Raw genomic sequence first — 55,539 nt, 5'->3', positions numbered from 1 at the left:
CGGTGGAGGGAGCTGCTGGATCGTCGTACGCGCCGAGGCCGGCGCGGCCGCGGGGATCTCCTGCGTCGTGGGCTGCGCGGGGCCGGTACCCGGAGCGGGCGGCGGGGGGTCGGACGGCGTGCTCACGGCGGCCTCCTGGCGGACTCCGGGATCCCCCGGTCGGTGCTGTCCGCTGGCACGTTAGCGGCGCCGCGGCGGTCCGTGAGCGCGCCACCCGGGTCGGCGCCCGGTCTGCCACGCCGGACCGGCACCCCTAGGGTCTGGACGTGGTCACGCGCGCGGGCATCGTCGTCACCGGGACCGAGGTGCTCACCGGCCGGGTGACCGACCGCAACGGACCCTGGCTGGCCGATCAGCTGCGCGGGCTCGGGGTCGATGTCGGGCACGTGGTGGTGGTCGGTGACCGACCCGACGACCTGCGGTCGGCGCTGTCCTTCCTGGCCGGCACCGGCGCGGGCCTGGTGATCACCACCGGGGGGCTCGGCCCCACGGCCGACGACCTGACCGCGCAGGTGGTGGGCGAGTTCCAGGGACGCACCTCCGCGGTCGACCCGGACCTGGAGCAGCGGGTGGCGCGCGTCGTCGAGCGGCTGATGGCCCGCCGCGGCTGGCGCGCCGACGCGGAGGCGACGGCGGCCGGGGTGCGCAAGCAGGCCCTGGTGCCCGACGGTGCCACGGTCCTGGAGCCGGTCGGCACCGCGCCCGGCCTGGTCGTGCCCACGGCGGCGGACCGCACCGGCCCCCCGGTGGTCGTGCTGCCCGGGCCCCCCGCGGAGCTGCGCGGGATGTGGCCGGCGGCCGTTGCGGCGGCACCCATCCGGGCGGCGCTGGCGGGTGCCACGGAGCTGCGGCAGGAGACCCTCCGGCTCTGGGGCACGCTCGAGGCGGAACTGGCCGCGACGCTGCGGGAGCTGGAACGTGAACTCACCGGCCTGGAGATCACCACCTGCCTGCGCGAGGGGGAGCTGGAGATCGTCACCCGGTTCCCCGCTGCGGGCCAGGAGGTGTACGACCGGTTCGCCGCCGAGCTCGCCCAGCGGTACACCGGCACGCTGTTCTCCACCGGGCGAACACTCGACGAACTCGTGGCGGAGGCGCTGGTCGAGCGGGGCACGACCGTCGCCACTGGCGAATCATGCACAGGCGGGCTGCTCGCGGCCCGGCTGACCGAGCGGCCGGGGGCCTCGGCCACCGTGCTGGGTGGGGTGGCGGCGTACTCCAACAGCGCCAAGCAGCAGCTGCTGGGCGTGTCGGCCGGCCTCATCGCCGAGCACGGGGCGGTCAGCCCCGAAGTGGCCCGCGCGCTGGCCGAGGGTGCGCGCGCCCGGTTCGCTGCCGACATCGGCGTGGGGATCACCGGCGTGGCCGGACCCGGTGGGGGCACCGCGGACAAGCCGGTGGGCACGGTGCACCTGTGCGTGCTGGGGCCCACGGGTGCCCTGACTCGGGCGCTCTCCGTGCCGGGCTCGCGGTCGGCGGTGCGGGGCCGGTCCGTCACGATGGCGATGCACCTGCTCCGCGAGCTCCTGGTGGGGGGACCACCCGCCTGATCGCCAGTTGATCATCGTCATCCGGTTGCCGCCGACGGCGTGGCGGCCAGCCAGACGCCGATGATCAACGCAGGATCGGGTGGCCGACCTGTGATCACCAGCACGTACGGTGCCGCCATGACGGCCACGCCGGAGGCGTGCCGGCCATCTCCGCCACGCCCCGGCGGCCGTCTCCGACGCCTTCTGCGCCTCTCGCCTGGGCGGGGACGCCGGCACGGTGCTCGGCACTCTCCCGGCGGGCCCCGACGTCGCCGGGATCGTCGGGCGATCTGACGTCGTCCTTCGCTGAAGGGTGACCGGAACTACTACTCTGAGGGACGGTCCACGTGCTGCCCGTCGAACTCCACGGGTGGTCCGTGCCCGTCGTCCGTGGCTGCGGACGGACGATCGGTGAACGAGAGCGGGCAGCGTGCAACCAGGCGACGACCGGCCCTCAGGGGTGCGGACCGACCCGTTGAGCAGCGTGCCGGATGCCGTCTACCGCCTGGACCAGCACGGCCGCTTCGCCTATCTGAACGCGTCCGCAGAACGCCTGCTGGGGCACTCCGCCGACGAGCTCCTCGGCCGCGACGCCCGTGACGCCTTCCCGGGGCTGCGGGGATCGCTGGCCGAGGACCAGTACCACCAGGTGCTCGAGGACGGCCGGCCGCGGGAGTTCCAGTTCCTCTACGAGCCCAAGGGGCGCTGGTACGAGGTCCGGATCTTCCCCGATCCCGCCGGGGCGGCCGTGCTCTTCCGCGACGTCGACCTCCGCCACCGTCGCGACCTGGAGCGCGACGCCCAGGTGCGCCAGCTGACCGCGGTGCTCGAGGCGCTGCCCTCCCCCACCGTCCTCGTCGGCCGGGACGGCCGCATCCTCTCAACCAACGGGGCCTGGATCCGCATCGGCGAGACCTTGCCCGACGTCGTCCTCCCCGGCCGCGCGGGCGAGGACTACCTGATGGTCATGTCCCGCGGGCTGGAACCGCAGGTGCACGCCGGCCTGGCCGCGGGCCTGCGTGCCCTGCTCGACGGGGAGGAACCGTCCGACGACGGCACGTTCCGCTGGAACTACTCCTGCGCGAACCGCCAGGGCATCGGCTGGTTCCACCTCCAGGCCACGCGGGTCGACGACGAGGGGCGGGTGGTGATCACCCACACCGACATCACCGACCAGGTGCGGGCGCAGGAACAGCTCCTGTGGCGGGCGCAGCACGACGACCTGACCGGGCTGCCCAACCGGTCGCGGCTGCTCGAGCTCACCGGTGAGGCGCTCGCCGCCGACCACCGCGCGGGGGTGGCGTTGCTGGTGCTGGACCTGGACGGCTTCAAGACGGTCAACGACTCGCTCGGGCACCAGATCGGTGACGAGCTGCTGCGGCTGGTGGGCGGCCGGATCTCCGAGCAGATCCGACCCGGTGACGCGGTGGCGCGGCTGGGGGCGGACCAGTTCGTCGTCCTCGCGCACGGCTGCGACGCCTCCGAGGCCGCGGCCCTGGCGTTCCGGCTGCAGTCGGCGTTCGGACGGCCCTTCGCCGTCGGCGAGATCTCCGTGCCGGTCAGCGCCAGCATCGGCGTGGCGGTCGCGCGGCCGGAGGTCCGCGACGCCCACCACCTGCTCAGCGATGCCGACGCCGCGATGTTCGCCGCCAAGAGCTCCGGCCGGGACCGGGTGCACCTGTTCTCCCCGGCGTTGCGCGAGGCGGCCCGCTGGCGGCTGGAGGTGGCCACCCGGCTCCGCGGTGACGCCATCGACCAGCTGGTCGTGCATTACCAGCCCGTCGTCCGGCTGGACACCGGCCACGTCGAGGGCGTGGAGGCCCTGGTGCGCTGGCAGCACCCCGAGCGCGGCCTGCTCTCGCCCGACACCTTCCTCTCCGTGGCCGAGGAGACCGGCCAGATCATCCCGATCACCCGCTGGCTGCTGCGCGAGACCACCCTCAAGGCGGCCCAGTGGGCCGCCCAGGGCCTGAACCTGCGGATGTCGGTGAACGTCAGCGCCCGGCACTTCTCCACCGAGACGCTCGTGCGCGACGTCCGGGTGGCCCTCCAGCACTCCGGGCTGCCGGCCGACCAGCTGATCCTCGAGCTGACCGAGACCAGCGTCGCCGAGGACCCCACCCGCGCCGAGGACCAGCTGTCCCTGCTGCGCGGGTTCGGCGTCCGGGTGGCGATCGACGACTTCGGCACCGGATGGTCGTCGCTGGCCCAGCTGTTCGCCCTGCCCATCGGCACGCTGAAGATCGACCGCTCGTTGCTCGCCGCCGCCGAGCGGGTCGCCGCCGGCGAGACCGGCGCGGTGCTCACGGCGATCGTCGGGCTCACCCGGACGCTGGGCATCCGTTCGGTGGCCGAGGGGATCGAGACGGTCGAGCACCTGAGGATGGTGCAGGCGGCCGGGTGCGACATGGCCCAGGGCTGGCTGCTGGGGCACCCCATGCCGGCCGAGCGCCTGCCCGAGTGGGTCCGCGAGGTGCGGCAGGCCGGCGGCGACGTCTGTGCGCTGGCGGCCGGCGGGCGGGCCGTTCCCGCCGCGAGGTGAGCGTCCGCCGCCCGGGCCGGCGAGCCACGTCCCCGGCCGGTCCGCCGCGATCCTCCGCCGTGCACGTCCCGTCGCCCCCGGCGACGACGGCGGGCGACGCCGGGCACACTGGGCCCGTGCTGGACATCTCCGAGGACGTACCCGGGCTCGCCGAGGAGCCGGCGCGCGCCGTCGACGACGGCCGAGGGCGGCCCCCGCTGGACCTGCTCATCTGGGACGCCCCCAACATCGACATGACCCTGTCGACGGTCATCGGCGCCCGGCCCACGGCGGCGTCCCGGCCGCGCTTCGACGCGATCGCCGCCTGGTTCGTCGAGGGCACCGGTGAGGCGGGTGGGGGTGACGCCGGTGGCAGTGACACGGCGTCGGACGTGGAGGCCTGCGTCTTCGCCAACATCCCGCCGCAGCCCGGGTCGCTGCAGCGGTGGGTCGAGGCGCTCCGTGGCTTCGGGTACTCGGTGTTCGCCCGGCCGAAGAGCCAGCCGGACGACGACATCGACCAGGACATGCTGGACCACATCGCCGTCCGGCAGCACAGCCACCGGCTGCGGCGGCTGGTCGTGTTCTCCGGCGACGGGCGCAACTTCGCCGACCCGCTGGAGGACCTCGCCCGGCAGGGCGTCCAGGTCGTCGTCGTCGCGTTCAGCGAGGTGGCCGGATACGCCATCGGCTCGGACCTGCTGGAGTTCATCGACATCGAGGACGTCCCCGGCGCGTTCACCGAGCCCCTGGACCGGGTGCGTCTCGACGCGCTTCCGCCGGACGGCGCGTGGCTGCGGCCGACCCGGAGCCTGCGCGACTTCGTCGCCGGGTTCACCGCCCGCCGCAACGGCTGACCCCCGGGTGATCTGAGCTGATGCCGCCCGGGTCACCCGGACGGGTGGCGCGCTCGGCGATCGCTCAGCCAACACCTGACCGTGCCGATCACCCCGGCGTGGCGGCCTGTCCGCCCGGCGCGTCGCCGGGCCGCGAGGGGGGCGGTCCCCGGACGGCGGTTACGGTTCCCGTGCGGGCACGGCGGCGCGACCCGGCCGCCTGCGCGAGCGCCCCATCGAGAGAGGTTCCATGAGCAGCGTTCCCGGCGTCGACCACCCGGTGGAGCAGACCGAGGCCGAGGTGCGGTTGGCCGGCACGAACATCGCCGTCACCGCGCGGGTCGAGGTGGTCCACGAGGGCGTGATCTCGCTCCGCCCTTCCGCCGGCGAGTACGTCGGGGACACCGTCGTCAGGGTGGGCGACCCCGTGGAGGTGTTCTGGAAGACCGACGACGGCCAGCGTGCGCTGCCGGCCGACGTGCTGGAGGTGCAGCAGGGCGCGGTCGTGCGCTGGAGGCTCACCGTCACCGGCGTGGCGGAGCACAGCCAGCGCCGCGCCGCGGTCCGTGGCCGCATGCCCCTCCCCGTCCAGGCCCGGATCGGCAACGTGGAGCTCAACGGGACCACCATCGACGTCAGCGAGGCCGGGACCCGTGCCGAGTTCGAGGGCTTCGGGCTGGCCCCCGACGCCGGCACCACGCTGGCGCTGTCGATCGCCTTCGAGGTCGGCCCGGTGAAGACCACCGCGGAGGTGATCCGGTTGCAGGCCCGGGGGGCCCGCTGGGTGATGAGCATCCGGTTCGTCGACATCGCGGAGAAGGAGCAGGACCGCATCCGCCGGCGGGTGTTCCAGGCGCTGCGCGAGGAGCGCGCCCGGCTGGCGGAGTGACCGGCGGGTAGCCGGTGGCGTCCCGGGGCAGTGGGGCATCGTGACTCCGCCGCCACCGCGCCTGCCCGACGCCTTGACGGTGCTCCGCGACCGCCTCGCCGCCGCACCGCTGGGCCTGGCCACGCCGGGACGAGACGTCGCCGTCCGGGCCGCCCGGGGCGTGACGGACCAGATCGACGACTACCTGCTGCCGCGGCTGCGGGACCTCGACGCCCCGCTGCTCACCGTCATCGGCGGATCCACCGGTGCCGGGAAGTCCACGCTGGTCAACAGCCTGGTCGGCGCCCCGGTCACGACCGCCGGGGTGCTCCGCCCGACGACCCGCGCCCCCGTGCTGGTCTGCTCCCGGGCCGACGCGGCCAGTTTTGCCGGCGACCGGGTGCTGCCGGGCCTGGCGCGGGTCACCGGGGGCGACGGCGGGCCCGGGACCGTGCGGCTGGTGGTGCGCGACGACGTCCCGCCCGGCCTGGCCCTGCTCGACGCCCCGGACGTCGACTCCGTCGTGGCGTCCAACCGCGACCTCGCCGGCCAGCTGCTGGCCGCGGCCGACCTGTGGGTGTTCGTCACGACGGCAGCCCGCTACGCCGACGCCGTGCCGTGGGACGTGCTGCGCACCGCCCAGGAGCGCGGGACGGCGCTGGCCGTCGTCCTCGACCGCGTGCCGCCGGAGGCGTCGGCGGAGGCGTCGGCGGAGGTCTCCGCCGACCTGGCCGGGATGCTGACGCGCGCCGGGCTCGCGGCGGCACGGCTGTTCGTGATCGAGGAGCGCCCCCTGGACGACGGTCGGCTGCCCGAGGAGCAGGTGGCTCCTCTGCGCGACTGGCTGCACGGCCTGGCCGCCGACCAGGAGCAGCGGGCGGCCGTCGTCCGGCAGACCCTGGAGGGCGCGCTGGGCAGCCTGCAGGAGCGCACCGGTTCGGTGGTGACCGCCGTCGAGGAACAGCTGTCGGCCGCCGGGGCCCTGCGCGAGGCGGCGACCGCGGCCTACGACGCGGCCCGGGACGGCGTGGACGAGGGCATCCGCAGCGGCAGCCTGCTGCGCGGGGAGGTCCTGGCCCGCTGGCAGGAGTTCGTGGGCACCGGGGAATGGATGCGCACCCTGCAGAGCCGGGTCGGCCGGGTGCGCGACCGGCTCGCCGCGGCGCTCACCGGCCGCCCGGCGCCGGCGGAGAGCCTGCAGGGCGCCCTGGAGAGCAGCGTCGAGCACCTGCTGCGGGCCGAGGCCGACCGGGCCGCGGAGCGGACCGTCACGGCCTGGCGGGCGCTGCCGGCCGGACCGCCGTTGCTGGCAGGGGAGGAGCGCGAGCTGTCCCGGGTGTCCGGCGACTTCCCCGAGGCGGCGGGGGCACAGGTGCGCGACTGGCAGGGCGCCGTGCTCGAACTGGTCCGGGAGGAGGGGGCCGACAAGCGCACGCGCGCCCGGTTCTTGTCCTGGGGCGTCAGCGGCACGGGGGCGGTGGTGATGGTGGCCGTGTTCGCCCACACCGGTGGGCTGCTCGGCGGTGAGGTGGCCGTGGCCGGCGGGACGACGGCGGTGGGGCAGCGGGTCCTGGAGGCGGTGTTCGGGGACGCCGCGGTGCGGGCCCTGGCCGAGCGTGCGCGGACGGACCTCGAGGAGCGGGCCGACGGCCTGCTCCGCTACGAGCAGGACCGGTTCGACGCCCGGGTCGACGCCGTCGGCCCCGCGCGGGCCGACGCCGACGAGCTGCGCGCCGCGGTCCGCGGCCTGGCCGAGGCCCGGCGGGCGGGGGCATGAGGACACCGGACCGGTCGCTGGCGGACCGGCTGATCGCGCTGCGGGAGGCCGTGGAGGTGGCCGAGGGCCGGCTCGATGCCCCGGAGGTGGGCCAGGCCCGCGCCGTGCTGGCCAAGGCCGGCGCCCGCGAGGCTCTCGGCGACGCGACGGTCGTGGCGCTGGCCGGCGCCACCGGCAGCGGCAAATCCACGCTGTTCAACGCGCTGTCGGGCAGCGAGGTGAGCACGCCGGGGGTGCGCCGACCCACCACCGGGGTCGCGCACGCCACCGTGTGGGGGCGCCCCGACGACGGCGCCGACCGGTTGCTCGACTGGCTCGAGGTGCCCCGCCGGCACCGGCGCGAGCCGGAGGCGGCCCTGGACGGACTGGTCCTGCTCGATCTCCCCGACCACGACAGCGTGCGGCTGGAGCACCGGCTGGAGGTCGACCGCCTGGTCGGGCTGGTCGACGTCCTGGTGTGGGTGCTGGACCCGCAGAAGTACGCCGACGCCGCGGTGCACGAGCGCTACCTGGCCCCGCTGGCGGGGCACGCCGGGGTGCTGATGGTGGTGCTGAACCAGATCGACCGGCTGGACGAGGCCGCCGCGCGCGCCTGCCTGGCCGACCTGCGCGGGCTGCTCGACCGGGAGGGGCTGGCCGCCACCCCGGTGCTCGCGGTGTCGGCGCGGACCGGCGCGGGGCTGGCGGAGCTCCGTGGGGAGCTGGCCCGCCGGGTGGGCGCCCGGCGGGCGGCCACCGAGCGGCTGCTGGCCGACGTGCGGGGCAGCGCCGCGGAGCTGGCCGTGCACTGCCCCGAGGAGGCGGCCGGCAGTTCCCGCCGGTGGGGGCGGCCGGCCGCGGGCGGGTCCGTTCCCGGGGACGTGGTGGACGACCTCACCGACGCCCTGGCCGAAGCGGCCGGGGTGCCTACGGTCACCGCCGCCGTCGAGCGCTCCACCCGACGGACGGGCACCGGCCGCACCGGCTGGCCGGTGCTGCGCTGGACGCGGAAGCTGCGGCCCGATCCGTTGACCCGCCTGCACCTGGGCGACGAGCGGGCCCGCACCTCGCTGCCGTCGGCCGGAGCCGTGGAACGGGCGCGGATGGCCACCGCCGTGCGGGAGGTCCGGGACGCCGCGGCCGACGGTCTGGCACCGGCCTGGCGGGACGAGCTGCGGCGCACCGCGGAGGTGTCCGAGGACCGGCTCGCCGACGCGCTGGACCGGGCGGTCGGCGGCACCGAGCTGGGCTCCGACCGGGTACCGCTGTGGCAGCGGGCGGCCGGTGGGCTGCAGTGGCTGCTGCTGGTCACCGCCCTCGTGGGTGCGCTCTGGCTGCTGGCCCTGGTAGGGCTGGGGTTCTTCCAGCTGGACGACGTCGTGCCGTTGCCCCGGGTCGAAGGGCTGCCCCTGCCCACGCTGCTGGTCGGAGGCGGGCTGCTGGCCGGGGCGCTCCTGGCCCTGGTGGCCCGGCCGCTGGTGAGCCTGCGGGCCCGGCGGCAGGCCCGGGCGGCCGACCGGAGGTTGCGTGCGGCCGTCCGCGGCGTGGCGGAGGAGGAGCTGCTGGCACCGATGGCGGAGGTGCGGGACGAGGCCGCCCGGTTCTGCGGGGCGGTGACCACCGCCGCGCGGTGACCGGTGCGCCGGCGCTGCGTCCGGCGCCCGGGCGGCAGGCCGCACCGAGCCGGGCAGGCGCGGAGCCTCGGATCGCCGACGCGCTGGCTCCGTCGATCGGTGCCGAGCCGGTCGGGCGGGTGTTCGTCTTCCAGCCGCGGGGGGTCGGCCGTAGAGCAGCCCCCTGACAGCTTCGCGTGGTCAGGGGAAGGGGTTGGTGAGGACCGTTCGGGCTTGGAGGACGTCGAAGGTGACCGGTGGGCCGTCGGTCGTCGCGGTACCCCAGAGGCGACGTTGCCGGGCGGCCCGCTGTCGCCGCACGTCTTCGCCTACGAGACATCGTCGGCCCGCTGTGGTGGGCTGCGCACCGAATCTGCTTCTGGAGGAACCATGCGCAAGGCCCTGATAGCGGCCACCGCTCTGGCGATGCTGACGGGTTGCGGAGGCAGCGACGAGGAACTGCGGGAAGGCACCGCATCGTCGTCGACCGCGTCAGATCGGGCGACTTCTACGGCATCGCCGTCCACGTCCGAGAGTGCGACGGCTACGAAACCGTTTCCGGCGGATCAGCTGCCGCGGGCGGAGATCGAGCGGGTGTTCCTCGACAACATGGAGGAGTCCGGGTTCATCCCGCGCTACGGCAACGCTGCGGACACCCTCGAACTGGCCGACCTGGTCTGCGTCCACTTCAACCGCGGCGGCACGATGCCTGAACTCATCGCCCTGGTATCGCCAGGGGCGACAATGCCCGAGTCCGAGTTCCGCGCGTTCGCAGCTATGTCGGCCGTCGGTTTCTGCCCTGAGCATGTGAGCGACATCCTCGAGTGAGCGAGCTCGGCATCGACGTCACCTGCTCCAGCTGCGCCACCGCTACGGCACCGTCGCCTACCAGCTCTCCAAGGACGTCCGCATGGTGCAGGAGCAGATGGGGCACTCGTCGCCGCTCACCATGGCCGGCTACACCCGGCCATCGGCCGAGGCAGCCGCCCGGATGGTGGCCGCCATGGACGTGTTCGGGAGCCGACCGGTGAACGGCGCTGCATAGCCCGCTGCACCAGCGACAGGGAACGCTTCCCGTCCGACGCCGGGGCGGTGACGAGGCCACGCCGAGCCGCTACCGTGCCGTCCACATACAACAGGCGGGGCGGACAATGCAGCCGGATAAGCAGGAACCACCGACGCACATCACGGACGCCCCGGCGCGGGGCAAGACCCGCGACTGGAAGCGGTGGGCCGTACCGGTCGCCACGTTGGTGGTCGGGATCAGTATCGGCGCGGCCGGGGCTTCGGCGGACCCGACACAGTCGGAGGAGTATCGGGCGCAGGCAGAGAAGCACCACGACCTCGAGCAGGAACTCGCGGCCGCCAAGGACCGGATCACCGCCATGTCGGAGCGTGCCGGGGCAGTGCAGGCAGACGCGGAAGAGGCGATCCGGGAAGCGGCGGAGCGGGAAGCCGAGCTCGATGGCCAAGCCGCCGAGCTCGACAAGTGGGCCGCCGAGCTTGAGAGCCGCGAGCAGGCCGCGACGGCGGCGCCACCCGCGCCAGCGCCAGCTCCCGCGCCAAGGCCGCGGTCACCTGCAGCCGAGGCCGGCTCCGGCGGGAGCGTGGCCCAGAGCAACGCCCTCGGGAAGGCCAGGGACTATCTGAAGTTCACGTCGTTCTCCCGCTCCGGCCTCATCGAGCAGCTGCAATACGAGGGCTTCTCGACCGGCGACGCCACGTGGGCCGTCGACAACCTGACCGTGGACTGGAACGAGCAGGCCGCCAAGAAGGCGGAGGAATACCTGTCGTTCACGTCCTTCTCGCGATCGGGGCTGATTGAGCAGCTGACCTACGAGGGTTTCAGCCCCCAGCAGGCCGAGCACGGGGCCAGGGCGGTCGGGCTCTGAGTGCGACGCGACGGAGGCGCCCCGCCCCTCCAGTAGGAGGGGCGGGTGCTTCGTGTCGGTGGGTAACCGCGTCAGCAGGACGTGAAAAGCCAGTCCTTCTGCTGGGCGAGGTGCTTGAGCTCAGGGAACCGCTTCCCGACGACGCGCAGCATCTCGTCGGTGATGCCGCGCGGGGGGACAACGAACTCCACACCGACCGGGTTGTCTTCGGCGTCGACGTCGACCATGACCAGGTCGGAGATCTCGATGGTGCGTGCGACGGCAACCCCGTCGACGAGCTCGACGTAGGTGGCTCCAGCCTCGGTGTCGTACTGGACCAGCATGATGGAAGGCTACGCCTCGCTACCTTGGTCGGCGACGGTCACGACGTACTCCTTATCGTCGGTAAGCACGACGACCTTGAGTCGTCGCCCGGTAGAGGTGCGTCCGCGGATCACGGTTCGCTCGTCCGGATGTTCCTGCGACGCATGCACCAGGTCGGGCGCGGCCAGGGCTTCCTCGACCTCTGCTGCGTCAATGCGACGTGCGGCCATCCGTCGCCTGGCATGGCCGGAGAATCGCAGGCTCACCCGTCGACCCTCTCACAGCGGGCTCAGGTTGGGCGGCACACCCGGCAGGGCCGGCGGCCGTCCTGCTCGGCGTCGACCGGCGCCGGCCAGTCGTGGTCGGTCAGCACCCACGACGGGCGGATGTTCGACGGTCTCGTTCGGACATGGCCGGCCCGGTTCGACGCCGTCGGAGCACGGCCTACCAACCGCTGACCGCGATCTCCTGACCGCCGATGCCCGCCAGTGATTCAGTCCCGGGAGATCCCGGGCGAGCGCTGCTCGGGCAGCCGGTCGCGCAGCGGCTCGGCCGCCTCGCGGCCGGAGGGCAGCAGGGCCCAGACGTGCTTGCGGCCGGGCCGCCGCTCCCACCCGTAGCCGCGGGAGAGCTGGGCCACCAGGTGCAGGCCCATGCCTCCCAGGGCGGGATCGCGGTCGACGGCGGGCACGGGCGGCCGGTCGGGGGCCTCGTCGCTGAGGTCGAGCAGCCAGCCGGCCGGGCCGGCCACGACCAGGGCCCGGACGTCGCCACCGCCGTGCCGCAGCGCGTTCGAGGCCAGCTCCTCGAAGACCAGGAGCAGGCCGTCGCGGGCGTCCTCGGTGGACGCGGTGGACACCGACGGGTGGGCGATGCGTGCCCGGAGATCGGTCCGCACCCGCGAGACGACGTGCATGGCCTCCAGCTGCCAGTGCCAGACGTCACCGGGCACGGAAGGCACGGGCGCGCACGGCCACGCGTCGTGGGCCAGCTCGTCGGCCATCGGTTCCTCTCGCATCTGCTCCGAGGCGGCGCCGGGAACCCGGTCCCGGACGCTCCCCATCCTGACCGATGACGTCCCGTCGCGCGAAGGCGGGCGATCGGCGCGTGGCCGTCGGTGCACAATCACCGGCGTGGACCAGCTGCTGCGGGATCTCAGCCGGGTGACGCTGGGTGGCCGGGAGCTCGCCGACGTGCTCGACGAGATCACCGGCATCGCAGCCCGGGCCGTGCCCGGTGCCGAGGCCGTGTCCACCACCATGGTGCGTGGCGACAAGGCCTTCACGGCCGCCTTCAGCGCCCGGATGGCCCTGGACGCCGACGAGCTGCAGTACGAGGAGGACAGCGGCCCCTGCCTCGACGCCGGCCGCGGCGGCGTCGTCCTGCGGATCGACGACATGCGCACCGAGCAGCGGTGGCCCTCCTACGTCGCCCGTGTCCGCGACACCGGGGTCCGCAGCTCGCTGTCGGTGCCGCTGCCCTACCAGGGCTCGAGCATCGGCGCGCTCAACATCTACTCCACGAAGCCGGCGGCGTTCGCGACGCCGGAGTCGCTGGCCGCGGGTCTCGGCGTGGCCGAGACGATCGCGGTCGCCGTCGCCAACGCCGACGCGCACGCCCAGCTGGCCGAGCAGGCCCGCAACATGCGCATCGCGATGGAGTCCCGCGCGGTCATCGAGCAGGCCAAGGGGGTGCTCATGGCGCAGCGGCACGTCGACGCCGAGCAGGCCTTCGAGATCCTGCGCGAGGCGTCCCAGCGCTACAACCGCAAGCTGCGGGACATCGCCGCCGGCATCGTCGCCGGCGTGCAGGACGCCCGTTAGACGGCGTCCAGCCGGGCCAGCCGCGAGACCAGGAACTCCACCGCGGCCTCGCCGTCGACGGTCTCCGCGACCTCCACCGCGGCCGCCGACGAGGAGACCGCCCGGCGGTCGACCAGCGTCTGCCCACGCCCGGCGCCCAGCGTGGTGTCGACGACGACGTCGCGCCGCACGGCGCCCAGCGTGCCCGGCGCGATCGCCTCGGTGAGCGCGAGTGCGTCGTGCACGACCACCCCGGCGGTGCCGTAGGCGTCGCGGGCGTGGTCCACGTACTGCTGCAGGATCGCCGCGGCGGTGCGGCCGATCGGCCCGGCGGCGGCGAACCGGGCGATGCCCTCCTCGGGAAGCACGGTCGGGAGCGTGACGTCGAGTCCGACCATGACCGTCGGGATGGTGGAGCCGAAGACCGCGGCGGCAGCCTCCGGGTCGGACCAGATGTTGAACTCCGCGGCGGCGGTCACGTTGCCGCCGCGCCCGGCCGAGCCGCCCATGACCACCAGCCGGCCGATGCGCTCGGCGGCCTCCGGGTGCACGGCCAGCAGCAGCGCCAGGTTGGTCAGCGGGCCGATGGCGGCGACGGTCACCGGCGTGGGGGAGGCCAGCAGCAGCTCGGCCAGGGCGGCCACGGCCGGTCGCGGACCGGCCACCGCCGGGGACGGCGGGAGCTCGACACCGCCGAGCCCCGTCTCGCCGTGCACGTGCCCGGCCCGCTCCGGCTGCGGGTGGACGAGCGAGGACCGCGCGCCGGCGGCGACCGGTACGTCGGCCCGTCCGGCCAGGTGCAGCACCCGGAGCGCGTTCTCGGTGACCTGGGCGAGCTCGACGTTCCCGTGCACCGTGGTGACCAGCCGCAGCTCCACCTCCGGGCTGGCCAGGGCCAGCAGGATCGCCAAGGCGTCGTCGATGCCGGGGTCGGTGTCGATCACCAGGGGGATGCGGTCGGTCACCGTCGCATCCTGCCAGCCGCCGACCCGCCGCCCGGGCCACTGCGACACGCCAGGCGCGCCGGTGTCGTCCGGAAGTCACCGAGGCCTCGTCAGGGCCCCTCCACGCTCGCGGAGGGCCCGGGTGTCGACAAGGGCACGGACCGGAGGCGGGGTCACCGCCCGCTCCGGACGGGCTCCGCAACGGTTGGGTCACGTGCCTCGGGGAGGGTGTCCGAGATGCGCGTCGCGGCGCCCTCCGATCCCTAGTTTTCTCCTTGTCCGCAGCACCTTCCCCGGCTGCGGACACGACTTCGGGAGGCGACATGAACAGCAGCCAGCGGGCCATCCGGCCGGCGGGTGCGGCCGTGCGCGCCGACCTCTCCGGGCGCGAGCCGGCCAGCACGCTCGCCGGGCTGATCGACGTCCTCGACCGCGCCGACGGAGCGCTGCCGCGCCAGCGCACCCGGCCGGCTCCGCACCGGTCCGCCGCCCGTCCGGCCCCCCTGCGCTCGGTGCAGCCGGCGCCCTCGGCCCGCGCTGCACGCCGGCCGGTGGAGGCTTCCCTCACCCCGCGGGTCGTCGTCGTCCCCGAGCGGGTGCGGCAGCCCCTGGGCGGGCTGCGCGGCGTGACCCGGCGGATGGCGATGTGGGGCGCCGGCGACCAGGGGCAGTACCTGGCGTGGCGCACCCCGGCCCCCTCCGCGCCGGTGCGCGGCCGGCGCCGCGCCGCGCTGCGCGCGTTCAGCCACCGGATGGCCCTGTGGGGCGCCGGCGACCAGGGCCAGCACCTGGCCTGGTCCGGCTCTGCCGCCCCGGCGCCGACCCGGCCGGTGCTGCGCGACATCGACCCTCCCGTGGTGCTGCGCGAGCTGCCCAGCACCCCTTCGATCCAGCCCGTGGCGTCTTCCCCCGCCGCGGCGCTCCTTCCCGCGGGACCGGCCTCGTCGCCGGGGTCGCGAACCGGTACGGCCGCATCTGACGCGACCGCCCGTCCCACCCCCCACCCGAGTTCCACGGAACCCACGGATCGGTCGCAGCCACGCGTCGGCTGGCGTCCACCGCGGGACTGGCCGTCCTCGGGTCGGTACGGGGCGCGGTCCACGCCGCCGTTCCTCCCGGTCCGCCCCTCCGGCCCGACGAGCCGCACCGCCGGGGTGCGGGCACCGAGATCCCCTCAAGGGTCCGGTGGAGCCGGGGCCCGCGGCGATCCGCCCGGGTGTCCGGTCAGGGGTTCGCCCCTCCCGCCGCGACGAACAGGGCCCGCGGACGGCTTCCCCGCCGGTCCGCACCCCCCGCGGGCGCCCTCGTCGCACCCCCGCCCGGCGCCCCGCGCGCCGAGCTGATCCTGCAGCGCGACCACGGCAGCCAGCCGCGCGACGCCGCACCCCGCTCTCCTGTCGAGCACGCCGGAACCGGTCACCCTTTTCCCCGGGTGGCCGTGGACCGTCGACTCGGTTCTGCGAGCACGTCCCACCCCGGCCGACCTCGGCCGCACCTGGCCCACCTCCGACGGTGCCCCTCGCGGGCGCCGGCAGACTTCTCCGCTCTCCGAATCCGGCCTCGTCCCCCCGCACGGCTGCTGCCCGCAGGCAGCGCGCGCACCCTCCAGGGAGGCACGGATCGCGGACGGCGCAGTCTTCCGGCACCCGGCGAACCGTCCGACGAGGTGGTGGACAGGCCCCTGCCGGTACCCGGCGGCGCGACGCCCTTCGCGACCGCGGGTCTCTGACCGCAGGAGGCCTGGCCGGTCGTGCGGCGCGGAACGCCACCGGCGCCGGCCGGTCGGGTGGACGCTGCCGAACCGGGGTCGACGTCCCCGCGCGATGCTCCGGGTCGGCGCGGACGGCGTCCGGGGCGTCCGTGGACACGTGCCGGTGGACGGGTCCCCCGTCCGCACTCCCCGCCGGACGGCGGGCGCCCGCCGGAGCGCGGGCCGCGATCGCCACGGGTCGCGGCCCCCCGGTCGGGCGTCCGCCCCGGTCACCCGGCTTCCCCGGCCAGCCTCTCCGTGCCCGCGTCCCGTGCGGTGCCGCACACCCGCGGTCCGGGGTGTGCAACCCTCTGTACCGATCGCAGCCGCCCTGGAACGACCGGGCCGTCGGACGCGGACCGCTGTGGAGGCAACCGTCGTGACCGCCACCGAGCACCCGGCCGGAATTCCTTCCGGTGACCGCCTCGAGCTGACGCGCCGGCTGGCCGCGGAGGCGATGGGGGACCGCAGCCTCCAGCGGCTGACCGACCTGGCCACCCGGCTGCTCGACTGCGACTCGGCCCAGGTCTCGCTCCTCGGTGAGGTCCAGACCGCGGTGGCCGGCACCGGGCTGCCGCCGGGTGGCATCGGCGCCCAGCTGCCGCTGGCCGACTCGCTGTGCGCGGTGGCCGCAGCCGACGACGCACCCCTGGTCGTGACGGACGCTGCGCGGGACGACCGGGTGCGCCACCGGTCGCCGGTCCGTTCGGGCAAGATCGGCGCCTACCTGGGGATCCCGCTGCACGTGGACGACGGCGAGCCGGTCGGCGCCCTGTGCGTCTACGGAGCCGAGCCGCGGAAGTGGTCCGACCACGACATCGCGCTGCTGCGCCAGCTGTCCGACTCCGTCGGCACGGAGCTGCAGCTCATGGCGCTCACGGCGGAGTACGAGGCGCACCGGCTGCGCTTCGAACTGGCCATCGACGCCGCCGGCATCGGCAGTTTCGACTGGAACCTGGTCACCGGGCGGCTGCTGTGGGACGACCGGCTGCTCGCCCTCTTCGGATACGACCGCGCCGACTTCGACGAGACCATCGGTTCCTTCGCCGACCGGCTGCACCCCGACGACCGCGATCGGACGGTGGCGGCCCTGCAGGCGGCGGCCGACGCGGCCGGCGACTACGACTCGGAGTTCCGCGTCGTCCTGCCGTCGGGGGAGATCCGGTGGGTCCGGGGAAGTGGCCGGGCGGTGGCCGACGACCGGGGAGCCGCGGTCCGCCTGCTCGGGGCCGCCTACGACACCACGCCGCAGCGACAGGAGGACGTGCGCATCGCCCGCTTGCTGGAGGCGATGAACGCCGCGTTCTTCTCCCTCGACCGGGAGTGGCGGTTCTCCTACGTCAACGCGGAGGCCGAGCGGGTGCTGGGTGCACCCCGTGAGGAGCTGCTCGGCGGTGACGTCTGGGAACTCTTCCCGGCCGCCGTCGGCAGCGACTTCGAGCGGCACTACCGGGCTGCGGTCGCCACCGGAACCGAGCGGATGTTCGAGGCGTACTACCCGACGCCGCTGGACGCCTGGTACGAGGTTCGGGCCTGGCCGGCTCCCGACGGGCTGTCCGTCTCCTTCCTCGACGTGACCGAGCGGCGGGCCGCCGAGGAGCACATGCGGCAGATCACCGCCCGCCTTGCCCTCGTCGCGGACACCACCACCGCCATGTCCGCCTCGCTGGACAGTCGCGAGCACGAGGAGCAGGCGCTGCAGCGGGTGGCCGGCCTCCTGGTGCCCGAACTCGGGGACTGGGTGATCATCAGCCTGGTCGACCCCGAGGGCCGGATGCGCGACGTCGCGGGATGGCACCGCGAACCGGCCCTGCGGGAGGTGGTCGGCCGGTACGCGCGGCTGCGGTTGGCCGCACTGCAGCCCGACGCCCCGGTCCTGCGCGCGCTCGCCTCCGGACAGGGGCTCGTGATCCCCGACGTGGGGGAGACGGTGGGCCGGATGCTGCCACCGGGCGAGGTCAGCGACGCTTTCTGGGCGTTGGCTCCGCAGTCGGCGATGGCCCTCCCCATGGCGGCCCGGGGCCGGACGCTCGGCGCCCTGAGCATCTACCGGCCGGCCGGCCGGCCGGTACCGGACGACGCGGACGTCTCGGTGGCTCGGGACGTCGCCGGCCGGGTGGCGCTCGCGCTCGACAACGCCCGGCTCTACGACCAGCAGCGGCGGCTGGCCGAGGGACTGCAGCGGAGCCTGCTCACCGCGCCTCCGCAGCCGGACCATTCCGAGATCGTGGTGCGCTACCACCCCGCGATGGCCATCGCGGAGGTCGGTGGGGACTGGTACGACGCCTTCCTGCAGCCGTCCGGGGCCACGATGCTGGTCATCGGCGACGTCGTGGGTCACGACACCGAGGCGGCGGCGGCCATGGGCCAGTTGCGCGGGATGCTGCGGGGGATCGCCTACCGCGAGGGCATCGGCCCGGCCGGGGTGCTCGCCGATCTCGATGCCGCCATCGAGGGCCTGCAGATGGGCACGCTCGCGACCGCGGCCATCGTGCGGATCGAGCAGACGGCCGCCGAGCGCGCCGCCGGGGTGACCCGGCTGCGCTGGTCCAACGCCGGGCATCCGCCGCCCCTGGTGCTGCGTCCCGACGGCCGGATCGAGGAGCTGGCCGGGGAGCGCGCCGAACTCATGCTCGGGGTGGACCGGCGCGCCCGCCGCTCGGAGTCGGTGGTCACGGTGCCGCGCGACAGCACGGTGCTGCTGTACACCGACGGGCTGGTGGAGGGGCGCGACCTCTCGCTCGACGAGGGCACCGCGCGGCTCGAGGCGGCGCTGGGTGAGCTGGCCGGGGAGCCGCTCCCCGAGCTGTGCGACGGGCTGCTGGCGCGCCTGCGGCCGGAGGGCCTGCAGGACGACGTCGCCCTCGTGGCGCTGCGGCTGCACCCGCAGCACTGAACCGGCTGCGCCGGGAGCCGGGCTCAGCCGGGCAGCAGGGCCCAGACGTGCTTGGCGCCGTCTCCGGTGTACCACCCGTGCTGGGAGGCCAGCTCGGCGATCAGGTAGAGGCCGAGGCCGCCGAGGCTCGGGTCGCGCCCGACCGCCGGCGTCGGCGGCGCCTGTGCCGCCCGGTCGGAGACCTCGACGAGGTAACCGTCCCCGGTCGTGCGCAGGGCGGCCCGCACGTCACCACCACCGTGGCGCAGCGCGTTCGACGCCATCTCGTCCAGCGCCAGGACCAGCCGGTCGAGGAGGTCGCCGGTGGCTGCGCCCGCCAGCGCCCCGCGCACCTGGGCACGGACCGCGGGCAGCTCGGCGACGTCGCGCAGCTGCCAGGTGAGCACCGGATCGGCGGCGGGAGGACGCGCCGGCGACCAGATGGTGCCGGCCGCCTGCCTTGTCACGCGCGTGCTCTCCTCGGGTTCGAGGCCGGCGACATCCGTGCTGGCCCAACAATCACGTATGGACTCGTAGGGCCGGGGTCAAACATTATGTCGGCTACATCACAGTGGCGTCAGCCCACGAAGATCGGCGACCAGTGCCCGGTGAGCACGCTGAGGGTCACGGCGGCCGCGCAGATCGCCGCGGTGCCGACGACGAACCAGGCGTCGCGCCGGTGCAGCTGCGACCCGCGGGCGTTGGAGCGGGGGATGCCGGAGTCGAAGCCCCGGGCGTCCATCGCGGTCGCCAGCCGCGAGCCCCGGCGCACCGCCCCGACGAGCAGGGTGAAGGTCACCCCGCCCAGCAGCCGCACCCGCGCGACCGGGTTGCGCCCGGCCTCCACCCCACGGGTCCGCCGGGCCAGCCGCACCGCCTCGAACTCGGCGACCAGGAGCGGCGCGAGCCGCAGCGCCGCCAGTGCGCCGTAGGCGAACCGGGTCGACACCCGCCAGTGGATCGTGAGCGCGTCGGCCAGCCGGACGGGGTCGGTGGAGGCGACCAGCAGGACGCCGGGCAGCGCCAGTCCGATGACCCGCAGTGCCAGCCCGACGCCGGTCAGCGGGTCGGCGTCGCGGGCCAGCAGCACGTTCACCACGCCGACCGAGCCGGCGCCGAGCAGCAGCGGCCACGTGCGGCGCCACAGGTCGTGCGGGCGGGTGAGGCCGGCGGCGGGCAGCAGGCACAGCTCGGCGGCGACCACCACGGCCGGCGTGACGACGTCGAGGCTCGTGAGCAGGACGAGCGTGACGACGGCCATCGCGGTCAGCTGCGCCACCGGGTTGATCCGGGACAGGGAGACGTCTGCGATCGGGCCCAGGGCCAGGGTCGCAGTGCTCATGGTCCGACTCCGCTCTCGTTCCGCTCCTCGCTCCGTACCTTCCGTCGCCTCCGCGATCGCTCCGCTCCTCGCTCTGTATCGTCCGTCGCTTCCGCGGTCGCTCCGCTCCTCGCTCTGTATCGTCCGTCGCCTCCGCGGTCGCTCCGCTCCTCGCTCGCTGGCGCTCGCTGCGATGCTCACTCCCTGTCGGCTCCGGGCATCTCGCTGCGATGCTCGCTCGCGCGTCGTTCTCACAACGCCAGCTCCGCGTCGGCCAGGACCTCGACCAGGTCCCGGTCGTGGGTCACCGTGACCACCGCGCAGCCCCGGGCCCGCTGCTCGGCCAGCAGGGTGACGACCTCGCGCCAGGTGGCGGCGTCCTGCCCGAACGTGGGCTCGTCGAGCACCAGCACCCGGGGCGAGGTGGCCAGCACGGTCGCCACCGAGAGCCGTCGCTGCTGGCCGCCGGAGAGTGTGTAGGGGTTGGCCTCGGCGAAGGCGGTGAGCCCGAGCCGCTCCAGGAGCTCTTCGGCGGTCGCCCGCGCGGCGGCCGAGCCGGTGCCCGAGCGGAGCGGCCCCAGGGCGAGCTCGTCGCGCAGCCGCCCGGTGAGGAACTGCTGTTCCGGGTGCTGGAACACCGTGCCGATGCGGCTGACGAGGTCGCCGGCGCGCCAGCGGGCGGGCTCTCGGGCACCGCGCCGGGCGCCCGCGGCCAGCTCCGCCGCCGCCTCGACCCGGCCGGTGGTGGGCGCCCGCAGCCCGGCCAGCAGCAGGGCGAGCGTCGACTTCCCCCGTCCGTTGGGTCCGGTGACGGCCAGCGCCCGCCCGCCCCGCAGCTCCGCGTCGGTGGGCAGGAGGGCCGGCCGGTTCGCCCCGGGGTAGCAGAACCCGGCGGCCGCGGCCGTGACGAGGACCGGTCCGTCCGCCCCGGAAGGCAACTGCAGCCCGGCGGTGCGCCGCGGCGGGCGCCACCCGGCCGGCTGCTCGACGAGCCCGCCGGGGACCAGCTCCAGCACCCGGTCGACCAGCGGCAGCCACGGCTCGGCGTCGTGGTCGACCACGACCACGGTCGCCCGGCGGTCCGCGGTGGACCGGGCGACGGCGCTCCGCACGAGGACGGCGCCCGCCGGGTCGAGCTGGGCGGTCGGCTCGTCGAGCAGCAGCAGCCCGGGCCGGCGGGCCAGCGCCCCGGCGAGCACCAGGCGCTGCTTCTCTCCCCCGGAGAGCGCCTGCGTGGGCCGGTCGCGGCCGTACCCGAAGCCCACGGTGGCGAGCGTCTCGTCGACCCGCGGCCAGATCTCCCCGGCGGGCAGGCCGGCGTTCTCCAGCCCGAACGCGACGTCGTCGCCGGCGCGGGTCATCACCAGCTGGCTGTCGGGGTCCTGCGCCAGCATCCCGAGGCGCCCCCGGGCGGCGCGGGGGGCGACGCCGTCGACGGTCAGCCCCCCCACCTGCTCGGCGGACTCCGGGTCGAGGATCCCGGCCAGGGCGGCCAGCAGCGTGGACTTCCCCGCACCCGAGGCGCCGGTGAGCAGCACCCGTTCGCCGGGCTGGACGGTCAGGTCGACGCCCGTCAGCGCCCAGGCCCGCCGCGAGGCGTGCCGGATGCCGAGCCCGCGCGCGACGATCCGGACCGGATGCCCCTCTCCGGAGAGTCTGACCCTGAGTGCAGGGGGGAGCAGAGTCCGACTCTCCGGAGAACCTCTCCTGAGCACGTCCGCGTCAGACGCGGGTGCGGCCCGCGGCGAAGGAGCTCAGGGCCCCGGTGCGGGCCAGGGCCCGCACCAGCAGCAGCCCGACGACGCCGGCGAGCAGCACGCTGGAGAGGACGGTCGCCAGGACGTAGGGGAGCGTGAACACCCAGAACGGGTAGTCGGCCGACACCGGGTAGTACAGGCTCAGGTCGAGGATCGACGTCGACAGCCCCGCGGTGACCGCGGCCAGGATCGCGGTGCCCCAGCCGAAGCGGCGGTAGCGGGTCAGCAGGAACCCCAGTTCACCGCCGAGGCCCTGCACCAGCCCGTACACGATGATGATGCCGCCGTAGGGCGAGCCCAGCAGCAGGCTGACGGCTGCGGCGATCGTCGAGGCGAACGTGGCCGCGCCGGGCTTGCGCACCAGCAGCCCGGCGACCACGCCGGGCATCAGGAACACGCCGTTGAGCAGGCCCTTGATGGGCGGGAAGAAGTCCAGTGGGGTGCCGGCGACCTCGCTGAACAGGTTCCACGCCCAGAAGACGACGCCGAAGGCGACGCCCAGGACGGCGGTGACGACGATGTCGACGGTGCGCCAGCGGACCGCGCCGGGCGCGCGCTCGGTGGTCTCGGCGTACGACGGACGGACGGCCGGTTCGGCCATGGCTTCCTCCAGACTCCCTGCGCCGGCATGACCCGGATCAGGTTCGAGGGTCTGCGGTGTCCCGCACTCTCAGCGCCGAAGCGCTCCCCTGCTGCGTGTGTTCGGTTGTGCGGCAGAGCCTAGGGCCCGGCCGGCGGGTCCTGCCGGCCGGGGCGGCCCGCGCTCCGGCGTTCCCCGGACGTCGACGTGCCCGCGAGCGCCGCCAGGTAGGCGTGGACTACGGCGGGCTCGCGCATGACCGGGCCCATCACCGCCACGCCCCGTGCGCCGGCGGCCAGGCAGCCCGGGACGTCCGCCGGCCCGATGCCGCCGAGGGCGTAGACCGGCGGAGCGCCCGGGACCAGCGCGGCGAGCCCGTCCAGCCCCAGCGCGGGGCCGTAACCGGGTTTCGACGCGGTCGGGAACACCGGCGAGACGAAGACGTGGTCGCAGCTCTCCGCTGCTGCCCGCGTGACCTCGGCCGCCGAGTGGCAGGAGCGCCCGACCACAGCGGGTCGCTGCGCGGGGAACTCGTCCCGGGCGGACAGGTGCACGGCGGCCTCGCCACCGCTGCCGTCGGCGCCCGCCCACACCAGCACGCCGCCCACCGGTGCCAGCACGGCCCGCAGGTCGGCGGCGAGCGCGGACCGCTCGATCAGCGGCAGGTCCTTCTCCCGCAGCACGACGGCACGCGCCCCGGCCGCCACGGCCGTCGCCACCGTGTCGGGGAGGCTTCGGCTGCACTGGGTGCGGTCGGTCAGCACCAGCAGCCGGGGGAGCGGCTCGGATCCGGAGCGGATCACAGGTCGGGCAGGCCCTGCATCGGAGTCGACGCCTCGGCGTGCCAGCGCCGGGGGATGCGCCCTGCACCGGCGGCCAGCCGCCCCGCTTCCACGGCCTGCCGCATGGCCAGCGCCATCCGTTCGGGATCACGGGCACGGGTCACCGCCGAGGCCAGCAGCACCGCGTCGCAACCGAGCTCCATGGCCAGCGCGGCGTCCGACGCGGTGCCGATGCCCGCGTCGAGGACGACGGGCACGGACACGGCATCGCGCAGGAGGGCGATGTTGTGCGGGTTGCGGATCCCGAGCCCGCTGCCGATGGGGGAGCCCAGCGGCATGACGGCGGCGCAGCCGGCGTCGGCCAGCCGCCGGCCCAGGATCGGGTCGTCGGTGGTGTAGGCCAGCACGGTGAAGCCCTCGGCGACCAGCTGCTCGGCGGCGTCGAGCAGCTCCACGCCGTCGGGCAGCAGGGTGTGCTCGTCACCGATCACCTCGAGCTTGACCCAGGAGGTGCCGAAGGCCTCCCGGGCGAGCCGGGCGGTCAGCACGGCCTCCCGTGCCGTGTGGCAGCCGGCAGTGTTGGGCAGCAGCCGCACCCCGCAGCGCTCCAGCACCTCGAGCATCGCCCCGCTGGAAGAGGCCTCCACCCGGCGCAGCGCCACGGTGACCAGCTGGGTGCCCGACGCGCGGATCGCCCGCTCGAGGCTCTCCAGGCTCGGTGCTCCGCCGGTGCCGAGGAGCAGCCGGGAGGTGAAGTTCTCCCCGGCCAGCGCGAAGGGATCGGTTGCTTCCTCGCGGCCCAGCGCGGGCGCCAGGTCGGCCGTGTCCGGGGCCGGGGTGGTCGGGTCGGTCGTCGGCACGGTCATCCTCCTGCGGTCGGGGCGAGCACCTCGACGACGTCCCCGGCGGTCAGCGGGGTGGTCGGCCAGGTGCTGCGCGGGACGACGTCGCCGTTGCGGGCGACCGCGACGCGGTCGTGCCCGCCGCTGCGTTCTGCGACGAGATCGGCGACGGTGGAGCCCTCGGCGAGCTCGGCCGGGGCGCCGTTGACGGTCACGGTGATCACGGGTTCCTCCCGAAGCGGTCGGGGGTGAAGGGGGCGGCCACCTCGGGCAGCGCGCCGGTGGCCAGCAGCCCGGCGACGGCGTCGCCGGTGACCGGGGTGAGCAGCACCCCGTTGCGGTGGTGTCCGGTGGCCAGCACCAGACCGGGCAGCTGCGACGGGCCGAGCAGCGGCGCGTTGTCCGCCGTCCCGGGCCGCCAGCGGGCGAGGGTCTCCACGAGCTCCAGCTCGCTCACGCCGGGGACCACGTCGATCGCATCGTGCAGCAGCTCGTGCACCCCGCCGGCGGTGACCGTGGCGTCGAACCCGCGGTCCTCGACCGTCGCCCCGACGACCAGCCGGTCACCGGCGTAGGGGACCAGGTAGACCTGCCGCCCCCGCACGAGCGCGCGCACGGTGCCCTCCAGCAGTCCGGCGGCCCCGGCCAGGCGCAGGATCTGTCCCTTGACCGGGCGGACCGGCAGCGGCGGCACGCCGGGCAGCCCGCCGCTGCGCGCGCCCAGCGCGAGCACGACCGTGCCGGCGGCCAGCAGGTCCCCGCCGGCCAGCCGCAGGCCGGCGGCGCGGCCGCCGTCCACGTGCACGCCGGCGACCCGCTCGCGCACCAGCCGGACGCCGGTGGCCTCCGCCGCGGCCAGCAGTGCCGCGTGCAGCGCCCGGCCGTCCACCGAGTGGTCCCCCGGCACCAGCAGCGCTCCGCGGACCCGCGTGGTGAGCGACGGCTCCCGCCGCCGGGCGGCCCGCCCGGTCAGCCGTTCGGCCTCCAGCCCCAGCTCCCGCTGGAAGGTGTGCAGCGCGTCGAGGACGCGCATGTCGTCGTCGTCGAACCCGACCGCCAGGGTGCCGGCGGTGCGCAGCCCGACCGGGAGGCCGCCGGCGTGCTCCACCTCGGCGGCGAAACCGGGCCAGGCCTGCAGCGAGGCGAGCGAGAGCCGCAGCAGCGCCTCCTCGCCGTACCCCGCCTCGGTGACGGGGGCGAGCATCCCCGCGGCGGCCCAGGAGGCGCCGGTGCCGGGGGCGTCGTCGACGACGGTGACGCTCAGCCCCCGCTGCGCCGCCCGCCAGGCCACCGACAGCCCGATCAGCCCGCCACCGGCGACGGTCACGTCGGTCACGGCCGGCCGCCGGTGGAGCCGGTCCCCGTACGGGCCGCGGCCAGCGCGCGGAGCAGCTCGGTCGTGGCGGCGCCGGGATCGGCCGCGGCCGAGACCGCTCCCACCACCGCGACCCCGGCCGCGCCGGCGGTGACGAGGTCGGCGACGCGCCCGGCGGTGACCCCGCCGATGGCGACGACCGGGACGTCGACGGCCTCGGCGACGGCACGGATGCCCGCCGGGCCCAGGGCATCGGGCAGCCCGGTCTTCGTCGTCGTCGGCCAGGACGGGCCCACGCCCAGGTAGTCCGCCCCCTCGGCCACCAGCTGCCTGGCCCGCTCCGGGTCCCGTGCCGTGCCGCCGATCACGTGTCCCGGACCGGCGACCCGGCGGGCCGCCGCGACGGGCAGGTCCGTGGCGCCCAGGTGGGTGCCGTCGGCACCGACGGCGAGGGCGACGTCCACCCGGTCGTTGACCAGGCAGGTGACCCCAGCGGGCACGCACAGCGCCAGCACCTCGGTGGCGAAGTCGTACAGCACGCGGTCGGTGCAGTCCTTGGCCCGCACCTGCACGACGGGGGCGCCGGCGGCGACCGCGGCGGCCACCGCGACAAGGGCCGCCCGGCCGCCACGGGCGTCGGTGAGGACGTGCAGGCCGCCCAGCGGGGGCGTCACGCCGTCCCCGCTTCCCGGCGGCGTCGGACGACACCGGGCAGGAGGACCGCCAGCGTGGGGACCGCGGCCACGAGCCGGCCCGGCAGGACCACGAAGACCGCGGCCACCGGCAGCAACAGGCTGATGCCGAGGTCGCCCCACAGCCCCGCGGCATCGCGCAGGCCGAGGGTCTGCGGCGGGGGTTCGGCCAGGGTGAGCGGCGCGTCCCCGGAGGGATCGGCCGGGTTGACCGTGGCGGACGTGCCCATGAGCTGCGCTCCCTACGCCGGCATTACCCGGTCAGGTTCCAGCGGTCGGCGACGTCCAGCCGCCCTCTCAGCCCGGTCTACCCGAGCTCCCGCACGTGGCGCGAGCCACGACGCAGCCACCATAACCACCTCGTGGAGTCCGCGCCGTGCCCGTCGCCGAGCTGTTGCACCCGCCACGCCGGGGCCTGGTCCGGCGCCACCGCCCACCCGTTCCTCCACGCCGTCCGCGACGGCACGGTCCCCGAGCCGGCGTTCGACACCTGGCTCGTGCAGGACGCCCGCTTCGTCGCCGACCTGCTGCGGTTCCAGGCCCGCCTGCTCGCCCGGGCCCCGCGGCCGGCACAGGCGGTGCTTCGCGACGTCGGCCGACACGGACTTCCTGCTGGCGACGGCGTCCCTCGGCGGGGTCGCCCTCGCCTGCGCCGCCATGGCGCCCTGCATGCGGCTGGAGCTCGGGTTCTTCGACGCGGCCTGTCGGACGACCTAGCGGGTCCTGCGGGCCCCGCGCCGGTCACCCGATCAGGCCGATGAGCAGGTGGGCGTTGAGCCCGATGATGAGCGCCGCGATCACGGCCCCGACGAGCGTGGTGACCCGGCGGTTCACCCAGCCCGCCATGAGGTCGCGGCGGCTGGTGAGCCACAGCAGCGGCACCAGGGCGAACGGGATGCCGAAGGACAGCACCACCTGCGACCACACCAGCGCCGTCGTCGGGTCGCCGCCGAGCACCAGCACGGCGAGCGCGGGGGCCAGGGTGATCAGCCGGCGGGCCAGGACCGGGATGTGCCTGCGCAGGAAGCCGGCCATGACCACCTGCCCGGCGTGCGTGCCGACCGACGACGACGCGAAGCCCGACGCCAGCAGGGCGAGTGCGAAGGCGAGCGCGGCGCCGGTGCCCAGCTGGTCGCCCAGGCCGGCGTGCACGCCCTCGAGCGTGTCGGCGCCGCTGTCCCCGGTGAACAGCTGCGCGGCGATGATCAGCATCGCGGCGTTCACCAGGCCGGCCAGCCCCATCGCGAGCAGCACGTCCAGCCGCTGGGCCCGCAGCAGCCGGCTGCGGCCCTGCTGGGTGCGCCCGGCGGTGACGGCGTCGCCGTAGCGGCCGGGCGTGAGCGCGGAGTGCACGTAGATCACGTGCGGCATGACCGTGGCGCCCAGGATGCCGGCGGCCAGCACGATGCTGTCGGCGCCGTCGAACGAGGGGACCATCCCGCTGGCCACACCGCCCATGTCGACCCCGGCGCCGATCAGCGTGTAGCCGAAGCCGAGGCCGACGACCAGCAGCAACCCGGTGATGACCCGCTCGAACGGCCGGTGCCCGCGGGACTGGGCGGCCAGCAGCACGAACGCCACCACGGCGGTGATCAACCCGCCGATCGGCAGCGGCACGCCGAAGAGCAGGTTGAGCGCGACCGCTCCGCCGACGATCTCGGCGACGTCGGTGGCGATGGCCACCGCCTCGGCCTGCAGCCACAGCCCCCAGGTGACCGGCCGGGGGAGGCGCTCGCGGCACAGCGTGGCGAGGTCCCGGCCGGTGGCCAGCCCCAGTTTCGCCGTCAGCGACTGGATGAGCATCGCCATGAGGTTGGCCGCGACGATGACCCACAGCAGCGTGTACCCGAAGGCGGCGCCGCCGGAGAAATTGGTCGCGAAGTTGCCGGGGTCGACGTAGGCGACGGCGGCGACGAAGGCCGGGCCCAGCATCGACCACAGCCGGCGGCGGCCCGGGGCGGGCGTGGCCGGGCGGGGTGTCGCGGCACCCAGCGTCGTCGGCAGGACGGCGGCCTCGGTCTTCGACAGGTACACGGCGGCCTCGCAGGCGATGGGTCAGGGCTGGGCGATCGCTCCTGTCCTGCCCGCCCCGGGTGTCACGCCGGGGCCGACCCGTGGCCCCCGGGGGCCAAGGTCAGCCTGACCTTCTTCGGGCGGCGCCGATCAGCTCGTCGATGCGCCGGGCGTGGGCGCCCCGCCAGTACACCCGCCCGCAGGCGCCGCACCGGGAGAACTCGTCGTAGCTGCGCCGGGTGCCCGGCTCCAGGAGGGCGGCGACCTGTTCCTTGGGCACGGGTCGCAGCTCACCGTTGCAGGTGGTGCACCGGGTCAGCGGCGCCGGGGCGGGCGCGAACCGGTCGAGGACGTCGGCCAGCTGGGCGTCGGGCGCCGCACCGCGCACCAGCGCCCCGTGCACCACGGCGCCGCGCATGAGCAGGCCGCGGTCCTGGGTGAGCAGCACCCGCTCCTCCGCATCCGCGTGCACCACCAGGTCGGCGTCCTCGGCCCGGTTCGACCACGCGGCATCCAGCCCGAGCAGCCGCAGTCGCCGGGCCAGCGCGCCGAGCCCGACGTCGAGGAGGTAGCCGCCGGACGGTGCGGCCTGCGGCCGCCGGATCTCCTCGACCGTCACCGTGCCGCCCGGCCGGGCCCGGGCCGCCGGCGGCGCCGGCTCCCCGTCCAGCCGCAGCCCGCCCACCTCCGTGGGTGGGACGCCGGCGGCCCGCACCAGGTGGCCGAGCGTCGCGTCGGGGTCGAAGCCCAGCCGCCGCACGCCGCCGGGCCGGTCCCGCGCGGGCAGCAGGAAGCGCAGCGCCGGGGGCACGACGACGTCGACGTGCTGGTCCACCTCGGTCACCCCGCGGCGACGCGCTGCAGGGCCTCGAGCACGGGGGTGCGGCAACCATCCATGCCCCGGCGCTACCCGCCGGGCTCGCCGGGCGACACCTCGCGTGGAAGTCCAGGAGTGGCCGCCGCGCATCCTGGGCACGGACCGGTCCGTCCGCTGTCTGTGACCCTGGAGGTCCCGTGTCCGAAACAGCCGTCCGTCCCCTCGCCCTCGTCACCGGTGCATCCAGCGGCATCGGCCTCGAGCTGGCCAAGCAGTTCGCCGAGAACGGCTTCGACCTGATCGTCGTCGCGGAGGACGTCGAGCTCGAGACCGCGACCGCGCAGTTGCGCGGTCTGGGTGCTGCGGTCTCCCCGGTGCGCGCCGACCTGACCCGCCGTGAGGAGGTGGAGAAGGTGGTCGCCGCCGTCCGTGGGGCCGGCCGCCCGCTGGCTGCCGCGGCCCTCAACGCCGGCGTCGGCGTGGGCGGCGCCTTCGTGGAGAACGACCTCGATGCCGAGATCGGAATGGTGGAGCTGAACTGCGTCTCCACGCTGCACCTGGCCAAGCGGGTGCTGCAGGACATGGTGGCCCGGAACGAGGGGCGGGTCCTGTTCACCTCCTCGGTGGCCTCGCAGGCGCCCGAGCCCTTCCAGGCCGTCTACTCGGCGACGAAGGCGTTCGTCCAGTTCCTCGCCCTCGGCATCCGCGAGGAGCTCACCGACACCGGCGTCACGGTCACCGCCCTGCTGCCCGGGCCCACGGACACGGAGTTCTTCGACCGTGCCGACCTCACCGACACCAAGCTCGGCGCCAGCGACAGCAAGGACGACCCGGCCCAGGTGGCCCGGCAGGGCTTCGAGGGCCTCATGAAGGGCGAGGCATCGGTCTTCGCCGGCTCGGTGACCAGCAAGCTCATGGGCAAGCTGTCGGCTGTGCTGCCGGACGCCATCGCCGGGAAGAGCCACAAGCCGATGACGGCGCCGGGATCGGCCGAGAAGTGAGCCGTCGGGCACGATCGGGCCCGTGACGCCGCCGCCGCCACCTCCTCCGCCCGGACCGCTCCAGCCGTTGGAGCTGCCGGTGGGGGAGCGGCGGCTGCGGCCGTGGCGGGAGGACGACGTCGAGACGGTCTGGCTGGCGTTCCAGGACCCGCACATCCAGCTGTGGAACGGTGGGGGCGTCGCCTCGCGCACCGACGCCCTGGTCCTGCTCGGCCGGCGGATGGACTGGAGCTCCGGCGACCACGCCTCCTGGGTGCTGGTGGAGCCGGCCGCCGACGAGGCGCTGGCCTCGGTGTCCCTGCACTCGATCGACCGGCTGCAGGGTGACGCCGAGATCGGCTACTGGACGGCGCCGGCCGCGCGGGGCAGGGGTTTCGCCCCGGCCGCGGTCGACGCCGTCTGCCGGTGGGCGTTCGGCGCGCTGCCGGTCGACCGGATCGAGCTGTGCCACGCGGTGGAGAACACCGCCTCGCGCCGGGTCGCCGAGAAAGCCGGCTTCACCTACGAGGGACGGCTGCGCCGGTCCTACCGCTACGGCGACGGGGTGAAGCACGACGAGCTGCTGTGGGCCCGGCTGGCCGACGACCCGGCGCCCGGCTGATCCTCAGAGCGGGACGGCGAGGCCCTCGGGAGCCGGGCGGTCCAGGGCCTCGGCGATGTCCGGCCGCATCGGTGCCAGACCGGCACCGGCGAGGACGACGTCCCGCACGAAGGTGTGCCACCGGTACGCGCGGCGCAGCATGCTGTGCCCGCCCGCGACGGTGAAGCGGGCCACCCGCGCGCCGGCCTGCTGCGCCCGGACGGCATAGTCCGCCGACAGCTGGGCCGGCACCCACCGGTCGCCCCGGCCGTGCAGGATCGCGACGGTGCGGCCGCGCAGGTGGTCCACCGGCTCGCCCGGCGGCGTCCAGGGCGCCAGCGCGCACACCGCGGCCACGCCGTCCTGCCCGCCCGCGCGCAGCACGGCCCGGCCGCCCATGGAGTGGCCGACCAGGACCACCGGCAGGTCGCCGTGCTCGGCGCGGAGCCGGTCCAGGGCCCAGCGCACGTCGGCGTAGGCGTCCGCGGCCGCGCCGTTCCAGCCGGCCACGCGGTAGCGCAGCAGGCAGGTGGTCAGCCCGCGGTCCGCGGCGGCCGCGGACGCGAACTGCTCGATGGCCCGCATCCGCACCAGGGACAGCGCCCGCTCCTTCGGCGGTTCCACGCTGGCCACGGTCCCGCCGTGGCAGAACAGCGCGATCGCCCGCGGCGCTCCGGCAGCCGGCCGCCTCTCCAGGGTCGGCTCGGTCACCCTCGGCGTCCCCGCCGTCCACCGCGCAGCGTGGCCCGGGCGCGGTCGCCGAGGTCGCCGGCCGCGAGCAGCGCGTTGCTGACCGCCGCCGGACCGCGGCGCCGTTCCAGGGCCCGCCCGAGCCGGCGGAGCACGCCGGTGGCCAGGGGGACGACGACGGACAGGACCAGCCACATGCGCAGCCGGCGGGTGAGGAAGAGCCACATGTCCGGGCACTGCCCCGTCCGCGTCCCCGGGAACCCCGCGCCCGGGCCGGTACGGTGTGCGCGCGCCCACAGGGCGGCCGGCCCGCGGTGTGCCGGTGGGCGGTACGGGATCGGGCAGGAATCGTGCGGAGTGTGCGGACGACGCTGACCGGCGCGTTCTCCGGCCTCCGCGCCACCGTGACCGGGCACGGGGTCTCGGCCGCCAAGGCCGCGACGGCCGCCGTCCTGGCCTGGATCGTCGCCGGCTGGCTGCTGCCCGCGGGCTCGGACTTCTACGCCCCGCTGGTCGCGGTCCTGAGCGTGCAACCCACGGTGGCGGGGACGCTGCGCGACACGGTGCAGCGGCTCGCCGGCGTCGGCATCGGGCTGGCGATCGGCTACGTCGTCACCGCGACCGTCGGGCTGCACTGGTGGTCCCTGGGCGCCGTCCTGGCGGTGGCGGTGCTGAGCTCCACGTGGCACCGGCTGGGCGACGAGGGCGTGCAGGTGTCCGTCGCCGCGCTGCTCGTCCTCCTGCTGGCCGAGGAGCCCACTCTGTACGTCGGGCAGCTGCTCGGCGAGGGCCTCATCGGCGGGCTGGTCGCCGCGGCGGTCAACATCGCGGTGATCCCGCCGCTACAGGTGGGGGTGGCCGAGCGGGCGCTGGTCACCCTCCGGCACCGCCTGGGAGATCTGGTAGACGACATGTCCGCCCAGGTGGGCGGGGAGTGGCCACCGGAGGAGCAGCGCTGGATCGCCCGCGCCCGTGAGCTCGACGATCCGCTGCGGGACGCGCGGGAGGCGGTCCAGACCGGCGGCGAGAGCACCCGCTTCAACCCGCGGGGTCGCCGTTTCCGGCACGTCCCCCCGGGGCAGCGGCAGTCGTTCGAGAGCCTGGAGAACGTCACGCTGGCCGTGCGGGACCTTGCCACGTCCCTGTCGGAGGCGGCCGATCCCGACGATCCCGCCCTGCATCTCAACGAGCTGTTCCGGCCGGCGCTGGCCCGGGCGCTGCGGTCGGTGGCCGAGGCGCTCACGTCCTACGGCAGCCCGGAGGGCTCGGCCGACACGGCCGCCGAGGGCCGGCCGGTCGCGGCGGCTGCCCGCGAGGTCGAGGAGCTGCGCCGGCTGCTGGCCGAGTCCGAGGCGCCGGAGGTGCCGGCTCTGCTGGCCGAGGGCGCGGTCGTCACCGAGCTCGGCCGGCTGGTGGCCCACCTGCAGCGGGCTCCGCTGCACCACTGACCGGGGGGGTCAGCCCCCGTCCGGTGCGAGGCGGACGATCATCTTCCCGGTGTTCCCGCCGCGCAGCAGGTCCAGGAACGTGTCGACGGCGTTCTCGAGCCCGTCCCGCACGGTCTCCCGGACCACGAGCTGCCCGGAGGTCAGCAGCCCGCCGACCTTCTCGGCGAACTCGTCGCGCATGTCCGCGTGGTCGCCGACGATGAACCCGCGCAGGCTCAGCTTCCTGCCCACCATCAGGAACATGTTGCGCGGGCCGGGAGGCGGCTCGACGGCGTTGTAGCCGGAGATGGCGCCGCACAGCGCGCCCCGGCCGTGCTCGTTGAAGGCGCCGATGGCCGCCTCGAGGTGTTCGCCGCCGACGTTGTCGAAGAAGACGTCGATGCCGTCGGGGGCGGCGGCGCGCAGCAGCTCGGCGACCGGGCCGTCGTGGTAGTCGAAGGCGGCCGTGAAGCCGAGCTCGCCGGTCAGCCAGCGAACCTTCTCCGGTGTCCCGGCGCTACCGATGACCGCCGAGGCGCCGAACAGCTTCGCGAACTGCCCGACCAGGCTGCCCACCGCCCCCGCCGCGCCGGAGACGAAGACCGTGTCGCCCTCGCGGAACCCGGCCATCCGGAACAGACCCACCCAGGCGGTCAGCCCGGGCATCCCGAGCACGCCCAGGTGGTAGCTGGGCGGGATGCCGGGCAGCTCGGGCAGCACCCGGACGTGCGCGGCATCGAGCACGGCGACGTCCCGCCAGGCGGCGTCGGCGAGCACGAGCGAGCCCTCGGGGACGTCGGGCGAGCGCGACTCGACCACCCGGCCGACCGCACCGCCCTTCATCGTCTCGCCGATCTCCCACGGGGCCGCGTAGGACTTCGCGGCGTTCATCCGGCCGCGCATGTACGGGTCGACGCTCATCACCAGCATCCGGACGACGACCTGACCCTCGGCCGGGTCGGGTCGCTCCAGTTCCACGAGGCGGAAGTCGTCGGGGGTCGGCTCGCCGTGCGGACGGGCCGCCAGCTGCCATTCGCGCGTCGCTACGGGCACGCCGCGCATTCTGCCGGGCGACGCGTACGCGCGCCGAATGCGACGGACTCGTGGTGATCAGCGCGTGATGGCCACGAGTACGTCGCACTCGCGGCCGGGAGGACGACGCAGGCGGTGGGGATCGGCGGGACGCGACCCGGTTGCGGACCCGACCTACGCTCGGAGCATGTTCTTCTCCCGGTCCAAGACGCAGCCTGTCTCGGCCGAGGACGCGCTGCCCGGCCGTCCCGGCCCGTTGCCGCACGTGCCCCAGGTGCACGCGATCAACGGCAACCGCATCCAGCCGCCGTTCCCCGACGGCATGCAGACCGCCGTGTTCGGCGCGGGCTGCTTCTGGGGCGTGGAGAAGGTCTTCTGGGAGCTCCCGGGCGTCTACTCGACGGCGGCCGGCTACGCGGGCGGCCACACGCCCAACCCCACGTACGACGAGGTCTGCTCGGCGCGCACCGGGCACACCGAGGTCGTCCTCGTCGTCTTCGACCCCGCGGTGACGTCCTACGAGCAGCTGCTCAAGGCGTTCTGGGAGGACCACGACCCGACGCAGGGCATGCGGCAGGGCAACGACATCGGCACCCAGTACCGGTCGGCCATCTACTACGCCTCGCCGGAGCAGGAGGCCGCCGCCCTGGCCACCCGCAACGCCTACCAGGAGCGGCTGAAGGCGGCCGGCTACGGCGAGATCACCACCGAGATCGCGCCGCTGGGCGAGTTCTTCTACGCCGAGGACTACCACCAGCAGTACCTCTACAAGGTGCCGAACGGCTACTGCCCGGTGCACTCGACCGGCGTCTCCTGCCCGGTGGGCCTGCCGAACGTGTGACCCGCCACCCCCGGGCATAGGAGGCTTTGCATACGGTTCTGGGCCCGCAACCGTATGCATAGGTTCCTATGCCCGAGGCCTGGGAGGGCCGGCTTCATGGACATCCTCCGGACGCCCGACGACCGCTTCGCCGACCTGCTCGACTTCCCGTACCAGCCGCGCTACGTCGAGATCGACGACGCCGAGGTCGGGCGGCTGCGGGTGGCCTACCTGGACGAGGGGCCGGCCGACGGCGAGACCGTGCTGCTGCTGCACGGGGAGCCGTCCTGGTCGTTCCTTTACCGGAAGATGATCCCGGTGCTGGTCGAGGCGGGCCTGCGCGTGGTCGTGCCGGACCTCGTCGGGTTCGGCCGGTCCGACAAGCCGGCCGACCGGGCCGCCTACACCTACGCCCGGCACGTGGCGTGGATGCGGCAGGTGCTGCTCGACGAGCTGGTCCTGCGCGACGTCACGTTCGTCGGGCAGGACTGGGGTGGGCTGATCGGCCTGCGGCTGGTCGCCGAGAACCCCGACAGCTTCGCCCGGGTCGTCGTCGCCAACACCGGCCTGCCCACCGGTGACCAGCCGATGAGCGAGGCGTTCCTCGCCTGGCAGCGGTTCTCGCAGGAGAGTCCCGAGTTCCAGATCGGCCGGATCGTCGGCAACGGAACCGTGGGGGGCCTCTCCCCCGAGGCCGTCGCCGCCTACGACGCGCCCTTCCCCGACGACTCGTACAAGGCCGGCGCCCGGGTGTTCCCGGCGCTGGTGCCCACCTCCCCGGACGACCCCGCCGCCGCGGCGAACCGCGCGGCGTGGCAGGTGCTCACGAGCTGGGAGAAGCCGTTCCTCACCGCTTTCTCCGACGGCGACCCGATCACCGGCGGTGGTGACCGGGTGTTCCGGAAGCTGGTGCCCGGCGCGCAGGGCATGGCGCACACGACGCTGCCCGGCGGCGGGCACTTCCTCCAGGAGGACGTCGGCCCCGAGCTCGCCCGGGTCGTCGTCGACCTGGTGGCCACCACGGCGCGCACCTGACCTGCCGGTGCCCACTCCTGCCGAAGAGCTCTTCGCCGGTCTGCGCCGGGAGCCGGACGTCGACGCCCCCGACCTGGTCGCCGTCGACGCGACCGACCGGCTGCTGCTGGACACCGCGGCCGGCCTCGTCGCCGGCTGCGCCGCCGGGGACGTGGCCGTGGTCGACGATTCCTACGGGGCGCTCACCCTGGGCCTGGTCGCCCTCCACGGCCTGCCGGGAGTGCGGGTGAGCCAGGACCTGCTCGTGGGGGAGCGGGCGCTGGCGCGCAACGCCGACCGCGTGGGCCTGGCCGGCAGCTACCGCTCGCTGCCGCTGGGCCCCGAGCTCGCCGACGGCGCCCGGGTGGTGCTGGTCAAGGCACCGAAGGCCCTCGAGGCGCTGCGGGAGATCGCCGAGGTGGTGGCCGCCTCCGGCGCGCCGGACGTCACCGTGCTGGTCGGCGGGCGGGTCAAGCACATGACGCACGCGATGAACGACGTGCTGCGCGCGTCGTTCGGCGAGGTGTCGGCGACGCTGGCCCGGCAGAAATCGCGGATCCTCGTCGCCCGGGCGCCGCAGCCGGTGCCGCCGTCGTTCCCGCGCCGGCAGGTGCACCCGGACCTCGACCTCACCGTGTGTGCCCAGGGCGCCGCGTTCGCCGGCACGAAGATCGACATCGGCACCCGGGCGCTGGTGCGCGTCCTGCCGGAGATGACCGAGGACGCGCGCACCGCGCTCGACCTCGGGTGCGGCACCGGCGTGCTCGCCACGCTGCTGGCCCGGAACCGCCCTGGGCTGCGGGTGCTGGCGGTCGACCAGTCGGGGGGGGGGGGGGGGGGGGCCCGCCCCCCCCCCCCCCCCCCCCCCCCGCGCCCCCCCCCCCGCCCCCCCCGCCCCCCACCAGGGGCCCGGGGGGGCCCCCCCGGGGGGGGGCCCGCCCCCGCGGGGGGGGGGGGGGGGGGGGGGGCCCCCCGGGGGGGGGGGGGGGCGCGCCCCCCCCCGCGACCGCCGCCGCCAACGGGGTCGCCGAGCGGGTGGAGACCCTGCGCGACGACGCCGCGGGATCGGTCCCCGACGGCAGCGTGGACCTCGTCGTCTGCAACCCGCCCTTCCACGTCGGTGCGGCCGTGGTGACCACGGCGGCCGATCGGCTGTTCACCGCGGCCGCGCGGGTGCTGCGGCCGGGCGGTGAGCTCTGGACGGTGTACAACTCCGCGTTGCGCTACCGCCCGGTGCTGAACCGGATCGTCGGACCCACGAGGGTGGCCGGCCAGGATCCCAGATTCACCGTCACGGTGTCCCGCCGCAGGTGAACGCCGCCCCTGGGACGGACGGGGCGCGCGGATCCGGAACCGACCGGCTCCACCCTCCGGGTGATTCCGCTGTGGTTCCGGCACGCCGGTGACGATGAAATGCTCAGAGCCGGCCGTCGAGCGGTCGGGCTCGCCGCTTGGTCGCGGGGTCCTGGCGCGAGACGCGGCGCTGGAGCGACCTGGGGGGGCCGGTGGCGGCGGGGCGGGTGCTTCGCCGCCCCCGGTTCGCGCCGCGGACGGGGAGCCGGCAGCGGCGTCCGGACGGGGCCGGTGGTGCACGTGGAACATCGCCGCGCGGTACCGCACCCGGCGCCCTGCCGACACGGTGGCGGACCTGGTGGCGCACGATGTTCGACCAGCCGGCGTCCGACCCGCCGGTCTGCAGGATCGCTGGAGGAACGCGCGCAGGGGCTGGATGGCTCAGGTGGCGGAGGGCGGACGACGTCGGCCGGCGCGCCACCGTGCAGCCGCTCGCCCCGTCGCCCGCAGCCGGCACCTCGCCGCCGTGGTCGGCTCCGGCGACGAGGGTGTCGGCTTGCCTGTGGGTCTCCGGTGACCGGCTCGTGTGCACCGTCACCGACCGCGGTCGGGGGCTGGACGTCCCGTTCGCCGGGTTCCGGCCCGCCCACGGCCCCGACCTCTCCCGCGGCGGCATGGGGCTGTGGCCGGCGCGCAAGCTGGGGGACGACGCCGGCCTCCTGCCGGGGTGGCCCGGGCTCACCGTCCGCCTCAGCACCCGGCTGCGCTGACGCTCCAGCTGCCGGAGTGACGGTGGCCACTACGGTGAGCGACGTGGAGGACGCCGTCGACCTGATCCTGGAGCAGTGGGCTCGGGAGCGTCCGGACCTCGACTGCTCGCCGATGGGGGTCATCGGCCGGATCACCCAGCTCCAGCGGGAGGTCCACCTCGCGCAGCGGACCACGTTCGCCCGGCACGGTCTGGACGCGCCGTCCTTCGACGTGCTGGCGGCGCTGCGCCGGGCGGGGCGTCCGTACCAGCTCACCCCGACGGCGCTGATGCGGACGGCGCTGGTCACCTCGGGGGCGATCACCCAGCGGCTGGACCGGCTCGAGGAGCGCGGGCTGATCACGCGCGAGCGCAGCGCGGCCGACGGGCGAGCCGTCGTCGTCACGCTGACCGACGCGGGGCGGGCCGCCCTCGACGCGGCCCTGCCCGATCACCTGGACACCGAACGGCGGTTGCTGGATGCGCTGCCGTTCGACGACCGGGAGCAGCTGGCCGCGCTGCTGCGGCGGCTGCTGGTGGGGCTGGGCCGGGTGCCGCAGCAGCCCTGACCGGCCTGCGTCGCGGCCGGGTTCAGAGGAGCGCGGCCTCCGCGGTGCCGAGCAGGGCGCGGGAGTCCTTGCCCGCCCGCTTGGCGGCGTACATGGCGGTGTCGGCGCGGTGCAGCAACCGCTCGGCGGTGCAGCCGGGCTCGGCGAGCGCACCGCCGATGCTGGCGGTCACCGTCACCGGCCGGCCGGCCAGCTCCACCGGCTCGCGCAGGGCGGCGAGCAGCCGGTCGGAGACGTCGCGGATGCGGCCGCCGTCGGCGTCGGACAGCAGGAGGGCGAACTCGTCGCCGCCGAGCCGCGCGACGACGTCGCCGCCCCGCACGTCGGCGGAGAGCCGGGCGGCGACGGTGAGCAGCAGCTCGTCGCCGGCGGCGTGACCGAGGGTGTCGTTGACCGACTTGAAGTCGTCGACGTCGACGAAGAGCACCGCGGGCGGCGAGCCGGCGTCGATGGCGGCGGTGGCCTCGGTCAGCCGCTCGTTGAACGCCGCCCGGTTGAGCAACCCGGTCAGCGGGTCGGTGGTGGCCTGGCGACGCAGCTCCTGCTCGAAGAGCTTCCGGTCGGTCACCTCGCGCAGGTTGACCACCCACCCGTGGAGCCCGACGGCGTCCACCTTGCCGCTGATCCGCGCCTCGACCCACCGGCTGCCGCCGGCGCTGTGCTCGATGCGGATGTCGGTGTCGACGAAGCCGGTGGCCTCGGTCCCCGCTGCGCCCGCCTCGGCGACCGCGGCACGGAGCCGGGCCTGGTCGCGCGGATCGGCGAGCTCGATGGCCGCCCGCCCGATGTACTCGCTGCCGGGGCGGCCGAGCAGCGACTCCGCCGCGGGGCTCATGTAGGAAATGGCACCGGTGTTGTCGATGATCGCGATGACGTCGGCGGCGTTGGCCAGCAGCAGTTGCATCCGCGACTCGCTGGCGGCCAGCGCGGCGCGGACGCGTTCCCGCTCGCGGTTGAGCGCGAGCAGCCGCCACAGCGCCAGGCCGGTGAGCAGGGAACTACCCGCGCCGAGGACGTAGCCGACGCCCCCGTGGCCGATGCTCCAGAGCAGCAGGAGCGCGGGGCTGATCAGCAACGCGGCACCCAGTCCCAGTACGCGGCTCGACGCCGCGTCCTGGTCCGAGTCCGGCCGGCGGCCCATGGTGACCGCGGGGTGCCGCCCGGCGAGGGTGATCGCGGCGACGGCGAGCAGCGGCAGCGGATCGAGGAAGACCGACTCGCGCATCGGGCCGAGCACGATCCGGCCGCTGTAGCCGGCAACGGTCAGGATCCCGGCGGCGAGCAGGGCCAGGGAGCTGACCGAGCGGCGGCCGCGCCCCATGGCCAGCGGGACGCAGACGATGAGCAGCACGACGGTGACCAACGGCGTGCCGATGCCCATCTCGACGTGCCGGCTGACTCCGGCGTGCTCGTCACCACGGAGGGCCAGGACGGCCAGGGCCCCGGCGAGCAGCAGCGTGGCGGTGTCCGCCCAGGCGGCCAGGTCGCGGGAGCGCCGGCCGCCGCGCAGCACGCCGATCGCCGCGACGACGACAGCGGCGTAGGCGGCGATGTCGAAAGCGGACTCCAGGGGCCCGAAGACGCCGGGCAGGACGCCCGCCAGCGCGGGGACCTCGACGGCGCAGCTGGCCGCGAAGAGGGCCAGGCAGGTGGTCAGCGCCCGCCAGGCGAGGACCTGCGGCGTCCGATGGCGGCGGAGGGCGGTGACCGTGCCGGCGACACCGAGCAGGAAGATCACGATCTCGGCCGCCGGACGCGCCGGGCCGAGGGGGACGGCGGTCACGACCACCGCGGCCACGAGCACGACCACGCCCGCGTGCCACCAGGCGGCGCGTGCGCTGACCGGTGCCGGCGTCGTGGAAGAGGTCACGCCGCTTCCATCGGCCGGATCGGGCTCCCGGAGGACCCCTGGTCACTCCTCCGGGGGTGGACAGGCGGCGGGTCGACCTCAGATCGGGGGCAGATCCTCGGGGCGCAGGTCGGGGCGGGTGCGGAGGAAGCGCAACGGGTGGCGGAAGACCCCGGCCTGGAGGGCAGTGTCGGCGCTGATCTCGACGACGACGGAGGGCTCCACGCGGATGAGCGGCACGGACAGCCGCCCGCCGCCGAACCTGCCCGTGCCGATGCGGTCGGGCCAGGGGTGGTCGGCCGCCGCCGGCCGCAGCACGGCCGCCAGCTCGGCCGCCTGCCGGGGGGACAGCGGGCTGGTCCGGCCGACCACGACCAGCTCGCCGTCGCGGTATCGGCCCGCGACCAGCTGGCTCGGTCGCTCGAGCGGTCCGATGACACCGCCGGCGAGCACCTCGGTGCTCTCCCAGCTCTTCACCTTGAGCCACTCCCGACGGCCGGGGGCGTAGCGGCTGGCCGCCCCCTTGACCACCAGCCCTTCGACCCCGGCGGTGCGGAAGTCGTCGAACCACTGCCGTGCCTCGGTGGGGTCCGCCGTCACCGGGGAGAGCTGCAGGGGTGGGGTCCAGCGGCCGGCCAGTTCGTCGAGGACGGCGCGGCGCCGGCCGAGGGTTCGGCCGCGGAGATCCTGACCGCCCGCGGCGAGCAGGTCGAAGGCGACGTAGGAGGCGGGGGTGGCGGCGGCCTGGGCGGCGATCCGGGCGGCGGAGGTGACCATGCGGCGCTGCAGCAGACCGAAGTCCAGCCGGTCGCCGTTCCAGATGACGACTTCGCCGTCGATCACCGAGCCCGCGGGCACCTGCGCGAGCGCGGCGGCCGCGACGTCGGGGAAGCGGTCGGTCAGGTCCCGGCCCTGTTTCGACCACAGCCGGGTGGAGCTGCCGTCCCGCACGATGACCAGGCGGTAGCCGTCCCACTTGGGTTCGTAGCGGCAGCCGCCGGGCAGCGCCCCCGGCGGTGGGATGGTGTGCACCGGTTTGGCCAGCTCCACCGCGACCGGCCCGGCCAGCTCCGGCGGCAGCGCGGGCAGACCCGGGACGGAGAGCGGCACCCGGACAGCCTGCTGGGTCGTCCCCGCCCGCGCACCCCGGTGGCCGGACGTCCCACCCGATCGTGGGCCGGTCGCTGCGCAGCGTGTGGGACGAGTCGTACGTCCCTGGTCACTGCGCCAGGAGGAGCAGGCTGTAGGCGGCCAGTGAGGGACTGTCGGTGATCCGGCCGCCGCGGATCATCCGGCGCAGCTCGCTCTCGGGCACGAACGCCGCCTGCATGTCCGACTCGGTGGCCTCCCGCGCCGTGGGGCCGGGGGTCAGGTCCGTGGCCACCCAGACGTCGAACCGCTGCGTCATGAGCCCGGACGCCAGGTCCAGCCGCCCGAGATGCGCCAGACCAGCAGCGCGCAGTCCGGTCTCCTCGGCCAGCTCCGCCCGGGCGAGGTCTTCGGCCGAGCCGCTCTTGCCGGCGCCCCACGTCCCCTGCGGGAACTCCCAGGAGCGACGGCCCAGCGGGTAGCGGTACTGCTCGACCAGCCAGAACCCGCCGTTCTCCGCGGGCATGACCAGCGCGAAGTCGGCCTTCTCCACCACGCCGTACAGCCCGGTCGAACCGTCCGCGAGCTCGATGGTGTCCTCTCGGACCCGGATCCAGGAGTTCCGGTAGACCTCTCGGCTGCCCGTCGTCCGCATGTGCCCAGCGTGGCAGAGACGCGGACCATGGGAGAGGTGACCGAGCGGAAGCCGACCGGGATGTCGTTCGAGACGTGGGTGGAGCAGCAGATCCACCGCGGCATGGAGCGCGGGGACTTCGCGACCCTGCCCGGGGTCGGTCGGCCGTTGCCGCGCGAGGCCCTTTCCCAGGACGCCTACGACTGGGCGGTGGCCAAGGCCAGGCGCGAGGGCGTGGAGACGGCGGAGATGCTGCCGCCGGGCCTGCGGCTGCGCCGGGAGCGCGACGACCTGCCGGCGCGGGTGGCGCGGCTGGCCTCGGAGGCCGAGGTGCGGGCGCTGGCCGAGGACTACAACACCCGCGTCCAGGCATTCTGGCGCCGGCCGGCGGAGAGCCGCTGGGCCCCGGTGCCCGGCCTGGCCGACGTCGAGGCGCTGGTGGCCGGCTGGCTGCGCGACCGGCCGCCGCCTCCCGCACCCGCAGCCGCGCCGCCACCCGCGACCCGGCGCTGGTGGCGCCGCCGGGGGTACTGACCGGCGGTCATGCCGCCCGGCCGCCCGGCCCGTGCCCGGCCGGCGGCCGGTCGAGGCAGGTCCCTCCGCACGGTCGGTCGCCACCCGGCCGGCTGGGCAGCGCCCGACTTCCGCAGGACCCCGGTGGTCCGGGGCGCCGAGGCGCGGGCCGTCGTGGCGGCTTCCGGCCGTCCGCCCGTGGCGAACGGCTGTCTGACGGCCGGGCCGCCGGGTAGGGGAGCCGGACGCTACGCGAAGGAGATCATCATGACCGAGGTACCAGGCACCGACCGCGACGAGGCCAGGGAGAACGTCCGCGACGAGACCCCGCTGGTTCCCGAGGACGTCGAAGGCGCCGAGGAGGACGCCGCGCGCCCCCGGGGCGACGAGGGCGTGACCGGCGACGACGCCAAGCCGACGTCCGGCGACACCACCCTGGGCACCTGAGGGCGGGCCGCTGCCCCCTCCGCCCGCGAGCCCGCGGCGGACTCCCGGCACTACCGCATCGCGGCGCTGGAGACCGCCGCGGGGCCGGCCTCCGGCGCGGCCGCCCGGCGGCTGGGAGCGGTGACGCTGGACGGGCGCCGGCCGCAGCAGTGGGTCAGAGGGCGTCGAACTCGTTGCAGGCCGCGCCGCCGGAGAGCAGGGCGTAGCCCGGCCCGCGGTCGAAGAACGGCTCGTCGCCGGTGCGGGCGGCGCGCATCTCCGCACGCAGCCCTTCCGTCGCCGCCGGGTCGGCCTGGCCGGAGCCCAGCACGATGACGCCGTAGTCCTCCCGCGCGCCCGCGACCGACACCTTGCGCCAGGCGATGTCCCGCAGCACCTCCTCGACCGAGCGGTCCAGCGGGTCGCCCCAGCCACCGCCACCCGTCGTCCTGATCCGCACGACGGTGCCGGCGCGCAACGGCTCGGCGTCGGCCAGCGCGTCCACCTCGTGCTCGTCGGGTCCGCCCGGGTCGACGGTGATCTGGAAGGGTTTGCCGGCCTTGCCGCCCTTGACGCCCCAGCAGGCGAGGATCGAGCGGTCGGCGATCGACATGAAGTGCGCGTCGCGCAGCACCCGGATGTGCTTCTCGTAGCCGCAGCCGCCGCGGTAGCGCCCCGGTCCGCCGGAGTCCATCGCCAGGCCCAGCCGCTCGACCCGCAGCGGAAAACGACCCTCGGTGAACTCCGTGGGCAGGTTCCGGGAGTCGGGGACGACGTGGATGGTGTCCTCCCCGTCGGCGTAGTACCGCCCGCCCGATCCGCCGCCGAGCACCTCGCGCATGAGGTACGGCTGCCCGTCGACGTCGGTCCCGTAGACGCCGGTGTAGCGGATGGTCTCCTGGTCGGCGGGCATCCGGCCGCCGGTGGCCTTGGCCAGCACGCCGGCGAGCACGCCGAGCAGCCGCAGGATGACGAACGTCCGCGCGTTGGTGGGCGCCGGGAAGATCGGCGTGAGCAGCGTGCCCTTCTCCGGGAAGCGCATCTCGATCAGCGGCACGACGCCCTCGTTGACGTCGAGCTGGGCCATCCGCTCGGGGCTCTCGGCCAGGTTGCGCAGGATCGGGGCCAGCCACTTCTTGAGGAAGTTGCCGTCGGCGTAGTCCCCGCAGTGGTTGATCGGGCCCTTGGCCTGCGGGCCGGTGCCGGTGAAGTCGATGACCAGCGGCGTCTCCTTCGAGGAGTCCATGATCAGCGTGATCCGCTGGCGGTGCAGCTGCGGCTCCTCCACGCCGTCGTGCTCGGCGTAGTCCTCCCAGACGTAGGTGCCGTCGGGGATCTGGGACAGGATCTCCCGCCGGTACACCTCGGTGGAGCTGTCCAGGATCGCGTCGAAGCAGGCTTCGACCGCAACCACGCCGTACCGGTCGAACAGCTCGCCCAGCCGCCGGGCACCGGCCAGGCAGGCCGAGCACTCGGCGTCGAGGTCGGCGGCCAGCGAGTCGGGCATCCGGGAGTTGCGGGTCATGATCTTCAGCGCGCTCTCGTTGGGCACGCCGCGGTCCCACAGCTTGATCGGGGGGACCATCAGGCCCTCCTCGTACACGCTGGTCGCCGCCGACGGCATCGAGCCGGGGACGGCTCCGCCGATGTCGTCGTGGTGGCCGAACGCCTGCACGAAGGCGACGACGCGCTCCGCGCCGTCCACGTGCGCGAAGACCGGCACCGTGACACACAGGTCGGGCAGGTGGCCGATGCCGCCTTCGGAGAGGTAGACGTCGTTGTGGAAGTAGACGTCGCCGACGTTCATCGTCCCGATCGGGTAGTCGCGCACCACCGGCTGGACCAGCGCGGAGTACGAGCGGCCGGTGAGCTTGCGCAGCTGCCGGTCGTGGATGCCGGCGCGGAAGTCGTGCGCGTCGCGGATCATCGGCGAGCGCGAGGTGCGGCCGATGGAGGTCTCCACCTCCTTCTCGATAGCGGCCAGGGTGCCGGCGACGATCTCGACGAGGACCGGGTCGGCGGCGACGGTGGCGTCGGTGAGGCTCATCGGCCGGTCTCCTTCGTGAGCAGCAGGTTCCCGTAGGCGTCGACGGTCGCGGCGAAGCCGGGATGGACGGGGACGGTCGAGCCGAACTCCTCGACGATCGCCGGGCCGGCCACGACGTCGCCGGGCGCGAGGCGGGGCCGGTCGTAGGTGGGTGTCTCCACCCAGTCGTCGTCGAAGAAGACGGGGCGCGAACCCGTGACGGCCCGGTCCGTCCCGCCCTGCCCCGGCTCCAGCCGGACGATGTCGGGACGGCGGATCGGCCCGATCCCGCTGACCCGCAGGTTCACCCACTCGACGGCCTGGCGCGGGTCGTCGGCGAAGTCGTAGCCGTAGAGCTGGCGGTGCGCCGCGTGGAAGGCCTGGGCAACTGTGTCACTGCCCTCGGCGTCGATGTGGCCGTCGGGTACCGGTACGCGGACCTCGAACGCCTGGCCCACGTAGCGCAGGTCCGCCGTCCGCTGCATGCGCTGGTCACCGCGCGGGAAGCCCTCGCCGTCCAGCGCGGCCTGCGCCTGGCCCTCCAGGTCGGCGAAGACGGACTCGAGGGCCATGACATCGATGTCCACGTGCTTGCTGACGACGGTCTGCACGTAGTCGTTGCGGACGTCGACGGTGAGCAGCCCGAACGCGCTGACGTTGCCCGGGTTCGGCGGCACCAGGGTGCGCGGCAGTCCCAGGATGTCCATCAGCCGGCAGGCGAGCAGCGAGCCGGAGCCGCCGAACGTGGTCAGCGTGAAGTCGCGGACGTCGAGGCCCTTGGCGACCGTCACCTGGCGCAGCGCGTTGGCCTGGTTCCAGGCGGAGATCTCCAGGATCCCGGTGGCGGTGCGCTCCAGTGACAGGTCGAGCTTCCCGCCCAGCTGCTCGAGGCCCGTGCGCGCGGCGTCCACCGACAGCGGGATCTCGCCACCGAGCAGGTGCGGGGGGATCCGGCCGAGCACGACGTGGGCGTCGGTGACGGTCGGCTGGTCGCCGCCGTCCGGGTAGCAGATCGGGCCGGGGTCGGCGCCGGCCGACTTCGGGCCGACCTTGAGCGTGCCCTCCGGCGACAGCCAGGCGATCGAGCCGCCGCCCGCGCCGACGGTGACGACGTCGATCATCGGGATCTTGGACGGGTAGTCGCCGACCGAGCCCTCGGTGGTGAGCGCCGGCTCGCCGTCGATGACGACGGTGACGTCGGTGGAGGTGCCGCCGCCGTCGCAGGTGAGCACCCGGTCGAACCCGGCGGTGCCGGCGATCAGCGCGGCACCGAGGGCGCCGGCGGCCGGTCCGGACAGCATCGTGGTGATCGGCTGGTGCACGACCTCACCGGCCGACAGCACGCCGCCGTTGCTCTTCATCACGTAGAACGGCACGCCGGGGGCGATCTCGTCCAGGCGGGTGCGGATGTTGGTGACGTACGCGCCGACCTTCGGCTTCACCGCGGCGTCGACCAGCGTGGTCACCGACCGCTCGTACTCGCGGTACTCGCGCAGCACCTGCGAGCTGATGGAGACGACGGCGTCCGGGTGCTCCTCGCGGATCACCTCGAGCATCCGGCGCTCGTGCGCGTCGTTCGCGTAGGCGTGCAGGAAGCAGACGCCCACGGTGGGGATGCCGGCGTCGCGGAAGAACCGGGCGGCGGCGCGGGCGTCGTCCTCGTCGAACGGGCGGACCTCGGCGCCGGTGTGGTCCAGGCGGCCGCGCACGGTGCGCACCAGGTCGGCGGGCACGATCCGCGGCGGCTTGACCCAGAAGTAGCTGTTGCCGTAGCCGTCGGGTACCGACTGGCGGGCGATCTCCAGCACCGACTCGTAGCCCTCGGTGGTGACGAACCCGATCCGGTCGAGTTTGCCCTCGAGCAGCTGGTTCGTCGCCACCGTCGTTCCGTGGCTGACGGCGGTGACCGCGTCGCCGGGTAGGTCCAGCAGGTCCAGCACCTTGCGGACGCCGGTGAGGAAGCCCTCGGCCGGATCGGCCGGCGTGGACGGGGTCTTCGTCGTGGTGGTCTGGCCGGTCTCCTCGTCCACCGCGACGACGTCGGTGAACGTCCCGCCGGTGTCGATGCCGATCCGGACGCGGCGCGCGCTCATGTCGGGAAACCTTAGCGATGAGATATCCGCACCGGAAGGTCTGCACCGGACGAGTCCGCCGCGGATGTCGTGCGGTCCCGGCGTGACGCGGCCTCCCTCGTCGTCGCCCCCGACAAGTTCGAGGGCAGCCTCTCCGCGGCCGCAGCGGCCGACGCCATGGCCGCAGGGTGCCGCGACGCGCTGCCGGACTGCCGGGTGACCGGCGTCCCGGTCGCCGACGGTGGGGACGGCACCGTGGACGTCCTGCACCGCGCCGGCGCCCACCTGGTGGGCCGGACGGTCACCGGCCCGCTCGGCGCGGACGTCGAGGCGGGCCTCGCTGTGCTGTCGTACTGGCCTGCGACGTGGACAACCCGCTGCCGGGGCCATCGAAAGCCGCGGCGGTGTTCGCGCCGCCGCCGGTCGCGGCGGCGTCCCGACGTCCCTACGGTGGAGGGATGGACACCGCTGATCTGCTCGCGCTGCGGTCCGACGACCGCGCAGCCCTGCTCCTCGTCGGCCTGCGGGGCGACTGGTAGCCCTACTGCTGCGCCCAGGCGGTCCGTCTGGCCCAGTCGCTGCCCCGGCTCGCCGCTGCCGGAACCGAGGTCGTGCTCGCCTCGGTCGACCGGCCGGAGGTGCAGCTCGCCTTCGACCGCACCTGGCACGTCCCGTTCCCGTGGGTGAGCGACCCCGACGGCTCGCGGCTGGCCAAGCCCCTGGGTGCCTGGGACGAGGGCGCGTCGATCTTCCGGCCGGTCATCGTCGCGGTCGCACCTGACGGCAGCGAGGTGTTCCGGGAGCTCTCCCGCGACTTCACCGATCGGCCCGACGACGAACCCGTCCTCGCCGCCGTCGAGGCGCTCGGCCTCCCCGCGCTGCCCGAGCCCGCGCCCTGGGCACCGGACGGGGTCGAACCGCGGCCGTCGAAGCGGGCCTTCACGCCCGCCTCGTTCATCCCCTACTTCCGCGCCATCAAGTTCAACACCCTGGCGCTGAGCGAGCGGATGGTCGACGAGCGGGACCGGGACGAGGTGCGCACCGAGAACGCCATGGCGACCTCGTTCCTCGGCGCGTTCGACGCCTGGCGCGCCGAGCACCCGCCGGACCAGCAGTAGGGCGGCGTGATCAGTCCACCAGGTCCAGCGCCGCGCCGACGATCGAGTCGGCGTCCAGTCCGTGGTACCGGTACACGCCGGCCAGGTCGCCGCTCTGCCCGAAGGCGGTCACGCCCAGATGAGTACCCGGCACCCCGTTCACCCCGGTGAGGAAGGCCAGGGTGTGCGGGTGGCCGTCGAGGACGGTGACGAGTGGGATGGCCCGCTCCCGCGGGAAGACCGTGTCCAGGATCCACGATCCGGCGTCGTCGAGCCCGCGTCGGGCCTGCAGCGCGCGGAAGAGCAGACCCGGACTGGTCACGCAGACGACGTCGGCGCCGATCCCGAGCCCGTCGAGCCGATCGGCCGCCTCGAGCGTCTCGGGGACCAGGGCGCCCAGCGTGACCAGCGTGACCGTCGGCCGGGCCGCGCGGCGCAGCGCGTACGCCCCCGCGGTGACCTGGCGACGGCGCCGTTCGCGGGCAGCGGGGTCGGCCGGCACCGCGGCGAGGGTCTGGTCGACCGGGCGGGTGGACAGCCGCAGGTACGCGGAGCTGCCGCCCGGCCGGCCCAGGCGGGCCAGGGAGGCGAGCAGGCACCACTCGGTGTCCAGCACGAACGCCGGCTCATAGGACACGCAGCCCGGCTGCTCCAGCCCGATGGACGGCGTCTTGATCGACTGGTGCGCGCCGCCCTCGGGCGCCAGCGTGACGCCGGACGGTGTGCCGACCAGGATCGACTGCCCGCCGGCGTAGATCCCGAACGACCACGGCTCCAGGGCGCGTTCGACGAACGGGTCGTACATCACGCCGACCGGCAGCAGCGGCTGACCCCAGCGGTTCCACGTGGCGCCGAGCTCCCCCATGAGACCGACCAGGTTCGTCTCGGCGATGCCCAGCTCGATGTGCTGACCGCTGGGCTGCTCCCGCCAGTGCAGGATAGTCTCGGCGTCGTCGGCGAACCAGTCGGCCCGCTCGGACGACGACCAGACTCCGACCTTGTTCACCCAGCCGCCGAGATTGGTGCTGGAGCTGACGTCGGGGCTGACGGTGACGACCCGGCGGCCGACCTCCGGCGCGGCGCGGTTGAGATCGAGGAGCGCGCGGCCCAGGGCGGCCTGCGTCGTGGCGGTCCCCGAGGGGGTGCGGCCCAGGTCCACCGGGACCTCGGGCACCTCCGCGGGCGCCTCCTCGACGCGGCGCAGCCGGTCCGCGGCCTCGGTGAGCAGCCGCGCGGGAGCGCTGTCCGGCGGGAACCCGGCCCAGGGATCGGCGGGGTCCACGCCCAGGTGATCGGCGAGCTGACCGATCTGCGCCTCGTTCAGCAGGGCGGAGTGGTTCTGCGGGTGCCCCTCGGTGGCCAGTCCGTAGCCCTTGAGCGTGTAGGCCAGGACCACGGTGGGGCGGGTGTCGTCGATCTGCGCGAACGTCGAGCGCAGGGCGGACAGGTCGTGGCCGCCGAGGTTGCGGACGGCGGCGCGCAGGTCGTCGTCCGTGACGTCCGCGATCAGGCGGGCGATCGGGTCGGCTCCGGGACCGTCGCCGGGCAGTGCCTTCCGCAGCTCGGCGGCGGTGCGCCGGAGCATCCGCTGGTACTCCGGGTTGGTCATCTCGTCGATGCGGTCGCGCAGGTGCTCCCCGCCGGGACGGGCGAACAGGTCCCCCAGCAGCCGGCCGTACTTCGCGGTGAGCACCTGCCAGCCGGCCGCGGCGAACATGCCCTGCAGCCGGGTGGCGCCCATCGTCGGGACGATGCGGTCCAGGGACTGCCGGTTGAGGTCCACCACCCATACGACCTCGCCCAGTTCGGCGACCATCGGGTCGAGGACGGTCTCCCACACCGCGCCCTCGTCGAGCTCGGCGTCGCCCACGAGTGACCACTGCCGACCGGTGCCGCCGGTGCTGCCGGGCCCGAAGTGGGCCCCGACGTAGCGGCGGGCCAGCGCGCCCCAGATCGGCGCCGTCGCCCCGATGCCGACCGATCCCGTGGAGTAGTCGGCCGGGACGGGATCCTTCAGCCGGCTGGGATAGCTCTGCAGGCCACCGAACTCGCGCAGCCGGGGCAGGTAGGAGCCGTCGAGCTGCCCCAGCAGGTACTCGAGCGCGTGCAGCACCGGGGAGGCGTGCGGCTTGACCGACACCCGGTCCTGCGGATTCAGCCCTTCGAGCCACAGCGCGGTCATGATCGTGACCATCGAGGCGCTGGACGCCTGGTGCCCGCCCACCTTGAGGCCGCTCGGGTCGGAGCGGAGCCGGTTGGCGTGGTCGACGATCGAGGTGGCCAGCCACAGCACCCGCTGCTCGATCTGCCGGAGCGTGCGGTCCTGCTCGGCGTCCCGCTCGGACTGCTCCGCGGTGACGGTCATGTCAGAGGACCTTGCCGGGGTTGAGGATCCCCTGCGGGTCGAACACCGACTTGATGCTCTGCTGCAGGGCGTAGGACCGCTCGCCGAGTTCGCGGCGCAGCCAGGTCTTCTTGAGCAGCCCGACGCCGTGCTCGCCGGTGATGGTGCCGCCGAGCTCCAGGGCGAGCCTCATGATCGCGTCGAAGGCGAGCTGGGCGCGCTCCGCCGCGGCGGCGTCGCCCCGGTCGAAGACCACGGTGGGGTGCATGTTGCCGTCGCCGATGTGGCCTGGGCAGACGACGAGCACGTCGTTGTCTGCGGCGATCCGGTCCATGCCCGCCAGCAGGTCCACCAGGTGGGCCCGGGGGACGGCGACGTCGTCGACGAGCGTCGCGCCCAGCTCCTCGACCGCCGGGTTCACCAGCCGCCGGGCCTGGGTCAGCATCGCCGACTCGGCAGCGTCCCCGGCGACGGCGACCTCGGTCGCCCCCAGCTCCTCGCACATCGCACCCATGGCGGCGACGTCGGCTGCGGCAAGCGAACCGCGGTCGGACTGGGTGATGAGGAGCGCCTCCGCGTCCACCGGCAGCCCCATGTCGCGGTAGGCCTGCACGGCGCGGATCGACGGTCCGTCCAGGAACTCCATCATCGAGGGGCGCAGACCCGACGCCATGATCCGCGCGACGGCCGTCATGGCGTCGGCGGTCTTGTCGAACACGGCGGCCATCGTCAGGGCGGGTTCCGGCGCGGGGCGCAGGGCCAGCGTGGCCTGGGTGATGATCCCGAGGGTGCCCTCGGAGCCCACCATCAGCCGGGTGAGGTCGTAGCCGGCCACCCCCTTGGCGGTCCGGCGTCCGACCCGCACCACCTCGCCGTCGGCGAGCACCACCTCCAGGCCCCGGACGAAGTCGGCGGTGACGCCGTACTTCACGCAGCACAGGCCGCCGGCGTTGGTGGCGAGATTTCCGCCGATGGTCGACATCTCCCAGGACGACGGGTCCGGCGGGTAGAACAGCCCGACGTCGGCCACCGTACGGGACAGGTCGGCATTGATCACACCGGGCTCGACGACCGCCACCTGGTCGACCTCGTCGATCTCCACGATGCGGTCCATGCGCACCATCGAGACCATCAGGGCGCCGTCGATCGCGTTGGCGCCACCCGAGAGGCCGGTCCGGGCGCCCTGGGGCACGACCGGGACCTGGTGCGCCGACGCCCACCGCAGCACGGTCTGCACCTGCTCGGTCGTGATGGGGCGGACGACGGCCAGCGGCGTGCCGGCCGTGCAGAAGCTGGCGCTGTCGTGCCGGTAGGTATCGCTGGTGGCGGGGTCGGTGACGACGCTGCCCTCGGGCAGCGAGGCCTCGAGCTCGGTGATGGGTGCGCTCACGGTCGTGTCACTTCCTTCCGCAGCCACCTCGTCGTGGCTCGTTCGATGCAGCCCAGCGGATCACCCCAGGCGGCCTCCGGGCCGAAGGAGTCCAGCAGGGACACCGCGGTCGCCGGCGCGGCGACCTGCTCCTCGACGGCGCCCGCCACGACCAGCGACGGCACACCGTGTACCCGCGCCAGCTCCAGGACGCCGCCCACGACCTTGCCGTTGAAGGACTCGGCGTCGAGCTTGCCCTCGCCGGTGACGACGGCATCGGCCGAGCGGACGGCGTCGGACAGCGTGGTGTGCTCGGCGATCAGCCCGAAGCCCGGCACGAGCCGGGCGCCCAGCGCCGCGAACGCCCCTCCCAGGCCACCGGCGGCTCCCGAGCCCGGGACCTCCGCCAGGTCGATCCCGTAGCGCTGCCGGTAGAGCGAGGCCAGCCGGTCCAGACGGCCGGTCAGCTCGACCACCTGCTGCGGGGAGGCGCCCTTCTGCGGCCCGAAGACGATCGCGGCGTCGGAGAACGTCGTGCGCACGTCGCAGGCGACCAGCACCTCCGGCCGGCCGTCCCGGCCGTCGAACGGTCCGTGCGCCTCGAGCACCTCGACGGTGTCGAACCCGCCATCGGTGGTGGCCGAACCGCCCAGGCTCACGATCACGCGGCGGGCGCCCTCGGCGAGGGCGGCGGCGACGAGCTCGCCGGTGCCCCTGCTGGTCGCGCGCACCGGATCGTTGCCGTCGGCCCCGCCCGCGAGGTCGAGACCGGAGGCGCGGGCGCTCTCGACCACCGCCACGCCGTCGTCCCCCATCCGCCAGGGCGCGTCGACCGGAGTGCCCAGCGGGCCGGTGACCCTCGTCGTCCGGTTCGCGCCCCCGAACGCGTCGAGGGTGCCTTCGCCGCCGTCGGCCAGGGGGAGCTGCACGCAGGTCCACCCCGCCCCCTCGGCGGCGGCGGCGATCGCCGCGGCCACCTCCGGGGCCGACGCCGAGCCGCGGAACTTGTCCGGAGCCGCGAGCACCGTCCTCATCGGAGCGGGACGCCGGTCACGAACCCACCCGGGCGACCGCCGAGACACCGAAGCGCTCGGCGACCAGGTTCTTGATGCCGGCCGGGAAGCCGACCATCGAGGCGCGGTGCGGAGCGGCCAGCTCCACCTGGGCCTTGCCGTCGCCGGCGAACGCGGCGATGCAGCGCTCGGGCTCGGCGTTGGCCAGGACCAGGATCGCCCCGGTGGCCCCGACCGCGCCGCCCATCGTCAGCACGGTGGTTGCGCCGACGTAGACGTCCCGGTCGAAGACCTCCAGCTCGTCGAGCAGCCGGCCGGCATCGCCGGAGGAGTCCTTGAGCCCGGTGACCGGCAGGTCGGGCAGCACCTCGACCGGGATGCCGGGCGAGGCGGCGAAGGGAAAGTGGTAGGCCAGGAGCGGCCGGTCGCCGGCTGCCTGCGCGACGCGGTCGTAGTACGGCCGTGGATCGGCGACGGCGGGCGGCGAGAGGACCAGCGCAGCGTCGGCGCCGGCGTCGAAGGCCCGCTCGGTGAGGTCGGCGGCCTGCGCCCCGGTGGGGGCACCCGTTCCTGCCAGCACCGGCACGTCGGCAGGGACGGCGGCCCGGACGGCCCGGATCAGCGCGGTCCGCTCGTCGGCCGACAATGACATGGCCTCGCCCGTCGTCCCGGCGAGGAGCACCGACCGCATGCCGAGGTCGGTCAGCCGGACGGCGAAGTCGGCGGTCGCAGCCGTGTCGAGGCGGCGGTCGTCGTCGAACAGCGTGACGAGCGCGACGCCGACACCGGTGAACAGCGGAGGCATGAGGCTTCCTCTCGAGTGGGAGCGACGGGCCGGATCAACCGGCGACGGAGGCCGTGGCCGGCGTCTCGCTCAGCCGGGGTGCGAGCTCGGCGAGCAGGCGCAGGACCAGTTCGGCCCGCCGGACGCGCTCCCGGCCCAGGTTCTGGGCCATGGCGCCGATGTGTCCGCCGACCGGGTAGATGTTCGGGGCGTTGCGCAGCCCGAGCTTCAGGTACACCGGTGCGGCCACGCGGACGACCTCGGGGACGTCGTAGAAGCGGACGGCACCGCCCTGGTCGTCGGGCACCTCGACGTACATGTCGATCGGCACCGTCGTCGCGGCCCGGATCTCGGCGATCTGCGGGACGGTCAGGTCGGTGGAGATGTTGAGGCTGGTCGCCCCCACCTGCTCGTACAGGGCCGCGGTCGGGCCGTTGGACAGCGGCATCAGCACCGACGTCTTCAGCACGAGGTCCTCGGGCAGCTGCCCGTCGCGCTTCATCCGGCCCAGCAGGGCGAGGACGCCCAGGTCGCCGACCAGGAGGCTGCGGATCCCGAGCCGGACGGCCCGCTCGGCGTCGCAGAGGGAGGCGGCGACGGCGGCGTTCCCGCGGGCGGCGGCGCCGACGGCGGCCGATACCTTGGCCTGGCCGCCGATGTCCCAGGAGCTGCGTGGCCCGAGGAAGAGGTTGACCTCGACGCCGTGCTCGGCGCCCAGGGTCGCCATCCGCTCGATCTCGGCGTCGGTCAGCATCATCACACCGCTGCCCTGCGAGACCCGGTGGACCGGCACCCCGCGGTGGTCGGCCTCGTGGAGGACGGCCGCCATGACGTCGGGGCCCTCGCAGCTGGGGATCTCCACCTTGTACCGGGAGCCGTCGGGGAAGCGCTCCATGGAGTCCGCCCCGTCGGTGAGCACGGGGTGCCCCAGGCCGGCGCACAGGCTGTTGATGCGTTCCAGGGTCATGCCGGGCCCTTCGTCAGCTCGACCTCGGCCGTTCCGATGGTCGTCCTCGTGCCGTCCGCGCTCGCCGTCCAGACCTCGAGAGCGACGCGGTCGCCCTTGCGACCGGTGACCCGGCCTGCGCAGGTGACCGGCTCGTCGCGGAAGTCCATGCCGCGGTAGCTCACGTCCAGGACGGTGATCCGGCCCCGTCCGGCGAACCACTCCTCCACCAGCCGGCCGAGCCAGCCGGTCTTCAGCAGGCCGTGCACCGCGAGCTCGCGGTGGCCGCGCGCCTGCGCGAAGGGGATGTCGTAGTGCATCTCGTAGAAGTCGCCGCTGGCACCGGCGTACTGCACGAGCGTGCGCAGCGACGCGCTCTCGACGCGGGTGGTCTCCTCCGCCTGCGGGTCGGTCATCGCCGCACCCGCGTCCCGACGTGGCGGACCGCCAGCGTCCCGTCCGGCAGTCGGAAGTCGGTGACGAAGGTCAGCAGGGCGAGGGTGCCGGTGCGGCCCTTCTTCTCCTCGACCCCGGTGAAGGTCAGCTGCGAGGTGACCTCGTCGCCGAGCTGCAGCGGGCGGTGGACCTCGAAGCGGTCGCCCCCGTTGATCCATCCCAGGCCGTAGGCCAGGGCCTCCGGCATGGTGGGCGGCTCGGTGAGGAAGCAGGCGGTGATCGTGGCCGGCACGTCGGTGCCGTTCTCGTCCGCGCCGAGGGCCCGCCGGTAGTCGCGCAGGTGCCGCCGCTCGACGACGTCGACGCGTTCCTCGGCGGTCCAGCCGATGGCTCGCTGCAGGGCGTCGAACGCGTCCGTGCCGGTGCTGCTCTCAGTGGTGTCCGTCATGCCGCATCGCCTCCTCTTCCTCCTGGCGGATCCGTGCGAACCACGCCCGGGACTCCGGGGAGTGGCCTTCCGCGTCGTCCTCGATGCTGAGCAGGTAGGTGCGCTGGCCGTGGTGGGCGAGCGTGTGTGCCATGCCCTCGACGTCACCGGCCTCGACCAGCTCCATGAGCGGGCGGTGCCGTCCGGCGTCCTGGCGGGCGGTCTCGATGCCGGCGCGGGCGCGGCGGTTCATGGCCATGCACATGCGCATCTGCAGCGACAGGGAGCGGTAGACGTCCTCGAGCCGCCGGTGACCGGCCAGCCCGACGATCGCCAGGTGGAAGGCGAAGCTGCACGCCACCACTCCGGGGGCGCCGTCCTCCTCGGCGGCCGCCTCCAGGTCGGCGAACGCCTCGCGGAGCCGGTCCAGCCGCTCCTGCGAGCGGACAGGAACACCGAGCCGGACGGCGATCTGCTCGATCTCCTCGCGCAGCGAGACGATCTCGTAGATGTCGTGCGGCGTGACCGGCGCGACGACGGCGCCCTTGCGAGGCACCTGGACGATCAGGCCC

The 55,539-nt window shown here is 74.8% G+C and carries 57 protein-coding genes, 2 pseudogenes and 2 riboswitches (2 of these 61 cut by a window edge); of the genes and pseudogenes, 26 read left to right on the top strand and 33 right to left on the bottom strand.

Annotation, left to right across the window (positions count from 1 at the left end; genetic code table 11):
- A protein-coding gene (locus tag QOZ86_RS01080; protein WP_284490093.1) for a hypothetical protein crosses the window boundary here: on the bottom strand, positions 1-126 show its 5' portion. The gene continues 567 nt to the left of window position 1, outside the view; the window shows 126 of its 693 coding nt (coding positions 1-126); it begins with the start codon at positions 124-126; its stop codon lies beyond the left edge, outside the window.
- Positions 127-266: 140 nt separating this feature from the next.
- On the opposite strand from QOZ86_RS01080, the gene QOZ86_RS01075 reads away from it, so the two are divergent.
- The 9 genes from QOZ86_RS01075 (at position 267) to QOZ86_RS01035 (ending at position 11,015) form a co-directional block, all read left to right on the top strand.
- The gene (locus tag QOZ86_RS01075) at positions 267-1,550 is read left to right on the top strand and encodes a competence/damage-inducible protein A (RefSeq protein WP_284490092.1); all 1,284 of its coding nucleotides are present in this window, start codon (positions 267-269) and stop codon (positions 1,548-1,550) included.
- A gap of 463 nt (positions 1,551-2,013) precedes the next feature.
- Positions 2,014-4,071 (top strand): putative bifunctional diguanylate cyclase/phosphodiesterase, encoded by a 2,058-nt coding sequence (locus QOZ86_RS01070; protein ID WP_284490337.1) that lies wholly within the window; start codon positions 2,014-2,016, stop codon positions 4,069-4,071.
- 116 nt (positions 4,072-4,187) lie between these two features.
- Positions 4,188-4,907, top strand: a complete 720-nt coding sequence (locus QOZ86_RS01065) for an NYN domain-containing protein (protein ID WP_284490091.1) — start codon at positions 4,188-4,190, stop codon at positions 4,905-4,907.
- Between the two features lie 229 nt (positions 4,908-5,136).
- A complete protein-coding gene (locus QOZ86_RS01060; protein ID WP_284490090.1) occupies positions 5,137-5,775 on the top strand; it encodes a PilZ domain-containing protein in 639 nt (212 codons plus the stop codon).
- Between the two features lie 79 nt (positions 5,776-5,854).
- Positions 5,855-7,531 carry a P-loop NTPase family protein gene (locus QOZ86_RS01055; RefSeq protein WP_284490089.1) on the top strand — a complete coding sequence of 559 codons (1,677 nt, stop codon included), beginning with the start codon at positions 5,855-5,857 and terminating at the stop codon, positions 7,529-7,531.
- Positions 7,528-9,144: a GTPase gene (locus tag QOZ86_RS01050; protein ID WP_284490088.1), complete on the top strand. Its 1,617-nt coding sequence runs from the start codon at positions 7,528-7,530 to the stop codon at positions 9,142-9,144. The genes QOZ86_RS01055 and QOZ86_RS01050 overlap by 4 nt, the downstream gene beginning before the upstream one ends.
- Positions 9,145-9,357: 213 nt before the next feature.
- Positions 9,358-9,951 (top strand): hypothetical protein, encoded by a 594-nt coding sequence (locus QOZ86_RS01045; RefSeq protein ID WP_284490087.1) that lies wholly within the window; start codon positions 9,358-9,360, stop codon positions 9,949-9,951.
- Positions 9,952-10,033: 82 nt separating this feature from the next.
- Positions 10,034-10,168 (top strand): hypothetical protein, encoded by a 135-nt coding sequence (locus QOZ86_RS01040; protein ID WP_284490086.1) that lies wholly within the window; start codon positions 10,034-10,036, stop codon positions 10,166-10,168.
- Positions 10,169-10,274: 106 nt separating this feature from the next.
- Entirely contained in the window at positions 10,275-11,015 is a 741-nt protein-coding gene (locus tag QOZ86_RS01035; RefSeq protein ID WP_284490085.1) for an Ltp family lipoprotein, read from the top strand.
- Between the two features lie 71 nt (positions 11,016-11,086).
- Here QOZ86_RS01035 and QOZ86_RS01030 read toward each other — a convergent pair whose 3' ends face one another.
- The 3 genes from QOZ86_RS01030 to QOZ86_RS01020 all read right to left on the bottom strand — a co-directional run bounded on the left by QOZ86_RS01030 (position 11,087) and on the right by QOZ86_RS01020 (position 12,321).
- Positions 11,087-11,338: a DUF2283 domain-containing protein gene (locus QOZ86_RS01030; RefSeq protein ID WP_284490084.1), complete on the bottom strand. Its 252-nt coding sequence runs from the start codon at positions 11,336-11,338 to the stop codon at positions 11,087-11,089.
- Positions 11,339-11,347: 9 nt separating this feature from the next.
- Positions 11,348-11,584, bottom strand: a complete 237-nt coding sequence (locus tag QOZ86_RS01025) for a DUF4258 domain-containing protein (RefSeq protein ID WP_284490083.1) — start codon at positions 11,582-11,584, stop codon at positions 11,348-11,350.
- Positions 11,585-11,811: 227 nt separating this feature from the next.
- Positions 11,812-12,321 carry an ATP-binding protein gene (locus QOZ86_RS01020; protein WP_284490082.1) on the bottom strand — a complete coding sequence of 170 codons (510 nt, stop codon included), beginning with the start codon at positions 12,319-12,321 and terminating at the stop codon, positions 11,812-11,814.
- A 130-nt stretch (positions 12,322-12,451) separates the two neighbouring features.
- Here QOZ86_RS01020 and QOZ86_RS01015 point away from each other — a divergent pair, with 130 nt between their 5' ends.
- Complete coding sequence (locus QOZ86_RS01015) at positions 12,452-13,141, top strand: GAF and ANTAR domain-containing protein (RefSeq protein ID WP_284490081.1); 690 nt, start codon at positions 12,452-12,454, stop codon at positions 13,139-13,141.
- Here QOZ86_RS01015 and QOZ86_RS01010 read toward each other — a convergent pair.
- Positions 13,138-14,085, bottom strand: coding sequence for a nucleoside hydrolase (locus QOZ86_RS01010; protein ID WP_284490080.1), 948 nt, complete (start codon positions 14,083-14,085; stop codon positions 13,138-13,140). The two genes, QOZ86_RS01015 and QOZ86_RS01010, sit on opposite strands and share 4 nt — an antisense overlap.
- 302 nt (positions 14,086-14,387) lie before the next feature.
- Here QOZ86_RS01010 and QOZ86_RS01005 point away from each other — a divergent pair, with 302 nt between their 5' ends.
- Both QOZ86_RS01005 and QOZ86_RS01000 read left to right on the top strand, forming a co-directional pair.
- Entirely contained in the window at positions 14,388-15,407 is a 1,020-nt protein-coding gene (locus QOZ86_RS01005) for a hypothetical protein (RefSeq protein ID WP_284490079.1), read from the top strand.
- A gap of 786 nt (positions 15,408-16,193) precedes the next feature.
- On the top strand, positions 16,194-18,710 hold the full coding sequence (locus tag QOZ86_RS01000; RefSeq protein WP_284490078.1) for a SpoIIE family protein phosphatase: 2,517 nt from the start codon (positions 16,194-16,196) through the stop codon (positions 18,708-18,710).
- A gap of 23 nt (positions 18,711-18,733) precedes the next feature.
- On the opposite strand, the gene QOZ86_RS00995 is transcribed toward QOZ86_RS01000, so the two are convergent.
- The 10 genes from QOZ86_RS00995 to QOZ86_RS00950 form a co-directional block, all read right to left on the bottom strand.
- Positions 18,734-19,156 (bottom strand): ATP-binding protein, encoded by a 423-nt coding sequence (locus QOZ86_RS00995; RefSeq protein WP_284490077.1) that lies wholly within the window; start codon positions 19,154-19,156, stop codon positions 18,734-18,736.
- A 110-nt stretch (positions 19,157-19,266) separates the two neighbouring features.
- Positions 19,267-20,031, bottom strand: coding sequence for an energy-coupling factor transporter transmembrane component T family protein (locus QOZ86_RS00990; RefSeq protein ID WP_284490076.1), 765 nt, complete (start codon positions 20,029-20,031; stop codon positions 19,267-19,269).
- 230 nt (positions 20,032-20,261) lie between these two features.
- The gene (locus QOZ86_RS00985; protein ID WP_284490336.1) at positions 20,262-21,587 is read right to left on the bottom strand and encodes an ABC transporter ATP-binding protein; all 1,326 of its coding nucleotides are present in this window, start codon (positions 21,585-21,587) and stop codon (positions 20,262-20,264) included.
- Between the two features lie 145 nt (positions 21,588-21,732).
- Positions 21,733-22,368, bottom strand: a complete 636-nt coding sequence (locus QOZ86_RS00980; protein ID WP_284490075.1) for an ECF transporter S component — start codon at positions 22,366-22,368, stop codon at positions 21,733-21,735.
- Positions 22,365-22,468, bottom strand: a riboswitch (TPP riboswitch). It overlaps the preceding gene by 4 nt.
- A 19-nt stretch (positions 22,469-22,487) precedes the next feature.
- Positions 22,488-23,150, bottom strand: a complete 663-nt coding sequence (locus tag QOZ86_RS00975; protein WP_284490074.1) for a thiamine phosphate synthase — start codon at positions 23,148-23,150, stop codon at positions 22,488-22,490.
- A complete protein-coding gene (locus QOZ86_RS00970) occupies positions 23,147-23,989 on the bottom strand; it encodes a thiazole synthase (RefSeq protein ID WP_284490073.1) in 843 nt (280 codons plus the stop codon). Before QOZ86_RS00970 ends, QOZ86_RS00975 begins: the two co-directional genes overlap by 4 nt.
- Positions 23,990-23,991: 2 nt before the next feature.
- A complete protein-coding gene (thiS, locus tag QOZ86_RS00965; protein ID WP_284490072.1) occupies positions 23,992-24,195 on the bottom strand; it encodes a sulfur carrier protein ThiS in 204 nt (67 codons plus the stop codon).
- Positions 24,192-25,307 carry a glycine oxidase ThiO gene (thiO, locus tag QOZ86_RS00960; RefSeq protein ID WP_284490071.1) on the bottom strand — a complete coding sequence of 372 codons (1,116 nt, stop codon included), beginning with the start codon at positions 25,305-25,307 and terminating at the stop codon, positions 24,192-24,194. Before thiO ends, thiS begins: the two co-directional genes overlap by 4 nt.
- Positions 25,304-25,960, bottom strand: coding sequence for a thiamine phosphate synthase (gene thiE / locus QOZ86_RS00955; protein ID WP_284490070.1), 657 nt, complete (start codon positions 25,958-25,960; stop codon positions 25,304-25,306). Before thiE ends, thiO begins: the two co-directional genes overlap by 4 nt.
- Positions 25,957-26,208 (bottom strand): hypothetical protein, encoded by a 252-nt coding sequence (locus QOZ86_RS00950; protein WP_284490069.1) that lies wholly within the window; start codon positions 26,206-26,208, stop codon positions 25,957-25,959. The genes thiE and QOZ86_RS00950 overlap by 4 nt, the downstream gene beginning before the upstream one ends.
- A riboswitch (TPP riboswitch) is annotated at positions 26,201-26,311 on the bottom strand. It overlaps the preceding gene by 8 nt.
- 29 nt (positions 26,312-26,340) lie before the next feature.
- Between QOZ86_RS00950 and QOZ86_RS00945 the strand changes: the two genes are divergently transcribed.
- The gene (locus tag QOZ86_RS00945) at positions 26,341-26,739 is read left to right on the top strand and encodes a thiaminase II/PqqC family protein (RefSeq protein WP_284490068.1); all 399 of its coding nucleotides are present in this window, start codon (positions 26,341-26,343) and stop codon (positions 26,737-26,739) included.
- Here QOZ86_RS00945 and QOZ86_RS00940 read toward each other — a convergent pair.
- Complete coding sequence (locus QOZ86_RS00940; protein ID WP_284490067.1) at positions 26,720-28,012, bottom strand: Nramp family divalent metal transporter; 1,293 nt, start codon at positions 28,010-28,012, stop codon at positions 26,720-26,722. The genes QOZ86_RS00945 and QOZ86_RS00940 overlap by 20 nt on opposite strands.
- A 100-nt stretch (positions 28,013-28,112) precedes the next feature.
- On the bottom strand, positions 28,113-28,826 hold the full coding sequence (locus tag QOZ86_RS00935) for a Mut7-C RNAse domain-containing protein (protein ID WP_284490066.1): 714 nt from the start codon (positions 28,824-28,826) through the stop codon (positions 28,113-28,115).
- Positions 28,827-29,005: 179 nt separating this feature from the next.
- On the opposite strand from QOZ86_RS00935, the gene QOZ86_RS00930 reads away from it, so the two are divergent.
- Entirely contained in the window at positions 29,006-29,809 is an 804-nt protein-coding gene (locus QOZ86_RS00930; RefSeq protein ID WP_284490065.1) for an SDR family NAD(P)-dependent oxidoreductase, read from the top strand.
- A gap of 22 nt (positions 29,810-29,831) precedes the next feature.
- The gene (locus QOZ86_RS00925; protein ID WP_284490064.1) at positions 29,832-30,410 is read left to right on the top strand and encodes a GNAT family N-acetyltransferase; all 579 of its coding nucleotides are present in this window, start codon (positions 29,832-29,834) and stop codon (positions 30,408-30,410) included.
- Between the two features lie 3 nt (positions 30,411-30,413).
- Here the strand turns inward: QOZ86_RS00925 and QOZ86_RS00920 are convergent, their stop codons facing one another.
- A complete protein-coding gene (locus QOZ86_RS00920) occupies positions 30,414-31,100 on the bottom strand; it encodes an alpha/beta fold hydrolase (protein ID WP_284490063.1) in 687 nt (228 codons plus the stop codon).
- The gene (locus tag QOZ86_RS00915; protein ID WP_284490062.1) at positions 31,097-31,306 is read right to left on the bottom strand and encodes a hypothetical protein; all 210 of its coding nucleotides are present in this window, start codon (positions 31,304-31,306) and stop codon (positions 31,097-31,099) included. Before QOZ86_RS00915 ends, QOZ86_RS00920 begins: the two co-directional genes overlap by 4 nt.
- A 123-nt stretch (positions 31,307-31,429) precedes the next feature.
- On the opposite strand from QOZ86_RS00915, the gene QOZ86_RS00910 reads away from it, so the two are divergent.
- Positions 31,430-32,527, top strand: coding sequence for an FUSC family protein (locus QOZ86_RS00910; protein ID WP_284490061.1), 1,098 nt, complete (start codon positions 31,430-31,432; stop codon positions 32,525-32,527).
- A 9-nt stretch (positions 32,528-32,536) separates the two neighbouring features.
- Here QOZ86_RS00910 and QOZ86_RS00905 read toward each other — a convergent pair whose 3' ends face one another.
- Positions 32,537-33,568: an NADP-dependent oxidoreductase gene (locus QOZ86_RS00905; RefSeq protein ID WP_431521191.1), complete on the bottom strand. Its 1,032-nt coding sequence runs from the start codon at positions 33,566-33,568 to the stop codon at positions 32,537-32,539.
- Between the two features lie 157 nt (positions 33,569-33,725).
- On the opposite strand from QOZ86_RS00905, the gene msrA reads away from it, so the two are divergent.
- The 6 genes from msrA (at position 33,726) to QOZ86_RS00875 (ending at position 37,982) form a co-directional block, all read left to right on the top strand.
- A complete protein-coding gene (gene msrA, locus QOZ86_RS00900) occupies positions 33,726-34,379 on the top strand; it encodes a peptide-methionine (S)-S-oxide reductase MsrA (protein WP_284490059.1) in 654 nt (217 codons plus the stop codon).
- 96 nt (positions 34,380-34,475) lie between these two features.
- Complete coding sequence (locus QOZ86_RS00895; RefSeq protein ID WP_284490058.1) at positions 34,476-35,393, top strand: haloalkane dehalogenase; 918 nt, start codon at positions 34,476-34,478, stop codon at positions 35,391-35,393.
- A gap of 7 nt (positions 35,394-35,400) precedes the next feature.
- Positions 35,401-36,507 carry a methyltransferase gene (locus QOZ86_RS00890; RefSeq protein WP_284490057.1) on the top strand — a complete coding sequence of 369 codons (1,107 nt, stop codon included), beginning with the start codon at positions 35,401-35,403 and terminating at the stop codon, positions 36,505-36,507.
- A complete protein-coding gene (locus tag QOZ86_RS00885; protein ID WP_284490056.1) occupies positions 36,408-36,686 on the top strand; it encodes a class I SAM-dependent methyltransferase in 279 nt (92 codons plus the stop codon). The genes QOZ86_RS00890 and QOZ86_RS00885 overlap by 100 nt, the downstream gene beginning before the upstream one ends.
- Before the next feature lie 563 nt (positions 36,687-37,249).
- Entirely contained in the window at positions 37,250-37,435 is a 186-nt protein-coding gene (locus QOZ86_RS00880; protein WP_284490055.1) for a hypothetical protein, read from the top strand.
- A 34-nt stretch (positions 37,436-37,469) separates the two neighbouring features.
- Positions 37,470-37,982 carry a MarR family winged helix-turn-helix transcriptional regulator gene (locus tag QOZ86_RS00875; RefSeq protein WP_284490054.1) on the top strand — a complete coding sequence of 171 codons (513 nt, stop codon included), beginning with the start codon at positions 37,470-37,472 and terminating at the stop codon, positions 37,980-37,982.
- 22 nt (positions 37,983-38,004) lie between these two features.
- Here QOZ86_RS00875 and QOZ86_RS00870 read toward each other — a convergent pair whose 3' ends face one another.
- The 3 genes from QOZ86_RS00870 to QOZ86_RS00860 form a co-directional block, all read right to left on the bottom strand.
- On the bottom strand, positions 38,005-39,852 hold the full coding sequence (locus QOZ86_RS00870) for a sensor domain-containing diguanylate cyclase (RefSeq protein WP_284490053.1): 1,848 nt from the start codon (positions 39,850-39,852) through the stop codon (positions 38,005-38,007).
- A gap of 78 nt (positions 39,853-39,930) precedes the next feature.
- Positions 39,931-40,941, bottom strand: coding sequence for an ATP-dependent DNA ligase (locus QOZ86_RS00865; protein ID WP_284490052.1), 1,011 nt, complete (start codon positions 40,939-40,941; stop codon positions 39,931-39,933).
- Positions 40,942-41,050: 109 nt separating this feature from the next.
- On the bottom strand, positions 41,051-41,575 hold the full coding sequence (locus tag QOZ86_RS00860) for an NUDIX domain-containing protein (RefSeq protein ID WP_284490051.1): 525 nt from the start codon (positions 41,573-41,575) through the stop codon (positions 41,051-41,053).
- A 36-nt stretch (positions 41,576-41,611) separates the two neighbouring features.
- Between QOZ86_RS00860 and QOZ86_RS00855 the strand changes: the two genes are divergently transcribed.
- A complete protein-coding gene (locus tag QOZ86_RS00855) occupies positions 41,612-42,088 on the top strand; it encodes a DnaJ family domain-containing protein (protein WP_284490050.1) in 477 nt (158 codons plus the stop codon).
- Between the two features lie 246 nt (positions 42,089-42,334).
- Positions 42,335-42,514: a hypothetical protein gene (locus QOZ86_RS00850; protein ID WP_284490049.1), complete on the top strand. Its 180-nt coding sequence runs from the start codon at positions 42,335-42,337 to the stop codon at positions 42,512-42,514.
- 154 nt (positions 42,515-42,668) lie between these two features.
- Here the strand turns inward: QOZ86_RS00850 and QOZ86_RS00845 are convergent, their stop codons facing one another.
- Both QOZ86_RS00845 and QOZ86_RS00840 read right to left on the bottom strand, forming a co-directional pair.
- A complete protein-coding gene (locus tag QOZ86_RS00845) occupies positions 42,669-44,540 on the bottom strand; it encodes a hydantoinase B/oxoprolinase family protein (RefSeq protein ID WP_284490048.1) in 1,872 nt (623 codons plus the stop codon).
- Entirely contained in the window at positions 44,537-46,612 is a 2,076-nt protein-coding gene (locus tag QOZ86_RS00840; protein WP_284490047.1) for a hydantoinase/oxoprolinase family protein, read from the bottom strand. The genes QOZ86_RS00845 and QOZ86_RS00840 overlap by 4 nt, the downstream gene beginning before the upstream one ends.
- 69 nt (positions 46,613-46,681) lie before the next feature.
- Here QOZ86_RS00840 and QOZ86_RS21095 point away from each other — a divergent pair.
- Together QOZ86_RS21095 and QOZ86_RS00835 are read left to right on the top strand one after the other, a co-directional pair.
- A pseudogene (locus QOZ86_RS21095) lies at positions 46,682-46,927 on the top strand (glycerate kinase); the annotation flags it as partial.
- Positions 46,928-47,142: 215 nt separating this feature from the next.
- Positions 47,143-47,709, top strand: a pseudogene (locus QOZ86_RS00835) (peroxiredoxin family protein); the annotation flags it as partial.
- Between the two features lie 10 nt (positions 47,710-47,719).
- Here the strand turns inward: QOZ86_RS00835 and QOZ86_RS00830 are convergent.
- The 8 genes in view from QOZ86_RS00830 to QOZ86_RS00795 are tightly spaced (at most 34 nt apart) and all read right to left on the bottom strand, a layout consistent with a single transcriptional unit that may run on beyond the window.
- A complete protein-coding gene (locus QOZ86_RS00830) occupies positions 47,720-50,053 on the bottom strand; it encodes a transketolase-like TK C-terminal-containing protein (RefSeq protein ID WP_284490046.1) in 2,334 nt (777 codons plus the stop codon).
- A 1-nt stretch (position 50,054) separates the two neighbouring features.
- The gene (locus tag QOZ86_RS00825) at positions 50,055-51,422 is read right to left on the bottom strand and encodes an FAD-binding oxidoreductase (RefSeq protein WP_284490045.1); all 1,368 of its coding nucleotides are present in this window, start codon (positions 51,420-51,422) and stop codon (positions 50,055-50,057) included.
- Entirely contained in the window at positions 51,419-52,426 is a 1,008-nt protein-coding gene (locus QOZ86_RS00820; protein ID WP_431521190.1) for a glycerate kinase family protein, read from the bottom strand. The genes QOZ86_RS00825 and QOZ86_RS00820 overlap by 4 nt, the downstream gene beginning before the upstream one ends.
- A gap of 25 nt (positions 52,427-52,451) precedes the next feature.
- Positions 52,452-53,219, bottom strand: a complete 768-nt coding sequence (locus QOZ86_RS00815) for a dihydrodipicolinate synthase family protein (RefSeq protein ID WP_284490043.1) — start codon at positions 53,217-53,219, stop codon at positions 52,452-52,454.
- A gap of 34 nt (positions 53,220-53,253) precedes the next feature.
- Positions 53,254-54,165 (bottom strand): U32 family peptidase, encoded by a 912-nt coding sequence (locus QOZ86_RS00810; RefSeq protein WP_284490042.1) that lies wholly within the window; start codon positions 54,163-54,165, stop codon positions 53,254-53,256.
- Positions 54,162-54,560, bottom strand: coding sequence for a MaoC/PaaZ C-terminal domain-containing protein (locus tag QOZ86_RS00805; protein WP_284490041.1), 399 nt, complete (start codon positions 54,558-54,560; stop codon positions 54,162-54,164). Before QOZ86_RS00805 ends, QOZ86_RS00810 begins: the two co-directional genes overlap by 4 nt.
- Positions 54,557-54,988, bottom strand: coding sequence for an FAS1-like dehydratase domain-containing protein (locus QOZ86_RS00800; RefSeq protein WP_284490040.1), 432 nt, complete (start codon positions 54,986-54,988; stop codon positions 54,557-54,559). Before QOZ86_RS00800 ends, QOZ86_RS00805 begins: the two co-directional genes overlap by 4 nt.
- Positions 54,972-55,539 carry the 3' portion of a GntR family transcriptional regulator gene (locus QOZ86_RS00795; protein WP_284490039.1) on the bottom strand. It continues 206 nt past the right edge of the window, so 568 of the gene's 774 nt are visible here — the last part of the coding sequence; its start codon lies off the right edge, out of view; its stop codon occupies positions 54,972-54,974. Before QOZ86_RS00795 ends, QOZ86_RS00800 begins: the two co-directional genes overlap by 17 nt.

The sequence above is a fragment of the Blastococcus capsensis genome, assembly GCF_030165005.1.
Lineage (GTDB): Bacteria > Actinomycetota > Actinomycetes > Mycobacteriales > Geodermatophilaceae > Blastococcus > Blastococcus capsensis.
This window is presented reverse-complemented; position numbering and strand designations above follow the sequence as displayed.

Excerpts from the sequence above, each read along its gene's own strand:
- QOZ86_RS01060 (WP_284490090.1), top strand. The coding sequence starts at position 5,137 with ATGAGCAGCGTTCCCGGCGTCGACCACCCGGTGGAGCAGACCGAGGCC.
- QOZ86_RS01050 (WP_284490088.1), top strand. The coding sequence starts at position 7,528 with ATGAGGACACCGGACCGGTCGCTGGCGGACCGGCTGATCGCGCTGCGG.
- QOZ86_RS01040 (WP_284490086.1), top strand. The coding sequence starts at position 10,034 with ATGGTGCAGGAGCAGATGGGGCACTCGTCGCCGCTCACCATGGCCGGC.
- QOZ86_RS01035 (WP_284490085.1), top strand. The coding sequence starts at position 10,275 with ATGCAGCCGGATAAGCAGGAACCACCGACGCACATCACGGACGCCCCG.
- QOZ86_RS01030 (WP_284490084.1), bottom strand. The coding sequence starts at position 11,338 with ATGCTGGTCCAGTACGACACCGAGGCTGGAGCCACCTACGTCGAGCTC.
- QOZ86_RS01020 (WP_284490082.1), bottom strand. The coding sequence starts at position 12,321 with ATGGCCGACGAGCTGGCCCACGACGCGTGGCCGTGCGCGCCCGTGCCT.
- QOZ86_RS01005 (WP_284490079.1), top strand. The coding sequence starts at position 14,388 with ATGAACAGCAGCCAGCGGGCCATCCGGCCGGCGGGTGCGGCCGTGCGC.
- QOZ86_RS00990 (WP_284490076.1), bottom strand. The coding sequence starts at position 20,031 with ATGAGCACTGCGACCCTGGCCCTGGGCCCGATCGCAGACGTCTCCCTG.
- QOZ86_RS00980 (WP_284490075.1), bottom strand. The coding sequence starts at position 22,368 with ATGGCCGAACCGGCCGTCCGTCCGTCGTACGCCGAGACCACCGAGCGC.
- QOZ86_RS00950 (WP_284490069.1), bottom strand. The coding sequence starts at position 26,208 with ATGGGCACGTCCGCCACGGTCAACCCGGCCGATCCCTCCGGGGACGCG.
- QOZ86_RS00915 (WP_284490062.1), bottom strand. The coding sequence starts at position 31,306 with ATGTGGCTCTTCCTCACCCGCCGGCTGCGCATGTGGCTGGTCCTGTCC.
- QOZ86_RS00905 (WP_431521191.1), bottom strand. The coding sequence starts at position 33,568 with ATGCGCGGCGTGCCCGTAGCGACGCGCGAATGGCAGCTGGCGGCCCGT.
- msrA (WP_284490059.1), top strand. The coding sequence starts at position 33,726 with ATGTTCTTCTCCCGGTCCAAGACGCAGCCTGTCTCGGCCGAGGACGCG.
- QOZ86_RS00895 (WP_284490058.1), top strand. The coding sequence starts at position 34,476 with ATGGACATCCTCCGGACGCCCGACGACCGCTTCGCCGACCTGCTCGAC.
- QOZ86_RS00860 (WP_284490051.1), bottom strand. The coding sequence starts at position 41,575 with ATGCGGACGACGGGCAGCCGAGAGGTCTACCGGAACTCCTGGATCCGG.
- QOZ86_RS00850 (WP_284490049.1), top strand. The coding sequence starts at position 42,335 with ATGACCGAGGTACCAGGCACCGACCGCGACGAGGCCAGGGAGAACGTC.
- QOZ86_RS00845 (WP_284490048.1), bottom strand. The coding sequence starts at position 44,540 with ATGAGCCTCACCGACGCCACCGTCGCCGCCGACCCGGTCCTCGTCGAG.
- QOZ86_RS00840 (WP_284490047.1), bottom strand. The coding sequence starts at position 46,612 with ATGAGCGCGCGCCGCGTCCGGATCGGCATCGACACCGGCGGGACGTTC.
- QOZ86_RS00830 (WP_284490046.1), bottom strand. The coding sequence starts at position 50,053 with ATGACCGTCACCGCGGAGCAGTCCGAGCGGGACGCCGAGCAGGACCGC.
- QOZ86_RS00815 (WP_284490043.1), bottom strand. The coding sequence starts at position 53,219 with ATGCCTCCGCTGTTCACCGGTGTCGGCGTCGCGCTCGTCACGCTGTTC.
- QOZ86_RS00810 (WP_284490042.1), bottom strand. The coding sequence starts at position 54,165 with ATGACCCTGGAACGCATCAACAGCCTGTGCGCCGGCCTGGGGCACCCC.
- QOZ86_RS00805 (WP_284490041.1), bottom strand. The coding sequence starts at position 54,560 with ATGACCGACCCGCAGGCGGAGGAGACCACCCGCGTCGAGAGCGCGTCG.
- QOZ86_RS00800 (WP_284490040.1), bottom strand. The coding sequence starts at position 54,988 with ATGACGGACACCACTGAGAGCAGCACCGGCACGGACGCGTTCGACGCC.